Here is a 55,805-nt window from a genome sequence, read left to right on the forward strand (position 1 = left end):
GGTTCGGTCGGCCCTGGGGCGTCCTCTTCAGCGCGGCCGTCATCGCCGGCGTGGCCGTCACGCTCTACGGCGTCTTCCGGCGCAAGGGCTGGATCTGACGCGAGAGGACCGGGATGCGTGCATCCCGGCCCTCTCGTCGACGGCGTCGCCGTCGCTCGCGGTCAGTCGCGCGTCAGCTTGCGGTAGGTGACGCGGTGCGGACGGGCGGCCTCCGGACCGAGGCGCTCGACCTTGTTGGCCTCGTAGGACTCGAAGTTGCCCTCGAACCAGTACCAGCTGGCGGGGTTCTCCTCGGTGCCCTCGTAGGCGAGGATGTGCGTCGCGACGCGGTCGAGGAACCACCGGTCGTGGGTGATGACGACGGCGCAGCCGGAGAACTCGAGCAGCGCGTTCTCGAGGGAGCCGAGGGTCTCGACGTCGAGGTCGTTGGTCGGCTCGTCGAGGAGCAGCAGGTTGCCGCCCTGCTTGAGCGTGAGCGCGAGGTTGAGACGGTTGCGCTCACCACCGGAGAGGACGCCAGAGAGCTTCTGCTGGTCGGGGCCCTTGAAGCCGAACTGCGACACGTAGGCCCGTGAGGGGATCTCGACGTTGCCGACCTTCATGTGGTCGAGGCCGTCGGACACGATCTCCCAGAGGTTCTTCTTCGGGTCGAGACCCTCGCGGCCCTGGTCGACGTAGGAGATCTTGACGGTCTCGCCGATCTTGACCTCGCCACCGTCCGGCTCCTCGAAGCCGACGATCGTCTTGAAGAGGGTCGACTTGCCGACGCCGTTGGGGCCGATGACGCCGACGATGCCGTTGCGCGGGAGGGAGAAGGAGAGGTTGTCGATGAGGACGCGCTCGCCAAAGCCCTTCTTGAGGTTCTTCACCTCGATGACCGTCGAGCCCAGACGCGGGCCCGGCGGGATCTGGAGCTCCTCGAAGTCGAGCTTGCGGGTGCGCTCGGCCTCGGCCGCCATCTCCTCGTAACGGGCCAGACGTGCCTTGCTCTTGACCTGACGACCCTTGGCGTTGCTGCGGACCCACTCGAGCTCGGTCTTGAGCCGCTTGGCCAGCTTGGCGTCCTTCTTGCCCTGGATCGTCAGTCGCTCGGACTTCTTCTCGAGGTAGGTCGAGTAGTTGCCCTCGTAGGGGTAGAGGCGACCGCGGTCGACCTCGGCGATCCACTGGGCGACGTTGTCGAGGAAGTAGCGGTCGTGGGTGACCGCGATGACGGCGCCGGGGTAGCCCTCGAGGTGCTGCTCGAGCCAGAGGACCGACTCGGCGTCGAGGTGGTTGGTGGGCTCGTCGAGCAGCAGCAGGTCGGGCTTCTGCAGGAGCAGCTTGCAGAGGGCGACGCGGCGACGCTCTCCTCCGGAGAGGTTGGTGACGGGCGAGTCCGGCGGCGGGCAGCGCAGGGCGTCCATCGCCTGCTCGAGCTGGCTGTCGAGGTCCCACGCGTCGGCGTGGTCGATGTCCTCCTGCAGCTTGCCCATCTCGGTGAGCAGCGCGTCGTAGTCGGCGTCGGGGTCGGCCATCTCGGCCGAGATCTCGTTGTAGCGGTCGAGCTTCGCCTTGATCTCGCCGGCGCCCTCCTCGACGTTGCCGAGGACCGTCTTGTCCTCGTTGAGGGGCGGCTCCTGCAGGAGGATGCCGACGGTCGCCCCGGGGGCCAGACGCGCCTCGCCGTTGCTCGGCTGGTCGAGTCCGGCCATGATCTTGAGGATCGTCGACTTGCCGGCGCCGTTGGGGCCGACCATGCCGATCTTCGCGCCGGGGTAGAAGGACATCGAGACGTCATCGAGGATGACCTTCTCGTTGTGTGCCTTGCGCGCACGGGTCATGGTGTAGATGTACTCGGCCATGCGCAGAAGGCTATCTGTCTGCGAGCGCGGCACCGAATCGGTGTCCGCGCTCGCGGACCTTGTCGACGTCAGGCCGTGAGCCGCTCGACGACCTCGTAGTCGTCGGTCTCGGGATCACCGGTGGCGAGCACCCCGCCGGCGTCGTCGCGCGCACCGTCGGCCGGGTCCGCGCCGGGGTCGTAGTCGTCGTCGACGACCCCGTCCGCGTCGACGTGGGCGGGGCGCTGGTCGGCAACGGCTGGCTCGCCCTCGGCCAGGGCGCGCACGGACGCCTGGACGTCGGGGTCGGCCGTGCGGTCCTGGCCGAGCGCGGCCGCGCGGCTGACGCGCTCGAAGCTCGCGCGTCCCCACGACAGGTCGTGTCCGACGTGGTCGGCGTCGATCTCGGGCGAGGTGCGCGGCTGGCCGTCGTTGCCGACGTACTGCTTGATCGACAGGTTGCCCTCGACGATGACCGGCTGGCCCTTGCGCAGCGCCGAGGCCGCGTTGGCCGCGAGCGCGTTGAACGCGATGACGCTGTAGAAGCTCGTGTCGCCGTCGACGAAGCGACCGTCGGCAGTGCGGCGGTAGGGCGTCGTGGCGACGCGGAAGGTCGTGAAGATGCTGCCGTTGCGGCCGTGTCGCTCGACGGGCTCGGTCACGACGTTGCCGTGCACGGTGATGCGGGTCTCGTTCATCGCTGCTCCTCGGAGGGTTCCAGGGGCGGCCTCGCGCCGCCTGCACCCACCCTCGGACGCGACGGGCCCGGCCGACAGCGGGCGTCAGCCGCCTGTGGACACCAGGACACCGGGCCGAGGGGATGTGGACAGCGCCCCCTGCGCCCGGGGCGCGTCAGCCGGCTGCGGCCTCGAGGTGCTCGCGGGTCTCTCGGTGACGCAGGAGGACCTCGTCGACGGGGATGAGGATGTGCTCGTCGGCCACGGCCGCGACGGACTCGGTCAGGCGCTTGCCGACGACGGTGCGCCGGTGCCGAGCACCGACGCGCGCCCACCACCGGGACAGGATCCCGAGCCCGACACCGATCAGCACGCCGACGATGAGCATGACGAGCGGGAGCGGCAGGATGCCGACGGCGGGGGTCTCAGGGCGCGGGAGCTGCAGCAGCGCGAAGGCCCACAGCACGGCATACCAGATGAGCCCGGCCAGGGCGACGAGTCCCAGCACCCACTGGAGGATGTTGACGACGAACCACCAGACCGGGCGGCGCGCGCGCAGGGAGGTGCCGATGACGGCACGGTCGAGCGAGTCGCTCAGCGCGCCGTCGCCGCCGTCGACGGCGTCCTCGACGGCGTGGGCCCAGCGGACCGGCAGCCCCTCGGACGCGTCGCGCACGAAGCTGCGCGTGGCGAGGTCGACGGCAGAGGCGGTCGACACGGTCGGGGCCGGGATCGACGACCGGCCGAGCACGGCGCGCACGTCGGCGCCGTCGATCTCGACGGGGATCGGCGGCCGTCCGCCGGTGCGGTCGAGACGGAGACGACGGAGCGGGTCCGAGGCGAAGCCCTTCGTCCATCGGGCGAAGAGCCAGCCGGTGTGCGCGAACGCCTCGCGACGGTAGTCGCGCGCGACGGCGTCGAGCACGATGGGGACACCCGCTGCGCGAGCCAGCGAGGCGTCGAGGGCCTCGCGCGGGACACGGCCCACGTCCGCCTCGGAGTCGGCGACCCCGGGACGCAGCTTCGTCGCGGCACCGACGACATCGGCCTTGAGGCGCTGACGCGAAGCAGCATGTCCGGCAACGGCATTCGCCAGTCGCTGCTTGAGCTCGGGAATCCCCTGACCGGTCAGGGTGGAGGTCGCGAGCACCTTGGCGTCGGCGACTCCGTCGGCCAGGAGGAGCTTCGTGAGGTCCTGGGTGAGGACCGTGACACCCTCGGCGGTCAGACGGTCGGCCTGGTTGAGCACGCCGAGGGTGACGGCGTCGTGGTGCGACAGGAGGCTCACGAACTCGTCGTGCAGTCGGGCGTCGGCGTACTTCTGCGGGTCGGTCACCCAGACGAAGACGTCGACGAGCTCGAGCACGCGCTCGGCCTCACGACGGTGCTCGAGCTCGCGGGAGTCGAAGTCCGGCAGGTCGAGGAGCACGAGCCCGTCGAGGGAACCGGCGACCTGGACGGGCCCGTCCCCCGCACCGGCCGACGTGTCGACGACGTGACGGGAGGCCACCCCCAGCCACTCGAGCAGCTCGGACGCGTCGGCGTCGCCCCAGAGGCCGGCCGTCGGGCGGGAGGTCGTCGGGCGACGGGCACCGATCGTGGCGACGTCGGCGCCGACGAGGGCGTTGAAGAGCGAGGACTTGCCGCTGCCCGTCGCCCCGGCGAGCGCGACCACCGTGTGGTCACCGGCGATGCCGGAACGCTCGACGGCCCGGTCGACGACCCGTCGCGCGACCTCGACGCCCGAGGGGTCGAGCTCGTCGGCACCCGACACGAGCGCCATCGACAGCTCGGTCGTGCGCGTGCCCAGCTCAGCCGCCGAGACCGTCGCCACCCGGGCGCGGCCCATCCTGATCGGGCTCATCGCGCTGCCTTGACTGCGGCACCGGCCGCGGACAGGTGCTCGGTCTGGTCGGTGTCGACGTGCAACGTCGTGACAGCTCCTTCGTAGCGGGCGAGCTCGGCGGCATACAGCGCGTCGACGCGCGCGGTGAGCTGCTCGCGGGCCTGGCGCGCGAGCTCTCGGACAGCCTGGTCGCCGAAGACGGCCTCGAGCAGCTTCTGGCCGACGACGGCCGTGCCGCCCGCGATGCCGACCTCGGCGCCCGTGATCCCAGCCGTGCTCGCGAAGGTCACGAGCATGAGGACCACGCCGAGACCGTTGACGCCGTAGGCCATGATCCGGGCCGTCGTGCGGCGGTCGCGACCCTCGTCGCGGACCATCTGGAGGATGTCGCCCTGCCAGTCGCGGACGAGGCGCTGGATCCGCTGGTCGAGGTCGGTGCCCGAGCGCGCGAGGGTCGGGTCGGCGGTGAGCAGCTGGTCGCCGCCGGGCAGGGTGCGCCACGAACGCGAGATGGCGCCCGCCGCGAGCTCGGCGCGGTTGACCACGAGGGACTCCACACCGGACTGGAGCGCCTCGCCGAGGTGGTCGGCCCGGGCCGGCTCGCCCTTGAGGAACGACGTGAACCGGTCGCGCACCCTCGAGACGGTCGACTCGACCTGCCGGAAGAACTCTCCCGTGCCGACGAACTCCTGCCACCGGGCGAGCACCTCGCCGCGGAGCAGGGTGCCGTCGAGCATGCCCGCGTGGACCTGCGCCCTCGCCTCGTCGTAGGCCGCTGCGGCCGCGTCGACGAGCGCCCGGCCCGCCGCGGTCTGGTCCTCGGAGGCGGCCACGAGCGACTGGGTGCGGGTGTCGAGCGAGACGAGCGCCCCCTGGAGCGTCTGGCGCACGACGTCGGCGCGAGCCTGCGCATCGCCGGCGAGAGCCGCGAGCCAGCCCCGCAGCCGTTCGGTCTGGTCGGCGGGCAGCAGGCCGTCGACCAGCTCGGACTCGACGACCGTGAAGATCGGCGCCTGGTCGAGCCCCTGCTCGCGCAGCATCGACGCGAAGTGCGTGCGGATCTCGTCGACGGCGGCGGCGGGCACGCGGTCGAGGACGACGGCGACGGCGGTGCCGCGTTCGAAGGCCTCGCGCAACAGCTCCCACGGGACGGCGTCGGCGTAGCGGGCGGCCGTCGTGACGAAGACCCAGAGATCGGCGGCCGCGAGCAGCTGCGTCGCCAGGTCACGGTTGGCCTCGACGACGCTGTCGATGTCGGGCGCGTCGAGCAGGGCCAGCCCGGCGGCGACCTCGTCCGTCGAGACGAGGCGCACCGCGCCCGGGCCGTCCGACGACGAGTGGCGACCGGTGATGCGGGCCAGGGTCGGCAGGATGCGCGGACCCGAGAACCACGCGGCGTCGGAGGGGTGGTGGATGAGCACCGGCGAGCGGGTCGTCGGCCGCAGGACGCCGGGCAGGGTCACCTCGCGCCCGACGACGGAGTTGACGAGCGTCGACTTGCCGGCGCCGGTCGAGCCGCCGACGACGGCGAGGAGCGGGGCGTCGAGCGAGGTCAGGCGCGGGATGACGTAGTCGTCGAGCTGGTCGAGCAGACGGGTGCGCGCGAGGCGCGCAGCCGGGGCCGACGACAGGTCGAGGGGCAGGGAGGCGTCGGAGACGGCAGACCGAAGTGCCTGAACGCTCGCGAGGAGACGGGCATTGCCCACCCCTGAATCACCTGCCACGCCCGTATCCTTCCGTGTCGCACTGGCACAACCAAACTGAAAGGCGGCGCGCCTCTACGACATACCCCGAGTCGTGACCTGAGAGTGCCACGCGGGCACCGGATCCGCCCGGTGGACACGGGCGTCCGGCCGCTCACTCGTCCGGCCGACCGGCCCGTTCCCGGCGCTCGGCCGCCACGGCACGGGCGACGTTGCCGTGGAGGTGGTCGGCACCGAGCCGTTCCATGACGCCGTCGAGCTCGAGCGTTGACCGCACCGAAGCCTTGAGCCTGGCCAGCCGCAGGACGACCCCGGAGTCCTCGGCCAGATCGAGCACGTCGGCCAGCTTGGCCGACCCCTGGGAGTCGACGTAGTCGATGCCGCCGCAGTCCAGGACGATCCCCTTGACAGCCGGGTCCTCGTGGATGACCTCACGGACGCGGTCCTCGAGGGCGTCCGACGTGGCGAAGAACAGCCCGCCGTCCATCCGGATCACCACGATGCCGGGGACCGTCTCACCGTCGGGGTGGTCGGCGAGGTCGCGGTAGACGTCCGTGCCCGGCTCGCGTGCGAGCGTCGGGATGTGCGGTCGGGTGGAGACCTTGATGAGCCAGAAGATCGACAGCGCCACCCCGATGATGACGCCGGCCAGCACGCCGAAGACGAGAGCGCCGAGCAGCGCCGCGACGGCCACCGCGAAGTCGAAGCGCTTGACACGGAAGAGGCGTCGCATCTCCGGGAGATCCATCATCCCCATGACGACGGCCTCGATGATGATGGCGGCCAGCACCGGCTTGGGCAGGTCGGAGAAGAGCGGCGCCAGGAGCAGCAGCGTCAGAAGGACCGCGAATCCCGTGGTGAGCGAGGCCAGCCCCGACTTGGCGCCGGAGTGGTCGTTGAGCGAGCTCGCCGACAGGCTGGTCGAGACGGGCATCCCCTGCAGGACGCCCGAACCGGCGTTGGCGAACCCCTGCGCGACCGACTCCTGGTCGATGTCGATCTGGTAGCGGTGCTTGGCGGCGAAGGCGCGCGCGTCGCCAGCGGTCTGGGAGAAGCCGATCAGCACCAGGGCGAAGGCCGCCACGGCCCCGACGCCGACGTGGTCCCACATCAGCTGCATGTCGGGCAGGACGAGGGTGGGCAGACCTCTCGGCACGTCTCCGACGAGGGCGACGCCGTGGTCACCCAGACCCAGTAGCCACGAAGCGAGCAGACCGCCGACCACCAGCACGAGCGCACCCGGCACCCTCGGCGCGACGACGCGCAGACCGAAGACGACGGCCAGCGAGAGGACGCCCACCAGCACCGTCGTGCCGTGCGCGTCGCCGAGCGTCGTGAACCACGACCGCAGCTCCTGGAGCGGGTTGCTCCCCGACACCTTCGTGCCGGTGAGCTTCGGCAGCTCGCCGATGACGACGTCGATCGCGGCCCCGAAGAGGAATCCGGTGACCACGGCACGGGAGAGGAACTGGGCGATCCACCCCATCTTCAGCACCGCGACGAGCAGGTAGAGGACCCCGGACGCGAGGGTGATCCCCGCGACGAACGACGCGACGGCCTTCTCGTCGGCGATGCCGGCCGCGAGGACGGCGCTCGCCGCGACGGCCGCGAGTCCCGAGCTCGGCCCCACCGAGATCTGCCGGCTCGTGCCGAAGATCGCGTAGAGGATCGCCCCGGCGGCTGCCGCGTAGAGGCCGTTCTGCACGGGAATCCCTGCGATGCCGGCATAGCCGAGGTTCTTCGGGACGACGAGCGCGAGGACGGTGACGCCCGCGATGAGGTCTCCCCTGAGCCAGCTGCGGTCGTACGAGCGCAGCCAGCCGATGATGGGGATCCTGCTGACTCCCGAGGCTCGATCCGACATGAGCGCGCCGCCCTCCCGTCAGGCGCGCGGACGACACCGGGGCGGTGCGATCCATCACACGCCGGCTGACGCCACCAGCATCGCAGCCGATGACGGAGCGCGCCGAGTATTCCGGCAGGCCGGTGCACAGTGCCCCCGGCAGGACTCGAACCTGCGACCAAGAGATTAGAAGGCTCTTGCTCTATCCGCTGAGCTACAGGGGCGGGTCGCCCGATCCGGGCGCCGTCCAATGATAGGCACCGCTAGGCGCCGCGCCGGCTCAGGTCACGGGCGAGCCGACGAAGTCACGACGGTGCGACGTGATCGCCTCGAGCAGCACCATCTCGCGCTCCGACGCCCCGTCCTCGGCGGTGCCGTGGACGAGCCGCGAGCGCAGCAGCGCCAGGTCGCTCGCGCTGTCCTGGAAGGCGTCCATCGACCGCTTCGCAGGACGACCGCCGTTCTGCCGCGCCCAGGCCCGCGCCGCACGACGCAGCCGCAGGTGGGAGAGCATCGTGACCTCGGCGTGGGTGAGCCAGCCGGCGTCGGCGTACGGCGAGAGGTAGCGACCGATGAGCCGACCCTCCCGCCGACGCAGCCAGAGGAGGAAGCCGATGAAGGCGAGGAAGAGCGGCACCTGGTAGGAGACGTACGCCGCGAAGAAGCCGTCCATCCCGGCGAGCGCCGAGAGGTTCCAGAGGCCGTGGAGCAGCATGGCGCAGAACCACCCGGCGAGGATCGAGACGACGCGCACCACCGGACGTCGGGCGGACACGGCGATGCCGATCCCGATGCCGGTCAGCGACGTGAAGAGCGGGTGACCGAACGGACCCATGAGCCCACGGACGAGGAAGGTCGACGTCAGGCCCTCACCGCCGTACTCGTTGTAGGCCTGCCCGAGGTAGAGGATGTTCTCGCTGAAGGCGAAGCCCGCTCCGATGAGCCCGGCGTAGACGATGCCGTCGATGATCCCGTCGAACTCGCGCCGACGGAACAGGTAGATGAGCAGGATGCCCAGGCCCTTGAGCGTCTCCTCGGTGACCGGCGCGAGGTAGACGGCACCCGTCTCGAGCGGGTCGGTCCAGCGCGCCTCGACGAGCATCTTGAGGCCGAAGGTGTTGAGGAAGAAGGCACCGACGACGGCGACGAGCGCCCCCCAGAGGAAGGCGAAGACGATGTACCGCGCCGGCTCCGCCTCGTAGCGGTCGAGCCAGAGGAAGGTCGGCACGATGACGAGCACCGGGATGATCGCCATGAGCGCCGACGTGACGATCGTCTGGGTCGTGAGCCGGTCGCCGAGGATGCCGAGCAGGATGAGCAGGCAGACGAGGAAGACCGATGCCGCGACGCCGATGGTGAGCGCGGTGCGGAGCATCGGCCGTCGGGTCGGGTTGCGCGCCGGACTCCATTGCTGCGCCTGCCCGCCCGGGCTCGCGCCAGTCCCCTGTGTCGTCACGTCCCCTGAGGTCATGAGGGCAGGCTAGTGCAGCGCTGTGGCCGCCGACCGGGGCTCGTCCCCCTCAGCCTCTATGGTGGACCGGTGAGTGACACCAACCACCGAGCCATCGCCGACCGGATCATCTGGATCGACTGCGAGATGACGGGCCTGTCCCTGAAGTCCGACGCCCTCGTGGAGGTGGCCGCCCTCGTCACGGACTTCGAGCTCAACCAGCTCGGCGACGGCATCGACGTCGTCGTCAAGCCGCCGGACGAGGCCCTCGAGCAGATGGACGACTTCGTCCGCGACATGCACACCAGCTCGGGCCTCATCACCGAGCTCGACTCCGGGGTCACGCTCAAGGAGGCCGAGCACATCGTCCTCGACTACGTCCGCACCTTCGTCCCCGAGCCGCGCAAGGCCCCGCTCGGCGGCAACACCGTCGCGACCGACCGCGGCTTCCTGTCGCGCGACATGCCCGTGCTCGAGTCCTACCTCCACTACCGCATCATCGACGTCAGCTCGATCAAGGAGCTCTCGCGCCGGTGGTACCCCCGGGTCTACTTCAACGCCCCGAAGAAGTCCGGCGGGCACCGGGCGCTCGCCGACATCCGCGAGTCGATCGCCGAGCTGCGCTACTACCGCCAGGCGGTTTTCGTGCCGCAGCCCGGCCCCGACAGCGCCACCGCCAAGGCGCTCGCGTCGCCTCACGTCATCGAGCACTGAGCGCTGTGGAGCAGCCCTTCGGGCGATGGCGTATGCCGTCAGCGGTGCCGTCGACGGGGTGGTCACGAGCACCTCACGAGAGCCTGTAGCATTGTCGACGCCGTGACACGGCGCCGAGCCCTCGGGCCCGGCTCGTGTTGTGCATGGTGGGTGTAGCTCAGCTGGTAGAGCACCTGGTTGTGGTCCAGGTGGCCGCGGGTTCAAGTCCCGTCACTCACCCCAACGGTCCTGCTCGTCAGGATGAACGCATGGCCCGGCTCCCCGAGGGGAGCCGGGCCGTGCTGCATCTCGGACCGGTCCCGGGCTGAGGCAGTCCGGCGCCGATAGGCTCGTCCCAGCCGCTCACACCGGCCCGCAGCCCGCAACGCTGCTCTGCGGTCGCTTCCCCGACGACCCCGAGGTGACCCATGAACGACCCGAGCGAGCCGTCGGTGGACGCGCGGTTCTCACCGTCTGCCGGTCAGACCCTGGGCGTCGAGTGGGAGATCGGTCTGCTCGACCCGGCCACGCTCGACCTCACCTCGCGCGCCGTCGAGCTGCTCGGCCTCGCCAACGGACCCGAGGACACGGGTCACGCCCGACCGACGAAGTCGCGGTCGACCGTGACGCAGGAGCTGCTGCGCAACACCGTCGAGATCGTCACCGGCGTCTGCGCGAACGCCGAGGAGGCAGCCGCGGACCTCGCCGACGGACTGGGGCGCGTCCAGCGCGCGGCCTCCGAGCTCGACGTCCTGCTCTACGGCGGCGGGGCGCACCCGTTCGCCCGGTGGGAGGACCAGCAGGTCACCGAGGGCCAGCGCTACGCGACCCTCATCGACCGCACCCAGTGGTGGGGCCGGCAGATGGTGATCTTCGGGGTCCACGTCCACGTCGGCGTCCGATCCGCCGCGAAGGTCTGGCCCCTCGTCAACGCCCTGCTGACCTACCACCCGCACCTCACGGCCCTGTCGGCGTCCTCCCCCTACGGCTCGGGGGCCGACACCGGCTACGCGAGCAACCGCACGATGCTCTTCCAGCAGCTGCCCACGGCCGGCCTGCCCTTCCAGTTCGAGACGTGGGCGCAGTACCGCGCCTACCTCCACGACGTCTTCACGACCGGGGTCGTCACCGACGCGAGCGAGCTGCGCTGGGACGTCCGGCCGTCGCTGCGCCTCGGCACCATCGAGGTCCGGGCCTGCGACGGCTTCTCGCGCCCGCAGGACGTGGCCGCCGTCGCCGCCCTCATCCACTGTCTCGTCGCTCACCTCGAGCACCAGCTCGACGAGGGCGTCCTCGCACGCCCGCTGCCCCCGTGGCACGTGCAGGAGAACAAGTGGCGGGCGGCCCGCTACGGGCTCGACGCGATCATCATCCGCGACGCCGACAACGCCGAGGTCCACGTCGTCGACGACATCCACGACCTCCTCGAGCAGCTGCAGCCCACCGCGCGGCGCCTCGCGTGCACGCGTGAGCTGACAGGGATCGAGGACATCCTGCGCGACGGCGCCGGCTACCAGCGGATGCGCGCGGCCGTCATGGACGACGGCGCCGGCGACCTGCGGGCCGCCGTGCGCGCCATGCTCGTGTCAGACGGCCCGTGACGTCCGACGGCGGCCCGGCGGGAGACCGCCGCCGCTACTCCCCGACCGTCGCCATCGCCGTGCGTGCGGTCTCGCCGTCGGTGTCGGGCGGGAGCACCGTGAGGACGAGCCTGCCGTAGTTGCTCAGGGACAGCAGGACGTGGTCGGGGAAGCGACTGTGCTCGAACCAGCCCAGGTGCGTGATCCCGATCGGGCTGCGCACCGTGCGAGGTCCGTCCTCCCACCCGGCACGCTCGTAGCCGAACCGTGCGATCCGAGCGCGGGTGCGGTCGTGCACGGCGACGTCGAGCAGCGGCACCTCGACGCGCAGGTCGCTCGACCTCGGCCACCACACACCGTCGGAGGCACTCACCCCCAGATGGGGCGACAGGGCGAGGCGACTCGTGAGGTCGTCGGGCGGTGGCCCGGCGGCGGCCTCCGGTAGGGAGGTGTCGGTGGGCGGGGACAGGGGCATGGCGTTCACGGTGGCTCCTCCGGGAGCATGACGAGATGGGTGGCCGCGGCTCGCTCGTCACTTCCTGCCCTGGAGGACCGACGCCGCGCAAGGGTCGGGTCCTCTCCTGCCGACGGGGCACCCTGACCGGGTGACCCTGTCTCCACTTCAGCGTACGCCCGCGGCGCCGCACCGGCGCCTCCGCGGCATACCGCACAATGGGGTCATGCTCATGGGGAACAAGAAGGCCCAGCGGATCACGGTCGGTGTCATCATCGGCGTCATCGTCGTCAGCCTCGCGCTGTCACTCATCTCGACGGCGAGCGCGACCCCGTAGTCACGCGAATCCGCCCGCAGCACCGGGCCGCCCGGCCCCTGCGAGGGCCCAGGCGCGGGACTCGGGACACCTCCGGGCGACCGATTTTGTCCCGGCGCGGGACGGCTGCTAACGTTTCCCCTCGTTGCGCCGCTAGCTCAATTGGCAGAGCAAGTGACTCTTAATCACTGGGTTCGGGGTTCGAGTCCCTGGCGGCGCACTTCAAGACCCCCGTTCGGAGCGATCCGGACGGGGGTCTTCCCTTTGTCCCTCTTGATTCGCGTATCAGGCTGACAGCGCCGCGCCTCCCTTGGACGATGGAGGTTCCACCCGGGGCGCGGGTGACCGCGTCGCCGGCTCGAGGGGAGATGCGATGAGCGGCTGGGACGACGAGCTGGACCGAGGCGACCAGGGCGAGCGGGAGGTCATGCCCGACCTGCCGTGGACCGAGGAGCCCCCACCGCCGGGCGGCGGCGACCGCGGCGTCACCGTTCGCGGGCCGGGAGCGAGCGTCGGCAAGGCGCGCGCCTTCACGACGTACCTTCCGGTCGGGATGTGCTGCAACTTCGTGTGGAACTGCATCGCCGCTCCGCACACCTTCGGGCTGGCCGACGCCAACGCCGCCTGGGCACGCGCGGCGCAGCGCCGCGGTGGTACCGACGCCCCTGCGGGCGCCCCCGTCTACTGGGCGGGCGGCAAGCACGGCCACATCGCCCTGTCCGTCGGCGCAGGCCGGGTCCGTTCGACGGACTGGCCCGCCAAGGGCAAGGTCGGCGAGGTCGACATCGACGTGATCACGAAGGCCTGGGGCATCACCTACCGAGGCTGGTCGGCCGACTTCGCGGGCACCGCGATCCCCGGGCTGGGCGCGGGCCAGACCGCGCTGGCCGGTGGTGGCGGTGCCGTCGACGACGAGGCGATCCGGCCGGGCAAGCGCAACCCCTCGGTCCGGCGCTTCAACAAGGCGCTGTGGGACTCGATGCCCGCCGACTACCGCGCCTCCCACCAGAAGGTGTGGATGAGCGAGGCCTCCGACCTCTACGGACCGGTGTCGCAGCAGGTCTGCTTCGACAAGTACGTCATGCTCAACCAGAAGGACGCGAAGAAGTGGCCACTGCCGAGCAAGCCGGTGTGGCCCGGTCCGGGACTGCTGCGCAAGCTCGGGCTGCGCCCCGACTGACGCCCGACCGACGCCCGACCGACGGAGCGAGCCTCAGAGGTAGAGGCCGGTCTGGCCGTCCTCGACGCGTCGCGCCGCGACGGCGTGGATGTCGCGCTCGCGGAGCAGGACGTAGTCCCTGCCGTGCAGCTCGACCTCGCCGCGGTCCTCGGGGTCGAAGAGGACGCGGTCGCCCAGCTCGACCTGGCGCACGTTGGCGCCGGTGGCGACGACCTCGCCCCACGCGAGGCGCTTGCCCACCGACGCGGTCGCGGGGATGAGGATGCCGCCGCCGGAGCGCCGCTCGCCCTCGTTCTCGAGGGAGACGAGGACGCGGTCGTGCAGCATCCGGACGGGCAGTCGGGCCGCCGCTGCGGCAGCATCCTTCCTGGCCACGGCAGTGGGTGGGCCGGCCGGCCGGATCAGCGCCGGCGACGCAGGAAGCCGACGGCGACCACGACGACGACGGCTGCCGCCACGACGGCGCCGATGCGCTCGATACGCAGCTCGCCGTCCTCGGTGTGGGTGGCCGCGGCGAGGCGCAGCCTGAGGCCCTGCACCTGACGCTGGGCGATGACCTGCGGCTGGGCACGGTAGGCCAGCTCGTTGACGGTGCCCTCGAGGCGCGCGCGGGCGGCCTGGATGTCCTGCTCGATCCGTACGGTGTCGCTCATCTGGCTTCCTTTCGGGGGACGGTTGCGACTCTAGTCGGCGATGCCGAGGTCGCGACGGAGCTTGGCGACGTGGCCGGTCGCCTTGACGTTGTAGAACGCGTGGCTGACCTTGCCCTCCTCGTCGACGACGAACGTCGACCGGATGACGCCCTCGACGGTCTTGCCGTAGAGCTTCTTCTCACCCCAGGCGCCGTATGCCGTGTGGACCGCGAGGTCCTCGTCGCTGAGCAGCGGGATGGTGAGGTGGTCGCGCTCGCGGAACTTCGCCAGCTTGGCCGGCGTGTCCTTGGAGATGCCGACCACCTCGTAGCCGTCCTTCTTCAGCGAGTCCAGCGACTCGCTGAAGTCGCAGGCCTGCTTGGTGCAGCCCGGCGTCATGGCGGCCGGGTAGAAGTAGACGATGACCTTGCGGCCCGCGAAGTCGGCGAGGCTGACGGTCTGGCCGGTGTCGTCGGTGAGGCTGAAGGCAGGCGCCTGCTCGCCGGGCTCGAGTCGTGCGGTCACGATCTGCTCCTTCGTCGTCATGTCTGCGGGGCTCGTACCCGTTCCGGACACGAGGTCGGTCCGGCTGGTGCGGACGGCGGGACTCGAACCCGCACACCTAGGGCACAGGAACCTAAATCCTGCGTGTCTACCAGTTCCACCACGTCCGCTCGCGGGGTGCGCGGCCCCCACTGTAGTTGGCGGCGCCCGGGTATCAGGAGCCGCCGTCCGCGCTCCGTCTCCCATGACCCACGGACGAGGAGGTGCGTCATGGACAGGACGAACGCATCGGTCGGGGCCGCGCTCGACACGACGACGTGCCCGGAGTGCGGAGCCCTCGCCGAGGTGACGGAGCGCGCGGTGCTCGAGAGCACCGACGGGCCCGTCGAGCATGCACGGATCCTCTGCGTGGCCCGGCACTGGTTCCTCCTGCCGGCCGCGTCCCTGTCGAGCCCACCCGCACGCTCACCGGTCAGGACTAGCCTGCGCTCATGAGGCGCAACATCGGCACGGGCGGTCCGTGGGAGGGCGTCGTCGGCTACTCGCGGGCCGTCCGCGTCGGGGACACCGTGCACGTGGCGGGGACCACGGCGATCCGCGAGGGCCGGGTCGTCGCGCCCGGCGACGCGTACACGCAGGCGAAGGTCGCGCTCGAGATCGTCGTCGAGGCGCTCGCGGAGTGCGGGGCCTCGCCCTCGGACGTCGTGCGGACCCGGATGTTCGTCACCGACATCCGTGACTGGGAGTCGGTGGGTCGCGCGCACGGCGAGGTCTTCGCCGACGTGCGGCCGGCCTCGACGATGGTCCAGGTGACCGCCCTCATCGACCCCGACCTGCTCGTCGAGATCGAGGCCGAGGCCGTCGTCGGCTCGGGGACCCCCGACGTCACTCCACCCTGACGTTGACGACGTGGATGCCGGTGGCGCCGTCGGGTGCGGGCGGCTCCTCGAGCGGCGACTGCACCTGCCCCTTGGCGTCGTAGGCGCGCACGCGGATGTCGTGGCTGCCCGGCGTCGCGTCCCACTCGTAGACCCACTGGCGCCACGTGTCGATGCTCGCGTCGGCGGCGAGGCGAGCCTCGGTCCAGGGCTGCTGGTCGACCTGCACCTCGACCTTGGAGATGCCGGTGTGCTGCGCCCACGCGACCCCGGCGACGGCGACCGTGCCGGCCTTGACGCTCGCCCCGGCCTTGGGGACGTCGATGCGCGAGGCCGTCTTGATCGGTCCGGTCGCCGACCAGCCACGCGGCGTCCAGTAGGCCACGTCGGCGGCATACGTCGTCACCTTGAGCTCGGTGACCCACTTCGTCGCCGAGACGAAGCCGTAGAGGCCCGGCACGACGACACGCACGGGGAAGCCGTGCTCGAAGGGCAGCGGCTCGCCGTTCATCCGGATCGCGAGCAGGGCGTTGCGGTCGTCGGTGAGCGCGCCGAGCGGGGTCGAGGCGGTGAAGCCGTCGGTGCTCGTCTGGAGCACCATGTCGGCACCGGCCTTGGGGCCGGCCATCGCGAGGAGCTCGCGCACGGGCCAGCCGGTCCAGACGGCGTTGCCGATGAGGTCGCCCCCGACCTCGTTGGAGACGCACGTCAGGGTGACCAGCGCCTCCTGCATCTGCTTGCCCTGCAACGTCTTCCAGTCGATCTCGACCTCACGGTCGACCATGCCGGTGACCTTGAGCTTCCAGTCGTTGGCGTCGATGCGCGGCACGACGATCGCCGTGTCGATCCGGTAGAAGTCGGCGTTCGGGACGATGTAGGGCGTCAGACCCGGCACCTTGAGATCGGCGCCGGCGGGGATGGCGAGCTTCGTGCCCTTGAGCGGCGTGCTCTTGAGCGCGTCGCGCGAGACCGTGGCGGCCGCCGAGTCGCCCCCGAGGTAGCTGCCGGCGTATGCCGCGACGGCGCCGACCGCTCCCCCGATGACCCAGCGTCGGCCGGGACCGGCAGCGCCCGTCGAGCTGGACGAGGGGGCCGAGGCGCGGCTGAGGAACCAGATGCCGGCAGCGGTGCCGAGGATCGTGGGCAGGACGTCTGCCGGGCCGGCGCCCGGACGGGTGAGCACCGCGGCCGCGCCTACGACCCCGACGACGGCGAAGACGACGAGGCCGGCGACGAGGTGGCGGCTCGCGAGCACGCCGACCGCGGCGCACGCCAGGGCGAGCACGACGACGGTGCCGACGAGCAGGGCCCGCTTGTCGTTGGTGCCGAAGGTCGCGATGGCGAAGTCCTTGAGCCACGGCGGCGTCCGGTCGATGAAGGCCCCGCTGACCGCCGCGATGGGGGCCGGCTGGCCCGAGGACTGGCCGACGGCCGTCAGCAGCGCTGCGGCGAGCGTCGCGAGCCCGACCGTGAGCAGCCCGGCCACCAGCCCGTCGACGGCGCCCCACCAGAGCGGACGGGCCGGCTGCTGTGGGGCGGTCTCGGGACGGGTTGCCGGGCTGGTGGTGGTCATGGCCTCAGGTGCTCCTTCAGGTGTGGCACGAGTGCACGGAAGGCGAGCGCCCGGTGCGAGACGTGGTTCTTCTCGTCGGCGTCGTACTCCGCCAGTGTGCGTTCGTTGCCGTCCGGCTGGTCGGATGGCAGGAAGATCGGGTCGTAGCCGAAGCCGTTGGTGCCCCGCGGCTCGCGGCCCACGGTGCCGGGGAAGCGCCCGAGCTCCGCGGCCGAGCGTCCGTCCGGCAGCACGATGGCAGCGGCACAGACGAAGGCGGCGGCGCGGTGCTCGTCCCGGACGTCGCCGAGCTGTGCGAGGAGCAGCTCGAGGTTGGCGCGGTCCCCGCCCCCACCCGACCAGCGGGCGCTGAAGATGCCGGGCGAGCCGCCGAGCACGTCGACGGCCAGGCCGGAGTCGTCGGCGAGGGCGGGCAGGCCCGTCACATGGGCCGCGGACGCGGCCTTGAGGATGGCGTTCTGCTCGAACGTGACGCCGTCCTCGACGACGTCCGGCGCGTCGGGGAAGCCGTCGAGACCGACGATCTCGAGCCCGAGGTCGGCGCTCACGTCGGCGAGGATCTCGCGCAGCTCCTCGACCTTGCGGGCGTTGCGCGTGGCGAGGACGACCTGCGTCACGGGGCAACCTCCCCGGCCAGGGCGGCGTGCTGCCGCTCGGTGAGGTCGGCGCAGCCCTTCGTGGCGAGGTCGAGCAGCTGGCCGAGCAGGTCGCGGTCGAAGGGCGCACCCTCGGCAGTGCCCTGGACCTCGATGAAGCGGCCGTCGCCGGTCATGACGACGTTCATGTCGGTCTCGGCGGTCGAGTCCTCGGGGTAGTCGAGGTCGAGGACGGCACGGCCCTCGACGATGCCGACGGAGACGGCTGCGACCGAGCCGGTCAGCGGCTGGGCCTTCTTGCCGACGAGGCCCTGGGAGCGGGCGTGCTCGACGGCGTCGGCCAGGGCCACGTACGCGCCGGTGATGGCGGCGGTGCGGGTGCCGCCGTCGGCCTGCAGCACGTCGCAGTCGAGGACGATGGTGTTCTCGCCCAGGGCCTTCGTGTCGATGACAGCGCGCAGGCTGCGCCCGATGAGGCGGCTGATCTCGTGGGTGCGGCCGCCGATGCGGCCCTTGACGCTCTCGCGGTCGGAACGGGTGTTGGTGGCGCGGGGCAGCATGGCGTACTCGGCGGTGACCCATCCGGTGCCCTTGCCCTTGAGCCAGCGCGGGACGCCCTCCGTGAAGGACGCCGCGCACAGCACGCGCGTGCGCCCGAACTCGACGAGGACGCTGCCCTCCGCGTGGTCGAGCCAGTTGCGGGTGATCCGCACCTCTCGGGTCTGGTCGGGGGCACGGCTGTCATGTCGGTCAGTCATGCCCACGAGGCTAGCCATGACTCCACGCTAGGCCTCAATCGCGGGTGCGGGGACGGGCCCGGACGGCTCGTTCGTGAACCGTAAGGACCCGTCCCCGCGGCGCGATGACGGGCTGATCAGTCGAGCGTCTCGGCCGAGAGTCGCTCGACCTCGTCGGCCGACAGCTCGAGGTCGACGGCCTGCACCGAGTCCTGGATGCTCTCCGGACGGGAGGCGCCCGGGATGGGCACGACGGTCGGCGCGAGCGCCAGCTCCCATGCGAGGGCCACCCGCTGCGGGCTCACGTCGTGGGCCTTCGCCACCTCCGCGAACGCGTCGTGCCGGCTACCGAGGTCACCAGCCCTGCTGATGCCGCCCAGCGGGCTCCACGGCAGGAAGGCGATGCCGAGCTCGGCGCACAGGTCGAGCTCCGCGCGGCTGCTGCGGAAGGCCGGCGAGAACTGGTTCTGCACCGACACGAGGCGGCCGCCGAGCACGTCCTGCGCCTCGCGGATCTGGGCCGGGTCGGCGTTGGAGATGCCGGCCATCTCGATGACGCCCTCATCGAGCAGGTCCACGAGCGCACCGACGGACTCGGCATACGGCACGTCGGGGTCGGGCCGGTGGAACTGGTAGAGCCCGATGGCGTCGCCGCCGAGCCGCTGGAGCGAGGCCTTGGCGGCCTCCTTGAGGTGGTCGGGGCGCCCGTTCTGGGTCCAGGACCCGTCCCCCGGGCGCAGGTGGCCGCCCTTCGTGGCAACGAGGACGTCAGCCGCACTGCCGGACCACGACGAGAGCGCCTTGGCGATGAGGGACTCGTTGTGGCCCACCTCGCCGGCGTCACGGTGGTAGGCGTCGGCCGTGTCGATGAGGGTCACGCCGGCGTCGAGCGCGGCGTGGATGGTCCGGATCGAGCGGTCCTCGTCGGGCCGCCCCTCGATGGACATCGGCATGCCGCCGAGACCGATCGCGCTGACCTTCCTCGATCCGATGGTTCGCTGCTGCAACGGTGCCTCCTTGGTTCGGTCGTTCCGGTCGTCGGCGGACGTCCGGCGACTGCCGGGCGCGCGACGCACCGTCACGGTCCATACCCGGCTTCGGGGGCCGTCACCCGCAACCGGAACGGTCAGAGGCGGTAGGTGGCGTCCGGCTCGGCGAGCTCGACGCAGCCCGGCCACACCGCGGCAGCCTCCGCCCGACACACCTCGGCGTCGTTCCAGGCCGGGATGTGGGTCAGCATGAGGCGACGCACTCCCCCGGCCCGGACGGCCGCCTCGGCGGCGCGCCGACCCGAGAGGTGGATGTCGGGCACCGTGTCGCGGCCCTCGACGAAGGCCGAGTCGGCGAGCACGAGGTCGGCACCCGTCATGAGCTCGTCGAGCTGGTCGCACGTGTCGGTGTCGCCGGTGTAGGCGAGCACACGACCGTCGGCCTCGACCCGGAAGCCATAGGCCTCGACCGGGTGGTTGACGTGCACCGGCGTGATCGTGAACGGCCCGACCGTCACCGGCTCGCGGTGGCGCAGGTCGTGGAAGTCGAAGACGGACAGGACGCCCTCGGCCTCGCCACCGCCGTAGGCGCGGGCGAGGTGCACTCCGGTGCCCGCGGGGCCCCAGACCGGCATCGTCGCGCGCCCGGGTCCGCCGGGGAGGTAGCGCATCATGACGTAGAGCCCGCACATGTCGATGCAGTGGTCGACGTGCAGGTGGCTGAGCAGCACCGCGTCGACCGCATACGGCTCGATGTGGCGCTGCAGGGCGCCGAGGGCGCCGTTGCCGAGGTCGAGCACGATGCTCCACGTGCGACCCTCGTGCTCGGTGCGGACGAGGTAGGACGAGGCGGGCGAGCGTGGACCCGCGAAGGATCCCGAGCACCCGACGATCGTGACGTCCACGTGACGAGCCTAGGTGCCGGCACCGACTCCGGCCCGGCGACATGGCGTCGCGTGCGTCACACCGTGCCGTCCGGGCGCCGGCCTTCGTCGTCGTCGACGTCCTCCTCGAGGTCGTCCTCGACGTCGTCGTCGTATGCCGCCACGACGTCACGCAGGTCGGTTCCCATGAGCGCGTGGGTAAGGGTCTCCTGCAGCCAGGTGAGGAAGTCGTACCACGCCATGGCGTAGCCGAGCGGGTCGTCGTCGTCGATGTCGTCCATCGCGGCGTGCAGCGCCTCGGCGTCCTCCTCGGTGCGCATGCCCATGCGTTCCCCGAGCAGCAGGCGCACGTCGGTGAGCGCCATGAGGAAGGCCGGCGCCTGCGACTCGTCGAGCACGACCCGGTTGCCGACGGCCCCGTCGACGCACGCGAGCGCGACGTCGAGGTTGCCGCTTTTGCGCTGGCGCAGGCCCTCCTCGGTGAGGCGACGGAACTCGGCCGCGATCTCGTCGTCGCCGCGATGGGCCGTCGGCAGGAGCCGGTCGAGAGCCGGGTCTCGGTCGTCGAGCGACGCCGAGTCGGTCTGCTGGTCGGCTGCGCTCAGCGACAGGCCCATGGACGCCACGAGGTCGTCGAACGCGTCACCGGTCGGCTCGATCTCGGGCGAGAGCAGCAGGCGCGTCTGCTGCATGAGGCCGAGGAGCACCGTGCGCTCGGCGGACTCGAGGAGCGCGACGTAGTGGTCCTTCTCGCGCAAGAAGGCGCGGGCCATCAGCTGTCCTTCTCGAACGTGGCCCAGAGGCCGTAGCCCTGCAGCGCCTCCGCGTCGCGCTCCATCGACTCGCGGGGGCCGTTGGAGACGACGGCGCGGCCCTTGACGTGCACGTCCATCATCAGCTTCTCCGCCTTCGGACGGGCGTAGCCGAAGTAGGTCTCGAAGACCCACGTCACGTACGTCATGAGGTTGACGGGGTCGTTCCAGACGATCGTCACCCACGGCACGTCGGGTGCGACGACCTCGTCCGTGGAGGTCACCTCCTGCTCGACGGGAGCGAGGGAGAGGGTGGCTGCGGTCACAGGGCCACCCTAGGTCCACCGAGGGCGCGGGGCAGACGGTCCGCGAGGGTCGCGACACCTAGGGTGGGCACGTGAGCCCGACGAGCCCTCGCGCCTCGAGCACGGCGCTGCTGACCGACCACTACGAGCTGACGATGCTCCAGGCCGCCCTCGCCTCGGGCGAGGCGCACCGGCGCTGCGTCTTCGAGGCGTTCGCCCGCCGGCTGCCCGACGGACGCCGCTACGGGGTCATCGCGGGAACGGGCCGGGTGCTCGAGGCGCTCGAGCAGTTCCGCTGCGGCGACGACGAGCTGCGCTTCCTCTCCGACCGCAAGGTCGTCGACCGGGCCACCGTCGACTGGCTCGCCGACTACCGCTTCTCCGGGGACGTCAGCGGCTACGCGGAGGGCGAGTGCTACTTCCCGCAGTCACCGGTGCTCGTCGTCGAGTCCACCTTCGCCGAGGGCGTCATCCTCGAGACTCTCGTGCTCTCGATCCTCAACCACGACACGGCGATCGCTTCCGCTGCCTCGCGCATGACGACCGCCGCGATGGGCAGGCCCTGCATCGAGATGGGCTCACGACGCACCCACGAGGAGTCGGCCGTCGCTGCCGCTCGCGCGGCCTACGTCGCCGGGTTCGACGCGACGAGCAACCTCGAGGCCGGGCGTCGCTACGGCGTGCCCACGACGGGCACGGCCGCGCACGCCTTCACCCTCCTCTACGACTCGGAGAAGGAGGCCTTCACCGCGCAGGTCGAGTCGCTCGGCAAGGGCACGACCCTCCTCGTCGACACCTACGACGTCCGGACGGCCGTCGCCCTCGCCATGGAGATCGCCGGGCCCGAGCTGGGGGCAGTCCGGCTCGACTCGGGCGACCTGCTCATCCTGGCCACCGAGGTGCGCGCCCAGCTCGACGCGGCGGGCAACACCGACACCCGGATCATCGTCACCTCCGACCTGGACGAGTACGCCATCGCGGGCCTGGCTGCCGGACCCGTCAGCGGCTACGGCGTCGGCACGGCCCTCGTGACCGGCTCCGGGGCCCCCACGGCATCCATGGTCTACAAGCTCGTCCAGCGCGAGGACGCGTCCGGGCAGATGCAGGGCGTCGAGAAGAAGAGCAAGGACAAGACGTCGGTCGGGGGCCGCAAGTGGGCCATGCGGCGCCTTCGCGACGACGGGATCGCGCAGGCCGAGGTCATCGGCATCGGTGAGCAGCCGCGCGACGACGGCAACGACCGCCGGCTCATGATCGACCTCGTCCGCGCCGGCGAGGTCGTCGACCACCAGGACATCCACGAGGCCCGCGCCCGCCACGAGGCCTCGCGCGCGGAGCTGCCCCGAGCGGCGGCCCAGCTGTCGCGAGGCGAGCCCGTGATCCCCACCGTCTACGAGAAGGACTGAGCCATGGCCGGACCCACGCACACCGACGGCGCACGGGCGCTGATCATCGTCGACGTCCAGAACGACTTCTGCGAGGGCGGGTCCCTCGCCGTCACCGGCGGCGCCGACGTCGCCCGCGAGGTGAGCGAGCACGTGGGCCGGCACGCCGCGGACTACGACCACGTCGTCGTGACGGCCGACTGGCACGTCGACCCCGGTCCGCACTTCTCGTCGACCCCCGACTTCGTCGACTCGTGGCCGGTGCACTGCGTCGCGGGCAGCGAGGGTGCCGAGTTCCACCCGAGGCTCGCCGGCGCCCTGGGTCACGTCGAGGCGGTCTTCCGCAAGGGCGAGCATGCCGCTGCCTACAGTGGATTCGAGGGACGGTCGGTCGACGACCAGCACAGCACCCTTGCCGCATGGCTCACCGAGCGCGGCGTCTCCCGCGTCGACGTCGTCGGCATCGCCACCGACCACTGCGTGCGGGCCACCGCGGCCGACGCGCAGCGTGAGGGCTTCGAGACCACGGTGCTGCTCGACCTCACCGCGGGCGTGTCCCGGCCCACGACCGACGCGGCGCTCGCAGAGCTGCGCGAGGAGGGCATCCGGCTGCTCGGCTCACCACGAGTCGGCGGCTGACTGCGCCCGCCCCGCTCGAGCGAGTGCATCGTCCCATCTACGTTGGGTTGCAAGGGAATCCGCGCTCATTCGACCCGGTTGGGCACTCACTCTTCGGGAGGAGCGCGAGGGGTCAGCGAAGGACGGCTCGGAGGGCGCGGGCGGCGTGCTCGAGCCGCGGACCCACGGTGCGCACGTCGAGCGGCTCGAGCGAGACGACACCGACCGAGGCCTCGACGCCACCCGGGGCCGGGTCGGTGCGGGTCGACAGCGACACCGCGAGCCCGTGCGCCCCCGCCTGCAGCTCCCCGTCGGTGCCGACGACACCTCGCTCCCCCGTCCGACCCGCGAGGATCGCCCGTCCCGCAGCGCCCTGGTCGAGCCGGTGCCGGGCGCCCGAGCGGTAGGCGACGTGGACGTCGGTCCACGACGGCTCGACGACGACGAGAGCCAGGGCCTCGTCCCCTTCGGCGATCGTCAGGTGTGCCGTCGCCCCCACGGCGTCGGCGAGCTCGCGCAGCACGGGCCGGGCCTCGCTGCGCACGACGGGAGTCACGGCCGAGGCGAGTCGACTGATCCCCAGGGCGAGACGCACCCGCCCGTCGGATGCCCGGGAGACGAGGTGGTGGTCCTCGAGCGTCGTCACGAGGCGGTAGACGACCGGCCGTCCGACGCCGAGGCCTGCCGCGAGCTCGGTGATCGTCAGACCGGCCGACCCCTCGGTGCCCGCCAGCGTCTCGAGGACGCGGATGCCGCGGTCGAGGGTCTGGGAGGACTCACCTCGAGGGACGGCCGGACCGGGCACGCGGTCAGCCCTCGGAATGGGCGCCGCCGGGCGTCCTCGCGCGGCCCGCCCCCTTGGACCACGACATCGCGTAGAGGCCGTCGTCGACGGCCACACCGCCCTCGCCGAGCTCGAGCGGACGGAACGTGTCGACCATGACGGCGAGCTCGTCGAAGCTCTCGACGCCGATCGAGCCCTCGGTCGCACCGGGCTGCGGGCCGTGCGGGTGGCCGCCCGGGTGCACCGAGACCGACCCCTTGCCGATGCCCGATCCCTTGCGGGCCTCGTAGTCGCCGTCGACGTAGAACATGATCTCGTCGCTGTCGACGTTCGAGTGGTAGTAGGGAACGGGGATCGCGAGCGGGTGGTAGTCGACCTTGCGGGGCACGAAGTTGCAGATGACGAAGTTCCAGCCCTCGAAGACCTGGTGCACGGGCGGCGGCTGGTGGATGCGGCCGGTGATCGGCTCGAAGTCGCGCACGTTGAAGACGTAGGGGTAGAGGCAGCCGTCCCAGCCGACGACGTCGAGCGGGTGGAAGGGCAGCGTGTGGATCGTGCCGACGACGCCACCCGGGCCGTTGCCGCGGTGCTTGATGTAGACGTCGGTCTCCTCGTCGGGGCTCGCGCCGACGTCCTCGGCGAGGAGCGGACCCTCGGGCTGGCGCAGGTCGCGCTCGCAGTAGGGGGCGTGCTCGAGGAGCTGGCCGTACTTGCTGAGGTAGCGCTTGGGCGGCGCGATGTGGCTGTTCGCCTCGATGCAGTACGCCCGCAGCGGCTCGTCGCCGGAGACCTCGGGGAGCCATCGGTGCGTCGTCGCCCTGGGGATGATGACGTAGTCGCCCTCGGCGACGTCGAAGGCGCCGAAGACCGTCTCGACGCGAGCCCGGCCGCGCTCGACGTAGACGCACTCGTCGCCGATCCCGTTGCGGTACCACGGGCTCGGCGCGCCGGCGACGGCATACGAGATGCGCACGTCGCCGTTGCCGAGGACGAGGCGGCGACCCGTGACGACGTCGGTGCCCTCGACGGACGCGGCGTCGAAGAGGTCATGGAGCTTGAGGTGCCGAGGTGTCAGCGGGTGGTTCGGCGTCGTCGACTGGTCAGGCACCTCCCAGACGGCGGAGCCGACCGTCGTCGACGGGATGTTGCGGTGGTAGAGCAGCGAGCTGTCGGAGCTGAAGCCCTCTTCGCCCATCAGCTCCTCATAGTAGAGCTCGCCCGGGGCGCTCCCCGTGCCGGGCCGGCGGTGCTGGGTGTGCCGCTTGGGCGGGATGCTGCCGACCGACTGGTAGTGCGCCATGGGCGAGGGCCTCTCCGTCGAGCGCGTCCGATGAGCGGACGCTTGTGTATCGCTATTCCAACAGTGGAGTACGCTCCCGGTCATGTCAAGGACGCCGTTCGCGCCCCTCTTCGACCGCCTCGTCGACGACGCCGCGGTCTTCCCGCCAGGGCTGGCCCCGCTCGACGTGGCCGTGCGCGAGCACCTCGACCGACGCACGGGTCCGTATGCCGTCCACATCGGGCCGCTGCTCGTCCCCGCCGCGTCGGCGGGCGAGCTCGCAGCCTTTGCCGCCACGGACCCGCGCACCGCCCAGGCACCGCTCGAGGTCAGCCTCGTCGTGCGCCCCGGCAGCCCGGCGCGGCCCCTCGTCGACGCCCTCACCTCGCTGCGCGACGACGAGCGGGTGCTCGTCACGGCGGCTGAGCTCGGCTGGTCACCCGAGTGGCGGCAGGTCCTCGACGCCGGGATCCCTGTCGTCGTCGAGGTGGGCCTCGGGGACGACCAGGCTCGCGGCCTCGACGACATCGCTGCCGCCGTCGACGAGCAGCACGACGTGACGGCCAAGTTCCGCACCGGGTCGACCCCGACGTGGCCGTGGCCCGACGAGGCGACGCTCGGCGGCTTCCTCGATGCCGTCGTGCTGCACGGCCTCCCGTTCAAGCTGACCGGAGGCCTGCACCACTCGGTCCGGGGCAGCCACGGCGGCGAGCCCATGCACGGGCTGCTCAACGTCCTGCTCGCGACGCACGAGGCGCTGGGCGGTGCCGAGGCGCACGACCTGGCCGGCATCCTCGCTCGTCACCACGCCGAGGTGCTCGTCACCGCTGTCTCGAGCCTGTCCACGGGGGACGCTGAGCAGGTCCGCGAGAGCTTCACCGCCTACGGCTGCTGCGGCGTGCTCGACCCCCTGACCGAGCTCGAGGCACTCGGGCTGATCACCACCGAGGAGTCCCACGCATGACGCCGTCCACCCGGCCGAGCACCTGGCTCGACGTCCCCGCCGACCACCCGTTCGGCATCGACACCCTCCCCTACGGCGTCTTCAGCACGGCCGGCGACCCGGACCGGCGCGTCGGGGTGCGCATCGGTGACCTCGTGCTCGATGCCGGAGCCGTGGCGGCGATCGGCCGCGATGCCGGGCTCGTGGGTGACGGACCCGATCTCGCGACGGCCTGGCAGACGCCGAGCCTCAACGCCTTCCTCGCCCTCGGCCGCCCGGCGTGGACCGTCGCCCGGGAGTGGCTGACCGATGTGCTCCGCGACGAGGTGCACCGCGACGGCGTCTCGCCGCACCTGCACCCCGTGGAGGAGGTCACGCTCCACCTGCCCGTCGAGGTCGCCGACTACGTCGACTTCTATGCGAGCGAGGACCACGCGAGCAACGTCGGCCAGATCTTCCGCCCGGACAACGCCGCGCTCCCACCCAACTGGAAGCACCTGCCCATCGGCTACCACGGCCGCGCCGGCACCGTCGTCGTGTCGGGCACCGACGTCGTCCGCCCGACGGGCCAACGCAAGGGCCCGAACGACCCCGCGCCCGTCTTCGGCCCGAGCATCCGCCTCGACATCGAGGCGGAGCTCGGCTACGTCGTCGGCGGCGCGACCACTCTCGGGTCACGGGTCTCGGTCGACGACGCGCCCGACCACCTCTTCGGCGTGGTCGTCCTCAACGACTGGAGCGCTCGCGACATCCAGGCCTGGGAGTACGTCCCGCTGGGCCCGTTCCTCGGCAAGTCCTTCGCCACGTCGGTCTCGGCGTGGGTCACCCCGATCGAGGCGTTGACCGCGGCCCGCGTTCCTCTTCCGGGACAGTCGGATCCGGAGGTGCTGCCGTATCTGCGCGGTGACGCCTTCGGTCTCGACGTGCACGTCGAGGTCAGCCTCAACGGCACGCTCGTCTCGCGCCCCGAGCACGCCGGGATGTACTGGTCGCCGGCACAGATGCTCGCGCACCTCACCGTCAACGGCGCCTCCCTGCGTGACGGCGACCTCTTCGGCTCGGGCACGATCAGCGGCCCGTCGCGCGACACCCGGGGCAGCCTGCTCGAGCTGACGTGGAACGGCACGGAGCCGCTGATGCTCGCCGACGGCACGACCCGCGGCTTCCTCGAGGACGGCGACACGGTCACCATGACGGCCTGGGCGCCGGGACCGGACGGCTCGCGCATCGGCCTCGGCGAGGTCACCGGCACCATACGACCCGCCCGCTGAGGGCTCTGGGGGCCGGCCTCAGTGGATGACGACCGGCGCCGCCTCGGCCTGGTCGTCGAGGAAGTGCGACTCCTCGTGCTTGCGGGGCAGGAACGACGCCGGGATCAGCGTCAGCGCCACGAGGATCGCAGCGACGAGGAAGGTGGCGCCGAACGCGTCGGCGGCCTCGGCCAGGCCCTGTTGCACCGCGGCCGGCCCGCCGACGTCGTCGACGAGGGTCGGGTCGTGCAGCGCCGCGATGGCCGGGCCGGCCAGCGCCGAGGCACTGAGGTAGTTCGTGAAGACCACGGAGATGACGGCGACACCGACCGAGCTCGCGATCTGCTGGGTGATGTTGAGCAGCGTCGAGCCGCGAGCGACCTGGTGGCTCTGCAGGGTCTTGAGCGCCGAGGTCATGAGCGGCATCATCGTGCCGCCCATGCCGAGACCCATGACGAAGAGCACCGGGACCATGAAGCCCCAGTACGGGGTGTCGACACCCACCTGTGTCAGCGCGAACATCCCGCCCGTGATGGCCAGCAGCCCGAAGGGCACGATGCGGCCCACCGGGATGCGGTCCGAGAGGGCGCCGGCGATCGGCATCGTCACCATCGCGCCGAGGCCCTGGGGCACCATGAGGAACGCCGCGTGGAGCGTGTCGAGTCCCCGCACCTGCTGGAGGTAGGTCGGCACGAGCAGCAGGCCACCGAAGAAGGCCGCGGCGAAGAGGAACATCGTGATCGTCGCGACGCTGAGGCGGCGGTTGCGGAAGAGCCGCAGGTCGAGCAGCGGGTGCTCGGGCCGGAAGCTGTAGAAGACGAAGGTGACGAGCATGACGAGCCCGATGCAGAGCGGGACGAGCACCTTCGTGGAGATGATCGTGCCCTCGCCGGGGATCGAGCTGATGCCGTAGAGGAAGAGCGCCAGGCCGGGCGACATGAGCAGCATGCCGACGACGTCGAAGGACTCGGACGGCTCAGGCGCGTCGGAGGGGAGGGCCCACAGGGCGTAGAGCACGGCGACGATGCCGATCGGCACGTTGATGAGGAAGATCCAGTGCCAGCTCGCGACCTCGATGAGCCAGCCTCCGAGAATGGGTCCGAAGATCGGGCCGAGCAGCATCGGGACACCGAGGATCGCCATCAGCCGGCCCATCCGGGCCGGACCGGCGGCGCGCGTCATGATCGTCATGCCGAGTGGCATGAGCATGCCCCCGCCGAGTCCCTGCAGCACGCGGAAGCCGATGAGGAACTCGATCGACCCGGCGGTGGCACACAGGGCCGAGCCGGAGGTGAAGAGCGCGACGGCGAGGACGTAGAGCCGCTTCGTGCCGAACCGGTCGGCGGCCCAGCCCGTGAGCGGGATGACCGTCGCGAGTGCGAGGGTGTAGGCCGTCACCGTCCACGCGACGGTGGAGTAGGGCAACGGCTGCTCGGGGCTCTCGGCGAAGACCGTCTGGAAGGTCGGCAGGGCGATGTTGACGACGGTGATGTCGAGGATCGACATGATCGCCCCGAGCACGACGACGCCGGCGATCTTGAGGACCGGCCCATCGATCTTGTCGGGGTAGCTGGGCTGGCTGGTGGCGCTGGGAGCAGACACGATGACTCCGGGGGACGAGGGGTGCGCGACGGCATCGGCGCCGTGGGCGCGGGACTACCCGCGCAGTTTCCATTGTCGCGCCGACCACCGACGACGGCGCAAGGGAGTTACGCCGCCGGCCGAGCCGTCAGGGCGTCAGCCCTGCTTGCGCGGCTGCTTCCCCTCGACGACCTGGGTGCTCGCGACCTTGTCGTGCAGTGCCTGGCGCTTGTCGTCCCACAGCGGCCAGAGGCCGTCGAGCAGGGACAGGAACGGGACGAACTGACCGGCCAGCGGGACGAGCCGACGCATGACGGCGGTACCGAGGGGCAGCGGGCCGGGCTCGGCGGCACGGCGGACGCTGATGCCGAGCGCCATCTTGCCCGGCGTCTGCGCGATCGTCGTCCAGAACACGAGGCAATAGGCCGTCGCCACGAGCCACAGGAAGAGCGAGAACTGCACTGCGGGTCCGGTGAGCTCGTTCTGGATCTCGACGAGGCGCGCCTGGTCGCCGGCCTGGGCGGCCGTCACCATCTGGGAGAAGAGCTCGGACAGTCGAGGCGTCGCGAACCACGAGATGATCCCGCCGACGACGGCGAGGATGAGCCCGTCGACGACCCACGCCGCAAAACGCTTGCCCCACGGGGCGAGGGGCACCCCGTCGGCGGTCGTCTTGATGTTGTGCATCCACTGCGTGTTGGCGGGGGCCTGCTGGTAGTAGCTCTGCTGCGCCGGTGACTGGGTCTGCCAGCCGCTGCCCTGCGGCATCGGTGTCGTCGGCGTCGGGACGCCGGTGCGGTCCGGCGGGACCTGTCCCTGCGGGCTCTGCGGGCTCTGGTGCGGCAGGCCGATGGTGCTCTGCGCGATGGTCGGCGACTTCTTCGGGGCGGTGTGGTTGGTCCACGACACGCCGTCCCAGTAACGGAGCATGTCGGTGTTGCTGGGGTCGTCGTACCACCCGGAGGGCTGCTGGCTCATGCCCCAACTGTGCCACGGCATCGGCGTTCCCAGACCAGCGGCGCCCCGACTGGTGGCGGGTGCGCCTCGGCCCCGGCCCGTTCCCGCCCGAAGGCAGGGACCGGACCGGGGCCGAGGGTCACGTCGGTGCGACTCAGAGGTTGCCGCGCTTGTCCTGCTCGCGCTCGATGGCCTCGAAGAGCGCCTTGAAGTTGCCCTTGCCGAACCCGAGCGAACCGTGCCGCTCGATGAGCTCGAAGAAGACCGTCGGGCGGTCGCCGAGCGGCTTGGTGAAGATCTGCAGGAGGTAGCCGTCCTCGTCGCGGTCGACGAGGATCTTGCGCTTCTGCAGCTCCTCGATCGGCACCCGGACGTTGCCGATGCGCTCGCGCAGCTCGGCGTCCTCGTAGTACGAGTCAGGGGTGTCGAGGAACTCGACACCGTTGGCGCGCAGGGCATCCACCGAGGCGAGGATGTCGTTCGTAGCGACGGCGAGGTGCTGCGCGCCGGCGCCGCGGTAGAACTCGAGGTACTCGTCGATCTGGCTCTTCTTCTTCGCGATGGCCGGCTCGTTGAGCGGGAACTTGACGCGGTGGTTGCCGTTGGCGACGACCTTGCTCATGAGCGCGGAGTAGTCGGTGGCGATGTCGTCACCGATGAACTCGGCCATGTTCACGAAGCCCATGACGCGGTTGTAGAAGGAGACCCATTCGTCCATGTGGCCGAGCTCGACATTGCCGACGATGTGGTCGAGGGCCTGGAAGAGACGCTTGGGCTGGCCCTCGCGGCGGACGATCGACGACGCGGTCGGGACGTAGCCGGGAAGGTACGGGCCGGCATACCTCTGCCCGTTCACGGCGCGCTGGACGAGGGTGTGGCGGGTCTCGCCGTAGGTCGCGATGGCGGCGGTGCGCACCGTGCCGTGCTCGTCGGTGTGGTCGGTGGGCTCCTCGAGGACCGTCGCACCGGCCTTGACGGCCTGGGCGACGCACTTGTCGACGTCGGGCACCTCGAGAGCGATGTCGACGACGCCGTCGCCGTGGCGGCGGTGGTGGTCGGCGAGGGGGCTGTCAGGGTCGACGGCGCCCTTGATGACGAAGCGGATCGAGCCGCTCTTGAGGACGAACGCCTTGTGGTCGCGGTTGCCGTTCTCGGGCCCCGAGTAGGCGACGAGCTCCATGCCCCAGGCGCTCTGGTAGTAGTGCGCGCTCTGCGTGGCGTTGCCGGCGACGAAGACGATCGCGTCCCATCCGGTGACGGGGAAGACATCGGTGTTCTCGTCGTACTCGACGAGACCGACGAGCTGCTTGAGCTGGTCGAGGTCGAGGTCGGCCTCGCGCTCCTGGTCGGTGAGGTCGGCGGCCGGAGACGGCATCGTGTCGGTCATGGAGCGAGAGTGACCGAGAGCATCGAGGTGTGCAACAGCAGCCTTCGCCGCTGAGCACAGTGCACAAAGTGTTGCCCGTATGCCGTGTGGTGATGGACACTCTGTCCATGACCTCAGCAGCCGGACCGTCGGCGCGCGCACCGGTCGACGCGCTCGACTGCCGCATCCTGCTCCTGCTGCTCACCGAGCCGGGCATCGGCGTGCTCGGCGCCTCTCGCCGGCTGGGCGTGGCCCGCGGCACCGTACAGGCCCGGCTGGACCGGCTGCAGCGCACCGGCGTGCTCCGCTCGATGGCACCGGACGTCGACCCGGCCGCCATCGGCTACCCGGTGACGGCGTTCTGCACCCTCGAGATCCGGCAGGGTCGCGGTGGGCACTCCCCCGTCGTCGACCACCTCGCCGCCATCCCAGAGGTTCTCGAGGCGCACACGATCACCGGCTCCGGTGACGTGCTCATCCGCATCGTCGGTCGCGACAACGCCGACCTCCAACGGGTCATCGACCGCGTCGTCGACGACGCGCACGTGACGCGGGCCTCGACCGTCATCTCGCTCGCCACGCGCCTCGACCACCGCACGATCCCGCTCGTCGAGCACCTCCTCGACACGTCGTCCTGACGTGCGACGCTCGCACCGCCTGCAGCACCGGAACGCCCCACCGCACCACTCATCCCACCGAGCCGGACCAGGAGCCACCCGTGACCGCCAACCCCTACGCACCGCGGCCCGACGTCGAGCTGACCCACCCGGAGTGGAGCCGCAGCGCGACGATCTACCAGATCAACCAGCGCCACCTCACGCCCGAGGGCACGTTCCGGGCCGCCGAGGCGCACCTGCCCCGCATCCGCGACCTCGGCATCGACATCGTGTGGCTCATGCCGGTGCACCCGATCGGGGAGCTGAACCGCAAGGGCGTGCTCGGCAGCCCGTACGCCGTCCAGGACTACCTCGGCGTCAACCCGGAGTTCGGCACGCTGGAGGACCTGCGTCACTTCGTCGACACGGCCCACGGTCTCGGTCTGCGCGTCATCCTCGACTGGGTCGCCAACCACACCGCGTGGGACAACCCGCTCGTCGAGGAGCACCCCGACTGGTACGCCCGTGACTGGAAGGGCGATCTGCGCCCCACGCCCTGGTGGGACTGGGACGACATCATCGACCTCGACTACGACAACCCCGACCTGCGTCGCTACATGACCGAGGCGATGAAGTTCTGGGTCCGAGATGTCGATGTCGACGGGTTCCGTTGCGACGTGGCCGGATTCGTGCCCGTCGACTTCTGGGACAACGTCCGCCGCGAGCTCGACGAGATCAAGCCGGTCTTCATGCTCGCCGAGTGGGAGTCGCGCGACCTGCACGTTCGCGCCTTCGACATGACGTACGGCTGGAGCTGGAACGAGACGCTCCACAAGATCGCCCACGGCAAGGCCGACGTCGAGGCCCTCAAGGTCTACTACGCGTGGAACGACCGCTTCTACCAGCGCGACGCCTACCGGATGCTCTTCGTCAGCAACCACGACAAGAACGCGTGGGAAGGCACCGAGTACGAGCAGTTCGGCGACGCCCTCCTTCCGGCGATCGTCCTGTCCGTCGTCAGCGAGGGCATGCCGCTCGTCTACAACGGGCAGGAGGCGGGCAGCGACAAGCGGCTCATCTTCTTCGACAAGGACGAGATCGAGTGGCGCGAGGACGCGCAGGGCGAGCTCTACCGGCAGCTCTTCGCCCTCAAGAAGGCGCACCCCGCGCTGTGGAACGGCGCCGCGGGCGGGCGCATGGTGCGCGTCCCCAACTCGGCCGAGGCGGCAGTGCTGAGCTTCGTGCGAGCCGTCGGCGACGACCGGGTCTTCGGGGCGTTCAACTTCAGCGACGAGGACCGGACCGTGACGCTCGGCGACGGCCCGCAGGCGGGCTCGTGGCGCGACGCCTTCAGCGGCGAGACCCTCGAGCTGGCGCAGGGCCAGCAGTACACCCTGCCGGCCTGGGGCTACCAGGTCCTCGTCGGCGCCTGACGCGACGGAGCAGGGCCTCGGGCGCTCCTCCACGGGCGGCCCGAGGCCCCGGACGGCACAGGGGTCGTGTCCCGTCGACTGGTAGACGATCGAGCGCCCAGATCATGACGTGATCCCGTCGAAACCGTGCACGCGGCGACCCTCGATCCGCGAGAATGGAGATGCGTACCCGTCGGTGCTCCCCTGTCCCGGCGGGTACGCCTCTGCCGTGCCGACGTCCCACCAACCGGTCGGCCGGGACGGGGCGTCCCGCTGAACTCCCAGGCGGCGGGACGCCCCCCGAGCGGCCGCCGGAGCAGCCGCCGGCACGGGTCAGCGGCGGCGCGCCTCGACGAGGTGTCGCGTCGAGTGGGCGAAGAGCCACACGACGGCACCCACGTCGTACAGCTCCATCCGGCACCGCGCGGTCTGCAGGTCGACGACGTCGAGGCCCGCCGCGCGGGCCTCCCGGGCCTCGGCCTCCGGGTCGCGACCCAGCCGCTCCCGCGGGAGCGGGCCGAGGAACTGCTCGATGAGCTCGAACGCCGAGGCCGGGCCGACGTGCTGGGCGAGGTAGGTGCCGCCGTCGACGAGCACCCGCGCGATCTCGTCCCAGGTCCGCCGCAGCCGAACCCCCAGCCGGTCACGTCGGCGTCGACCGCCTCGTCCACGAGCTCCTCGAACGCACGCAGCCGCTCATCCAACCGGCCCATCGGTCCGGCCTCCACCGGATGACCGCCGACGGCACCGGCCCGGCCGGGACATCCCGGCCGGGCCCGCGACGTCAGGGCGTGACGGTGATCGGGCTCCCGTTGGTGACGAGCTTCCAGTCGATGCTCGAGAAGGCCGCCGGGTCGATGACCTTGTTGGCGGTCGCCCAGTCGATGAGCAGCTGGCGGATCTCGATCTGACGGTTGTAGACGACCGGGGCGGCCACGACGCCCGGGAAGTTGCCGCCTCCCGACTGGCGGTAGTTGTTGATCGCGACGACGAAGCGCGCGTCCGGCGCCACCGGGCTGCCGGCATACGCGAGGTTCACGATCCGCGAGCCGACCGCCTTGGCGAGGTCGATGTCGTAGGTGAGGTCGGCGTCGAGCCCACCCATGACGTCGTAGTTGTAGTCGGGGGTCGCGTTGGCGTTGGTGATCGTGTCGGCGGCGACCGGGCCCGTCGTCGTGCAGGGCTTGAAGTACTCCGCGCTCTTCTCGAGGTACGCCTTGACCTGGGCTCCGGTGAGGACGATGCCGAGGAGGGTGTTGTCGTAGATGTAGAGGCCTGCCACGTCGCGGATCGTCACGTCGCCGGCCGGGATCGCGGCGAGCTTGTTGAACGGCGCGGCGATCGACAGCACCGGCAGGGACGCCTCGGGCGTGCCCGCGAGCGCCTTCTTGACCGCGTCGGCCTGGACGTAGTTGATGAAGTCGATCGCGGCGGTGTCCTCGTAGCGCGACGTCGACGCCGACATGGCCTGCGTGCACGTGCCGATGACGCCGTTGACGTAGGTCAGCACCTTCTGGTGGGCGGCTGCGACGGCGCCGGTCACGGCGGGGTCCTCGGGCGCGACGTTGGAGTTGTAGAGCGTCGCCTCGGAGTGGACGACCTGCCACTGGCCGCGCACCTTCTGGACGTCGATCGACATCCGCGTCACGCGCATGCCCCAGTAGTAGGGCTCGGAGAGGAGGACCTTCTTGCCGGTCTGCGCGTTCGTGACGTAGCGCTGCGGGATCTCGAGGTGGGCGTGGCCGACGAGGACGGCGTCGATGCCGGGGACCTGCTCGGCGAGCAGCGCGCTCGCGTTCTCGACGTAGGGCAGCGCGTCGCCCCACGACGACTTGCCGCTGTCGCCGGAGTGGCACGCGACGATGACGACGTCGGCCCCGGCGGCCTTGAGGCGGGGCACCATGACCTTCGCCTGCTCGATGATGCCGGGGAACTTCACCTTGCCCTCGACGTTGGCCTTGTCCCAGATCGCGACGCCGGGCGTCACGAGGCCGAGGATGCCGACCTTGATCGCCTTGGTGTCGGGCAGCTTGACCGTCTTGATGACCCACGGCTTGAAGACCGGGGCACCGGTGTTCCAGTCGACGGAGTTGGCCGACAGGAGCGGGAAGTTCAGCTGCTTCTCGAAGGCGCGCAACGTGTCGAGTCCGTAGTTGTACTCGTGGTTGCCGAGCGCGGCGGCGGCGTAGCCGACCTGGTTCATCGCCGCGGCCATGGGGTGCGTCGAACCGCCGGTGATGGGGTCGATCTTGGCGTAGTAGTACGCGAGCGGCGTGCCCTGGATCGTGTCGCCGGCGTCGATCGTCAGGGTGCGCTCTGCGCCGACCTCGGCCCGGATCGCCTTGATGATCGAGGAGGCCTTGGCCACGCCGATGTCGTTGGCCTTGGCGTCGGTGTACTCGGCGTTCTTGAAGTAGTCCCAGTTGTAGACGTTGCCGTGCAGGTCGGTCGTGCCGAGCACGGTCAGCCGGACGACCTCGCCGTTGGTGCCCGCGCCGGGCGCGGCAGCGGCCTCGGCGGGCGCGGCCGAACGCACGGCCGCGAGGCCCGCGCCGCCGACGGCAGCGAGGGCCAGCAGCTGGCGACGGGTGGTGGAGGATCCGAGGAGGTCAGGGGTGGGGTCGGTGCTCATGTCGTCCTTCGCTGTCAGGTGCTCGATCGGAGCAGTCCCGGTACACGGTGCGCGGCTCGCCCCCGAGGCGCAGTGCACGACCATAGCCGGACACTTCCGCCCATAGGCCGACAGCACCGGTCGGTTTCGTGAACCCTCAGCGTCGGCCGACGAGCCAGAGCCGGATCTTGTCGATGCGCTCGGTGACCTGCTCGGTCGAGGCGGCCGCGAGGTCGGGTCCGCCACAGACACGCCGGAGGTCCATGTGGACGTTGGCGTGCGGCAGCCCCTTCTGACGGGCGTACGTCGAGACGAGCGTGTTGAGCTCCTTGCGCTGTGCAGCGAGGGCCCGGTGGGCGGCGACGGGCATGGGGGCGGTGGCGCCCTGGGGGGCCTTCTTGACCTGACGGCTCTGCCGCTCGCGGAGCAGCGCCGACACCTGGTCGGGCTCGAGCAGGCCCGGCAGGCCGAGGTACTCCTCCTCGTCCTCCGACCCGATCTGGGCGTGCATGCCCCACTGCTGCTTGTCGAAGAGCACGTGGTCGAAGTGGGCGTCGGACTCGAGCGCCTCGAAGGCGCCCTCGTCGAGGGCCCCGCTCGCCCTGTCGGCGCGGTTGGCCTCGTCGAGCAGGCTCTGCTCCTCGGCCCACATCTGGCCGATGTCGTCGGGGTTGGGCTTGCGGTCGAGGGCGTGGTCGCGCTGCTCCTCGAGCCGCGCGGCGTGGTCGAGGACCACGGGCACCGAGGGCAGGAAGACCGACGCGGTCTCACCCCGCCGGCGGGCGCGGACGAATCGTCCGACGGCCTGGGCGAAGAAGAGCGGCGTCGAGGTGGACGTCGCGTAGACCCCGACCGCGAGGCGCGGCACGTCGACGCCCTCGGACACCATGCGGACGGCCACCATCCAGCGTTCGTCGCTCGCGCCGAAGTCCTCGATGCGCTTGCTCGCGCCGAGGTCGTCGGAGAGGACGACCGTCGGGGCCTCGCCGGTCAGCGAGCGGAGGATGGCGGCATACGCCCTCGCCTGGGTCTGGTTGGACGCGATGACGAGGCCACCGGCGTCCTCGACGTGACGGCGCACCTCGGTGAGGCGGCGGTCGGCAGCGGCGAGGACGGCGGGGATCCACTCGCCCTTGGGGTCGAGCGCCGTGCGCCACGCGTGGGCGACGAAGTCCTTCGTCATCGGCTCGCCGAGGCGCGCCTCGAGCTCGTCGCCCGCCTTGGTGCGCCAGCGCATGCTGCCGCCGTAGGCCATGAAGAGGACGGGTCGCACGACGCCGTCGCGCAGTGCCTCGGCGTAGCCGTAGGTGTAGTCGCTCGAGCTGACGAGGGTGCCCTCGGCGTCGAGCTCGTACGTGACGAACGGGATCGGCGAGGTGTCGGAGCGGAAGGGCGTGCCGGTCAGCGAGAGCCGACGGGTCGCGGGCTCGAAGGCCTCGCGGATGCCGTCGCCCCAGCTCTTCGCGTCACCGCCGTGGTGCACCTCGTCGAGGATGACGAGGGTCGAGCGTGACGTCGTCAGCTCGCGGTGCAGCGACGGGCGCGAGGCGACCTGCGCGTAGGTCACGGCTACACCGTGGTAGTCGTCGCTGTGCCGGCCGATGCTGTTGCTGAACTTCGGGTCGAGACTGATGCCGACGCGTGCGGCGGCGTCGGCCCACTGGGTCTTGAGGTGCTCGGTGGGGGCCACGACGGTGACGCGCGAGACGATGCCAGCGCTCAGCAGCTCGGTGGCCACGCGCAGGGCGTACGTCGTCTTGCCGGCGCCCGGTGTGGCGACCGCGAGGAAGTCACGCGGCGCCTTGCCGAGATAGAGGTCGAGGGCCTCCTGCTGCCACGCTCGCAGCTTGCTGGCGGTACCCCACGCAGCCCGCTCTGGGAAGGCGGGTGGGAGGTGGAAGGCGGCCCCTGAACTCATAGAGAGGCCACCGTAACGAATCCCCGAGGACGACATGCCGAGGCCCCGCCTTGCGGGCGGGGCCTCGGCCTGGATGGTATGCCGCTCAGTCGGTTTCGCGACGTCGAGCAGCAGGCGCGCTGGTGGTCACCGACCGGCGCGGTACGCCGTCCACTGGGCCTGCATGCGCGAGACCTGGCCCGCCGTGAAGGTGTTCATGCAGGAGTCGTACGTGTAGTCCATGAAGTTCTTGATCGGGTCGAGGCCGGGGCTCGTGCACGTGTCGCGGCCGGTCGGGCACTCGTAGGCGGCGCTGGCCTCGGCGGGTGTGTCGCCGACGTAGTCGCCGTTGCCGTTACAGCCGCCCTGGAAGGTGTGGTAGAGCCCGACCCAGTGGCCGACCTCGTGGGTGGCCGTGTCGCCCTGGTTGTAGTTCGTCGCGCTGCCGCCGGGCAGGGAGGCCGTGAGGATGACGACGCCGTCCATGGCGTCGTACGTGCTCTTCGGGAAGGTCGCCCAGCCGAGCAGCCCCTGGCCGATGTTGGCCGAGTAGAGGTTGAGGTCGGCCATCGTGCCCTTGCGGAGCGTCGTCTTCATGCTCTTCTCGGCCGCTGAGCCGGGCGTCACGGTGTACCAGGACGAGTTGCTCGTCGAGTCGGAGCCGGCGAGGCTGAAGCTGAGTCCGGTCCCCGAGTAGGCGTTGTTGAGGACGCTGATCTGGCTGCTGATCGCGCTGCCGCTGACGGCGCCCTGGGTGCCGTTGGTGATGGTGTGCCAGTAGACCTTGACCGTCGTGGGGGCGAAGGTGCTGCCCGTGCCCGGCTTGCCCTTCTGGCCCTCCCTGACGACCTTGCCCGACGAGTCCCGGGTCAGGCCCTTGGCCTCGAGCGCCTTCGTCAGGGCGGCCTCGTTGGCGCGCACCTGTGCGTCGGTCAGCTCGTGCGGGTCCTTGGCGGTGCCATGGGTGCCACGGGCTCCGACCGCGCCCACGGCCGCCGGGTCGAGACACGCGGCGCTGCCGTGCCCCTCCATCACGGGTGCGGCCTGCGCCGGCGCGCCTAGGGACGCTGCGGCGAGTGCGAGCGGTGCCGCGAGCATCAGGGAGCGAAGCTTCATGGGGTGACCTTTCTCGTCCGACACGACACCCGATCGGGCGACGATCCCAGCGACTGTAGGTACGCGACAGTCAGTGGCGGAGCCGGGGCGAGTAAAGAACCCTTAAGGAAAGCCCCTCGGTCGGGCGGTGTGGTCAGGCACCCGCGGACGCGTCGCTCAGGACTGTCCGCCGCCGCCCTGGTCGCCGTCGCCGCCGTCCTGGGGGTCGCGAAGACCTTCGTAGATCTCCTTGCAGACCGGGCAGACCGGGAACTTCTGGGGGTCGCGGCCCGGGACCCAGATCTTGCCGCAGAGGGCCACGACGGGCTCACCCGACAGCGCGCTCTCGAGGATCTTCTCCTTGCGCACGTAGTGCGAGAAGCGCTCGTGGTCACCGGGCTCCTGGAGCTCCTCGCGGACCTCCTCACGCTCGATCGTGGCCGTGCTCGTGCGCCGCAGCGGCTCGGGCTCGGGCTCGAACGGGTCGGGAGGCATCGTGCTCATGACGAGAGTGTATGCCGCCCTGCCGCCCCCCGGAGGAGCCGCTCCCCCGCGGGATAAGCCCCCCACGACGCCGGGAGCGCACCGGGTCGGCCGCTCAGCAGCACCGCCTCGACGCCGGCCTCCGGGGCGTCCGGCGCCGGCTCGAGGCCGAGGCGCCGCAGGGTCTGGCGGGCCACCGCGACGGGAGAGTCGTGGATCGTCACGCCGTCCCCGAGGGCCGCGACGATCCGGTCGACGACGAGCCCGTAGTGGGTGCACCCGAGGACGAGCGAACGCACGCCCGCGGGGGTCTGCGACGCGGCATACGCGATGCAGGCGTCGACCGCGTCGGGGTCACCGGACTCGATGGCCTCGGCGAGTCCCAGGGCTGCGACGGCATACGTCTCGACGTCGGCGGCGAAGGCGTCGACGAGGCCCCTGAGGTAGTCGCTCGACGTCGTGGCAGCCGTGGCCCACACGGCGACCGGCCCTCCCCCGGCGGCCGCCGGGCGGATGGCCGGCACCGTGCCGATGACGGGGACGGCCGGCTCGAGCTCGGCGCGGAGGGCGCCGAGCCCGTGCACCGAGGCGGTGTTGCACGCGACGACGATCGCGGCCGGCTCGTGGGGAAGGGTGGCGCGCGCCGAGGCGAGGATCAGTCGCTGGACCTCGGCGGGCGTGCGCGGGCCGTAGGGCATGTTGTCCGGGTCGAGCGACAGCACGAGCCCGAGGTCGGGCCGCAGCGCGTGGAGGGCGTCGGCGTACCCGAGGAGCCCGAGACCGCTGTCGACGAAGGCAACTCGCCTGGTCGACCTCGGCATCCCGGGATGCTCCTCGGTGTCGGGCCGCACGGGCCCCGTGGCGGCCACGTCAGTTCATCGACGGGTCGTCGGGGAAGTTCGCGACGTACGCAAGGCTGTCGCGCTGGCGTCGGAGCACCTCACGCCACAGCCCCTCCGGCCGCGGCGTGAAGGCGTCGCGCACCTCCGCGTCGACGACGTACCAGTCGCCGCGCACCACCTCGTTCTCGAGCTGGCCGGACTCCCACCCGGAGTAGCCGGCGAAGATCCGCAGCCCCGCCAGCTCGGCCGCGACGACAGGGGTCGGCACGTCGAGGTCGACGAGGCCGATCGAGCCGAAGAGGCGCTTGACCCCGAGCGGCTCCGGCTCGTCGCCCGGCACCGTGACGAGCCCCAGCGCCGACGACGTCGACACCGGCCCGCCCTGGAAGAGGACGTGCGGGGCGGTCACGACACGCTGCCAGCCCGGCAGCACCGAGTCCACCTCGGCCGACAGGGGCTTGTTGAGCACGACGCCCTGGGCGCCGCCGTCGTCGTGGTGGAGCATGAGGATGACGGACCGATGGAACACGTCACCCCCGACGGACGGCGTCGCCACGAGGAGGCGGCCGGTGTGGAACGTCGAGCTCACGGGCCCAGCCTTCCACACCGGCGACTGCTCAGAAGCGCGCGCCCCGCTGACCACGGCGGTCGTCGTCGCCCCAGCGGGACACGAGACCGTCACCGCGGTCGGTGCGACGGCCTCGACGGTCCTCGGAACGACCGCCACCGTGCTGCGGACGCGAGCCGCTGCGCTGGACCTGGCGCGGACCGCGCGGCCCGGCCGGCCCACGACGGTGCGCCTTGGGACCGGCGATGAGGCGCTGGAACTCGTCCTCGGCGATCGCGACACCGCTCGGGGTCGTCGCACCGGTCGCCGCGATGATCGCGTCGCCGGGCGTGGCCCGCACGGGCGAGATCTCGAGACCGGCGTCCTTGAGCTGACGCTCCATCGTCCGACGCTGGTGCGGCAGGGCGAGGGTCACGACGGTGCCCTTGTCGCCGGCGCGAGCCGTACGACCGGAGCGGTGGAGGTAGTCCTTGTGGTCGGCCGGCGGGTCGACCTGCAGGACGACCGAGACGTCGTCGACGTGGATGCCGCGGGCCGCGACGTCGGTCGCGACGAGCACCGGGAGGGTGCCGTCACGGAACGCGCCGAGCACGCGGTTGCGCTGGCCCTGGTTGAGGCCACCGTGGAGCGCGGCCGCCATGACACCCTGCTCGCGCAGCTGGAGCGCGATGCGGTCGGCGCCGAGCTTGGTGCGACAGAACACGACGGTGCGGCCCTCGCGGTTGGCGACCTCGGCCGTGATGACCTTCTTGTGCTGCGGGTCGATGAGCAGGACGTGGTGGTCCATGCCCTCGACCGACGCGGTGGCGTCGTTCGTCGAGTGCGTCACCGGGTCGGTGAGGTACTTCTCGACGAGCGCGTCGATGCCGCGGTCGAGCGTCGCCGAGAAGAGGAGGCGCTGGCCGTCGGACGGGATCTTGTCGAGGCTCGTCGTGATCTCGGCCATGAAGCCCATCTCGGCCATGTGGTCGGCCTCGTCGAGCACGGTGATCGCGATGTCGTCCATCTCGACGGCGCCACGCTCGAGCAGGTCGTTGAGACGGCCCGGCGTCGCGATGAGGATGTCGACGCCCTTGTTGAGCGCGTTGATCTGCGTCGTGTAGCTGAGGCCACCGGCGACGAGCTTGTGGCGCAGGCCGGCGACGTGCACGAGCGGCTCGAGCGCGTCGGAGATCTGCATCGCGAGCTCGCGCGTCGGCGTCAGGATGAGGGCGTGCGGCTTGCGCGGGCGACGCTTGAGGTCGGCCTCGAGCAGCCGGGCGATGAGCGGCAGGCCGAAGGCAAGGGTCTTGCCCGAGCCGGTCTGGCCGCGGCCGAGGACGTCCTTGCCGGCCAGCGCGTCGGGGATCGTCGCGGTCTGGATCGGGAACGGCGAGGTGATGCCCTCCCGGGCGAGGCGCTCGACGAGCCGCTCGGGCAGGCCGAGAGCGGCGAAGCCGTTGTCGGCGGCGACGTCGACGGGTCCGTCGGACACGTCCGCGCGGGTCGACTTGGTCCAGGTGTCGGCGTCCATGCGCTCGGCCTCGGCGTCGTCGAAGCTCACGGGAGCCCGGTCGGCGGAACGGTCGGCGAAGCGGTCGGCGCCACGGTCGTCGCGGCGCTCGAAGCGCGGGCGGTCCTCGCGGCGCTGGAAGCCACCACGGTCGCCACCACGGTCATCGCGGCGCTCGAACGACGGGCGGTCCTCACGGCGCTGGTAACCGCCACGGTCGTCGCGGTCGCCACGGGGCCGGTCGAACGACGGGCGGTCCTCGCGACGCTGGAAGCCGCGGTCACCGCGGTCGTCACGACGCTGGTAACCGCCACGGTCGTCGCGGTCGCCACGGGGACGGTCGAACGACGGACGGTCCTCGCGACGCTGGAAACCACGGTCGTCACGACGCTGGTAACCGCCACGGTCGTCGCGGTCGCCACGGGGACGGTCGAACGACGGACGGTCCTCGCGACGCTGGAAACCGCGGTCACCACGGTCGTCACGACGCTGGTAACCGCCACGGTCGTCGCGACGCTCGAAGCTCGGGCGGTCGTCACGACGCTGGTATCCGCCACGCTCGTCGCGACGCTCGAAGCTCGGGCGGTCGTCACGACGCTGGTATCCGCCACGCTCGTCGCGACGCTCGAAGCTCGGGCGGTCCTCGCGACGCTGGAAACCACGGTCGTCGCGGCGCTGGTAGCCACCACGGTAATCGCGGCGGTCATCGCGGCGGTCATCGCGGCGGTCGTCGCGGCGGTCCGAGGAACGGTGCTCGTCACGCGGGGCTCGCCACTCGCGGCCACCGACGTGCGAGGAGCCCGACGATGCCGGGCGGGAGGTCCTGGGCCCGGAGAAGGAACCGGAGGACTTCTGTCCACCCTGTCCGCGGTGCGGCTTCTTGGTCGCGGCGGCCTTCTTCTCGGTGGACCAGCGGGCCTTCTTGGGCGCGCCGGAGGAGGTGTGCTTGGGCATTGCGTATTCAACTCTCTTGACTCGATGCAGACTTCGCCTCGAGCCGTGAGTCACACCACGACCATGCAGACGAGCCTCAGGCGCAGGAATCTCTGCGCCCCATGTGTACCGGTCCCCGGCATCTGTGCCGTCCGGTGTTCGGATCCGCTCCGCGTCGGTGCCGGGCCGCGCCGTCTGCGCTGTCTTCCGGTAGGGGTGTCACCTCGTCGGACGAGCCTGCCCGCCGGGCATCCCCGGCGCCATCTCTTCCGTCGTGATCCGAGGAGACCTCGGAGTCGGATGCCGCCAAGTCTACCAGCGACGCAGCCGGGCCCCGACCACGAGCACGGCCGCCCCGAGCGCCACGCCGACGAGGTCGACCACCGCGTCCCACACGTCGCCGGAGCGCCCGGGGAGCAGGAAGTGCTGCACCAGCTCGCTCACCGGCGCATGGATCGCGAAGATGACGACCGCGGTGCGCACGGAACGCAGGGCCCGCCCCACGGCATACGTCGGCACGGCGAAGACGAGAAGGTGCACGACCTTGTCGGTCCAGCTCACCGGGCCCTCGACGGTGACGACGGGCCAGTAGAGGACGAGCAGCTGCGTCACGACGGCCGCGACCGCCAGGCCGACGACGCGGCGCGAGGTGGGGGCGGACCGTCGCGGGAGGCTCGTCATGGCACCGCAGTCTAGGTAGGTTGCGACGAGGGCCCCGACCCGCTCCGCGAGGGCCGCGACGAGAGGAACCCCATGGGCAAGCGCACGGTCACCGTCAACGGCGCCGGGAGGGCCGCCGTCTCCCCCGACGTCGTGCGCCTCGACCTGCGGGTCGGGCACGACGCCGACGACGTCGCGGCGGCCCTCGCCGGGGCGGCCGAGGGCATCACGAAGGTCGGGGCGGTCGTGCGCGACCACGACGTGGCCGACGCCGACATCCGCACCCTCGACGCGGGCGTCAACCAGCGTTGGGACAACACCGGTGTCCCGGTCGGCTTCACGGCCCAGCAGCGGCTCGCCGTCACCGTGCGCCGGCTCGAGTCGGTCGGCGAGATCCTCGAGGCCGCCGCGTCAGCCGTGGGCAACGCCCTGCTCGTCGACCAGGTGCGACTCGACGTGTCCGACCGCAGCGAGGGACTGCGGCGCGCCCGGGAGGCAGCCTTCGCCGACGCCCACGACAAGGCGCAGCAGTATGCCGCCCTCTCCGGCGCCGAGCTCGGCGCAGTCCTCGGGGTGGCCGAGGCGGGCGCCATCCCGGTCCAGCGCCGCGAGATGAATCTCATGGCGGCCTCGATGGACGCCGGCGGCATGCCCGTCGAGGGCGGTGACCTCGACCTCGGGGCCTCCGTCACCGTCACGTGGGAACTGCGCTGAGGGCGGAATACCCGTCACACACCGATCGTTGGGAGAGACATGGCTACCACTGACCTGACCGCGCAGTCCTTCGAGAAGACCGTTCTCGACAACGACATCGTCCTGGTCGACTTCTGGGCGTCCTGGTGCGGCCCGTGTCGACAGTTCGCCCCGGTCTACGACGCCGCCTCGCAGAGCGGTGACAACGAGGGCATCGTGTTCGGCAAGGTCGACACCGAGGCCGAGCAGTCCCTTGCGTCGGCGGCGAACATCACCTCGATCCCCACCCTGATGGCCTTCAAGGAGGGCGTGCTCGTCTTCGCCCAGCCCGGTGCGCTGCCGCAGTCCGCGCTCCAGGACGTCATCGAGCAGGTCAAGAACCTCGACATGGCCCCGATCAAGGAGCAGATGGCGGCCGAGGCGGCCGGCGCCCCCAGCACCGACCCGGCCTGACGCAACGCCTCGCCGGCGACATGCTCCCCAGGCGAAATGGTCGACTGACACGTCGGCCGTTTCGCTTCGTCCGCGGCGCCCGATGCCGATACTGATCGGAGAGGGCATCGCCGGTGAGGCGGAGCCAAAGAGGCGGAGGTGCGCATGCGCATGCGAACCGTTGTCTACGCTCGCCGTGGCGTGGTGGCAGGTCTGGCGGTGATGGCTCTGGGGGGCTGCACCCAGGGCATCCCGGCGGCGCCACCGACCGTCACGCAGACGGTGACGCCACCACCGTCGATCATCGAGTTCAACCCGGCCACGAGTGGCAAGATGTTGGCGGCCCGCATCGCTGCCACCGCGAAGGCCAGGCGCCCTGCCGACAAGATCGGGGCCATCAGCTGTGCGAACTTCCCCGACCTCAAGGTCGGAACGCACACGGACTGCCACCTGACGATCAACGGCGTGAGGGTGGGCGTGCGCGCGACGTTCACCCAGCGCGACGGACACTACGTGCTCGCGCGCATCAAGTCCTAGACGGGACACCACACTCGCAGCGACCCGCCGCTCGTACCGAGCCCGGTACACGGACGGCATACACGAAGAGGGCGTCCCGCGACGGGACGCCCTCCTCGTGCTTGTCAGCGACAACGTGACGTGGCCACCACGTGAGTGGTGGAGGTGGCGGGAATTGAACCCGCGTCCGATGACGAGAAACCAGGGCTTCTCCGGGTGCAGTGCGCTATGGCTTTTCTCGGCCCCAGGGCTCGCACGCACGCGTCCCCTGACAGGCCCAGTTGAGTAAGAGTCCCGTGCAGCCCCCCAACATGACTGCACAGCAAGTTTCCTAGCTGATGCCAGACACTGAGTCGGAAACTAGCTCAGGCTGACAGACTTCGAGGCTCGCTCAGGCGGCGAGGGCGAAGTCGGTGCGCTTGGAATTGGCACCTATGGTTTTGCAAGGAGCGTTTACGAGATAACCCTGCATCCTCGACCCGCTTCCCCTGACATGTCGACCACCGTCGAAACCGATCACCCCCATGAGGGGTGTCCACGTCACGCTGTTCACTTGTCAAGCTGCTCTGCGCTCCACCGGGGTGGAGTCCACAGTATGCAGGAGGAACGCTCGGGCGGTCCAAGCCATTCCCGTCTCGGATGGGAACACCCCTCTCGGGAGCGACACGCCCGCCACTAGGCTGCCGACCGTGGTCGACGCGGACCACACCCGTCGCCCCCGGCACCCTGGAGGTCCGATGTTCCGCAAGGTTCTCGTCGCCAACCGAGGCGAGATCGCCGTCCGAGCCTTCCGGGCCGCCACCGAGCTCGGCGCCCGCACGGTCGCCGTCTTCCCCTACGAGGACCGCAAGAGCGAGCACCGGCTCAAGGCCGACGAGGCCTACCAGATCGGCGACGAGGGCCACCCGGTCCGCGCCTACCTCGACCACGAGGCCATCGTCGCCCAGGCCGTCGAGGCCGGGGCCGACGCGATCTACCCCGGCTACGGCTTCCTGTCGGAGAACCCCCTTCTCGCCGAGGCGTGCGACGCCGCCGGCATCACGTTCATCGGTCCCCCGGCCTCGGTGCTGCACCTCACGGGCAACAAGGCCCGCGCCATCGCCGCCGCGCGTGACGCCGGCCTGCCGACGCTGCGCGGCTCCGAGCCCGGCACCGACCTCGACACTCTCGAGGCCGCGGCCGAGGACATCGGCTTTCCCGTCTTCGTCAAGGCGGTCAGCGGTGGCGGCGGTCGGGGCATGCGGCGCGTCGAGGGCCGAGAGGGCCTGCGCGACGCGCTCGAGGCCGCCCAGCGCGAGGCCGAGTCGGCGTTCGGTGACCCGACGCTCTACCTCGAGGAGGCCGTGGTCAACCCGCGCCACATCGAGGTCCAGGTGCTCGCCGACAGCACGGGCGAGGTCGTCCACCTCTACGAGCGCGACTGTTCGCTCCAGCGCCGCCACCAGAAGGTCGTCGAGATCGCGCCGGCGCCCAACCTCGACGCGGCGACGCGCGAGAGCATGTGCGCCGACGCCGTCGAGTTCGCGCGCTCGATCGGCTACGTCAACGCCGGGACGGTCGAGTTCCTCCTCGGCGAGGACGGGCGCTACGTCTTCATCGAGATGAACCCGCGCATCCAGGTCGAGCACACGGTGACCGAGGAGGTCACCGACATCGACCTCGTCGTCATGCAGATGCAGATCGCGTCGGGCGACACCTTCGCGTCGATGGGCCTGCGCCAGGACGACATCCGCACCAAGGGCTTCGCGATGCAGTGCCGGATCACGACGGAGGACCCGGCCAACGGCTTCCGCCCCGACGCAGGCACCATCACCGTCTACCGCTCGGCCGGCGGCAGCGGCGTGCGCCTCGACGGCGGGACCGTCTTCGTCGGTGCCGAGATCAGCGCCCACTTCGACTCGATGCTCGTCAAGCTCACCTGCCGTGGGATGACCTTCCCGATCGCCGTGCGCCGGGCCCAGCGCGCCCTGGCGGAGTTCCGCATCCGCGGGGTCTCGACCAACATCCCCTTCCTCGAGGCGGTCCTCAGCGACCCGGTCTTCCAGAAGGGCCTGGCCACGACCTCGTTCATCGACCAGCGTCCCGAGCTGCTCTCCGCGCGGATCAGCGCCGACCGCGCGACGAAGCTGCTCAGCTACCTCGCCGACGTCACCGTCAACCAGCCCAACGGCCCGGTCACGACGCGGATCCGCCCCCGCACCAAGCTTCCCCAGCTCCCCGACGCGCCCCTGCCGCCCGGTGCCCGCGACCGTCTCGTCGCCGCCGGCCCGGCGGCCTTCGCGCGAGCGCTGCGCGAGGCGAACGACGTCGCCGTCACCGACACGACGTTCCGCGACGCACACCAGTCGCTCCTCGCGACCCGCATGCGCACCCGCGACCTGCTTCACGTCGCCAAGCACGTCTCGCACCTGACGCCGCAGCTGCTCTCGATGGAGGCGTGGGGCGGCGCGACCTACGACGTCGCGCTGCGCTTCCTCGCCGAGGACCCGTGGGAGCGGCTCGCCGCGCTGCGTGAGGCCATGCCCAACATCCCGCTGCAGATGCTGCTGCGCGGGCGCAACACGGTCGGCTACACCCCCTACCCGACGGCCGTGACCGACGCCTTCGTGCGCGAGGCCGCGTCGACGGGCGTCGACATCTTCCGCATCTTCGACTCGCTCAACGACGTGTCGCAGATGCGCCCGGCCGTCGAAGCGGTGCTCGAGACGAACACCGCGGTCGCCGAGGTGGCGCTCTGCTACACGGGCAACCTGATGAGCCCCGGCGAGAAGCTCTACACGCTCGACTACTACCTCCACCTCGCCGAGCAGATCGTCGACACCGGCGCCCACGTGCTCGCCATCAAGGACATGGCCGGGCTGCTCCGCGCGCCGGCCGCGGCGCGGCTGGTCCGCGCGCTGCGCGAACGCTTCGACCTGCCGGTGCACCTGCACACGCACGACACCGCGGGCGGCCAGATCGGCACGCTCCTCGCCGCCATCGACGCCGGGGTCGACGCCGTCGACGCCGCCACGGCGACGATGGCCGGCACGACGAGCCAGCCATCGCTCTCGGCCCTCGTCGCGGCAACCGACGACACCGACCGCCCGACGGGGCTCGACATCGAGAACGTCTTCGCGCTCGAGCCCTACTGGGAGGCCGTCCGTCACCTCTACCGGCCCTTCGAGTCGGGACTCGACTCCCCTACCGGCCGGGTCTACTTCCACGAGATCCCCGGCGGCCAGCTGAGCAACCTCCGGCAGCAGGCGATCGCCCTCGGTCTCGGCGACCGCTTCGAGGCGATCGAGGACATGTATGCCGCGGCGAACCGGATCCTCGGCAACGTCGTCAAGGTGACGCCGAGCTCCAAGGTCGTCGGCGACCTCGCGCTCGCGCTCGTCGGCGCCGGCGCCGACCCGCAGGACTTCGAGGACGACCCCCAGCGCTTCGACATCCCGGACTCGGTCATCGGCTTCCTCAACGGCGAGCTCGGCGACCCTCCCGGTGGGTGGCCAGAGCCCTTCCGCACCAAGGCGCTGGCCGGCCGCCAGTCCAAGCCGCGCCTCACCGAGCTGACGCCGGAGCAGGAGCAGGCTCTCGTCGAGGCCCCGCGACGCACCCTCAACGAGCTGCTCTTCCCCGGACCGACGAAAGAGTTCGAGAGCTCGCGCGAGTCCTACGGCGACCTGTCGGTGCTCGGCACCGTCGAGTTCCTGCACGGCCTCGAGGCAGGCGAGGAGTACGAGGTCGAGATCGAGCCGGGCAAGCGGCTCATCCTCGGGGTCCAGTCGATCGGCGAGGCCGACTCCAAGGGGATGCGCACCGTCATGTGCACCCTCAACGGGCAGTTCCGACCCATCACCGTCCGCGACCGCTCGGTCGAGGCAGACGTCAAATCCGCCGAGAAGGCCGACGCGGGGGTCACGGGCCAGGTCGCCGCGCCCTTCGCCGGTGTCGTCACCCTCGCAGTGTCCGAGGGTGACACCGTCGAGGCCGGCGGCGTCGTCGCGACGATCGAGGCCATGAAGATGGAGGCCAACATCACGAGCCCCACCGGAGGCACCGTCTCGCGGGTCGCCATCGGCGCGCACCAGCAGGTCGAGGGTGGCGACCTGCTCGTCGTCATCGGCTGACATCAGCCGCGTCAGCCGCGTCAGCCGCGTCCGAGTCCACGCACGAGGCCCAGCGCCTCCTCGACCGACCCCGTGACGTCGGGGATCGGGAAGAGGGTGGCGCGCACGACACGGTCCCGGTCGACGACGAGTGTCTGGCGCTTGAGCCGGGTCGTGCCGCCCGCACGGAAGGTCGGCAGGCGCAGCGCGGTCGTCAGCTCGAGGTCGGCGTCCGAGAGCAGGGGGAAGCGGATGCCGTTCGCCGCAGCGAACGCGGCCTGCTCTCCCGGTCGCTGGGTCGAGACCCCGACAACCGAGGCCCCGAGGTCGGTGAACTCGCCGAGCCGGTCGCGGTACGTGCACGACTCGAGCGTGCAGCCGATGCCACCAGGGATCTCGTCGGCCCCGGGGAACGCGTTGCCGGGGTAGCAGTAGACCACCGTGAACGGCACATCGGTGACGGGGTCCAGGGCGTGCAGGCGCGGGATCGCCTGTCCGACGAGGCTGCTCACCCGCTTGACCTCGTTGGAGTCGGCGGCGGCACCGGCATCGGGGCTGCCGTCGCCGAGCAGCCACGTGTCCCCGAACTCCTGCAGGGCAGCGAGGACCGGGAGCGCCCCGCGGCCGAGGGCGGTGAGGACGTACTCGTGCCGCGGCGGACGGTCGGAGTAGCCGCGGCGCTCGAGGACGCCGTCTGAGACGAGGGCGTCGAGACGCTGCGCGAGGACCTTGCGCGAGATCCCCGTCTCGGTGACGAGCTGGTCGAAACGGGTGCATCCGCCGGCGACGTCGCGCAGGACGAGCAGGCTCCACGGGTCACCGAGGACGCCCACGGCGTGGGCGATGCCGCACGGGTCGGCGGCGCTCGCGTGTCGCCTGGTCATGGCCTCATCCTAACTGAGTTCCTAAAAGAGACTCACTATGGTCTGATGTTCGGGTGCGCGACCTCCGTGACCTCCCGAGCGTCGTCTGGGTGCTGGCCGCCGGGCGCTTCGTCAGCTCGGCCAGCGCCTTCCTCATGCTCTTCCTCGTGCTCTACCTCACCGGACCGCGGGGGCTGGGCGTCGTGCCGGCGGGCATCATCGCCGGCTCGAACGGTGTCGGCGCGCTCCTCGGGAACGTCACGGGTGGCCGGTTCGGCGACCGCTACGGCCACCGTCGGGTCCTGCTCCTCACGGCCAGCGTGGTCGGCGTCCTCACCGCCCTCATCCCGTGGCAGCCGGTGTGGCTGCTCGCCGTGACGATGCCGGTGACGGGCTACCTGGGCGCCGTCGCGTCCCTCGGGCAGGGTGCGCTCGCGGCACTCGCCGTGCCGGCCGGGTCACGCCGGTCGTCGGTCGCCGTGAGCCGCGCAGCCTCCAACGCGGGCTTCGTCATCGGCCCTCCCGTCGGCGCCCTGCTCGCCACGCACGGCTACGACACGCTCTTCGTGCTCGACGGCGTCCTCACCCTCGTGCTGCGCCACGTCACGTCGCGCTTCCTGCCCGACGAGGCGCCGGTGGCCGCGGAGCCCGACGCCCCGGCCGGCTTCTGGCGGACGGTCCGGGCCGACCGGTCGCTCCTGCTGCTCCTCCCGGGCGTCGTGCTCGTCGACCTCGTCTACCGCCAGCTCTACTCGACCCTCCCCCTGCACCTGCGCGACCACGGGCAGCCGCTCGCGCTCTACACGCTCCTCGTCGCGATCGGGTCGGGGCTCATCCTCGCGCTCGAGATCCCCGTGGCCCTGTGGCTCCGAGACCGACCGGCGATTCCCATCATCGCGACCGGATACGCCCTCGTGGCAGTCGGTTTCGTCATCTTCGGGCTCACGTGGATGGGCGTCACGGCCGCAGCCGTCGTCGCCATGGTGGTGCTCACCGCCGGCGAGATCCTCTACAAGACGACGGCCACCGCGCACGTCCTCGACGCGGCGCCCGCCCATCTCGTCGGCCAGTACCAGGGCCTCTACACCGGCGCCGCCACGAGCGGGACGATGCTCTCCGCCCCGCTGGGCGGGATGGTGTATGCCGTCGCGCCCGGTCTGCTGTGGCCGCTCTGTGGCGTCGTGGCCGGCGTGGGAGCCCTGCTCGCCCTCGCGTCGCGACGACCGTCCCGAGACGCTGAGCCGGCGTCGTCGTAGCGACGGCGTGTGTCACCGGGACCTTCCCCCGCACCGAAGGTCACATCGGTCGTGCGGGCTACCAGGAGCCGGAGGACGACCCGCCGCCACCGCCGCCGGAGAAGCCACCGCCGCCGGAGAAGCCGGACGATCCCGACGAGCCCGGCGTCGAGGTGAAGGTGCCCGTCGATGTCGTCGAGAAGGAGTCGACACCGTCGGCGATGCTCGTGAAGTCGGGGAAGGCGTTGCCGCTCCAGACGTACCACGTCGGCATCACGAGAGGCTGGTTGGCGGCCTCGGCCGCCTTCGCGACGTCGGCGAACGTGCTGGCCCACCGGTCCGCGACACCGAAGACGACGGCATACGGCAGGTAGCGGCTGAAGATGTTGGACGCCTCCTCGAACTCGATCTGCCCGGCCTCGGCGGTCGTGAGGTACTCCTTGAAGCCGAGGGACTGGGCGAGCACGGCCGAGCCCTCGGCGGTCTTGGCGGCCATCCGCCCGCCGAGGAACCAGACGATGAGGCCGGCGACGACGAGACCGATGCCGAGGGCGACCCCGCCACCGAAGCTGCCGCCGAGGATCGCGCTGATCGCGGGTCGGCCGTAGAAGAGCATGAGTCCGCCGAGCACGGCGATGACGAGACCGAGGCCCTGCCACGCGCCGCGCTGGGTCTGGGGCGAGGAGCGGAACCATCCCCGTGTCACGACCTCCTCGTACATCCCGGACTGGATGCGCTTGAGGGTGCTCGCGAAGGTGTTCTTCAGCTCCGAGAGACGCACGACGTCGCCCCGGCTGGAGAAGATGCCGTCGAGCAGCTGGCGCTCGTAGGGCAGCAGTCGCTCGTCGGCTGGGGGCGCGAGCCGGCTCAGCGTCCAATCGGTGCGGCTGAAGGCTCCCCCGCCGTCGCTCTCCTCGATCCGGATGAAGCCGCGCACCGCGAGGTCGATGACCGTGGCCGAGACGTCGATCGGGTTGGCGGTCTCGTCGATGATCGTGCCGACCATGCCCGGCTGCACGCCCTTCGGCGGCTGGAACTGGACGGCGACGGGGGACGACCCGCCGCGCACCGTGGCGGCACTCGGGGTCCCGTCGCCCGCCGCGCCGGTGCCGTACGCCGGCGAGAGGCCCGGCGTGAGGTCGGCGTAGCGCTCGTCCCGACCGCGGCTCCAGACGAGGGCACCCATCACGGCCAGTGCCAGCACCGGAGCGCCGATCGCGCCGGCCCAGGCGGCGGCGTTGGCAGCCGGGGCCGCGTCGGAACCGATCGAGGACGCCGAGTCACCCTGTCGGACGTCGGGGCGCACGTCGCCGAAGGCCGAGGCCGGGTAGGAGGCGAGCACCGACATGGCATCGCCCGCGGTCAGCCCGGTCGCCGAGAACCGGGCCGGATCGCCCTTCGTCGCCTCGCAGGGGGTGTCCGACCGGTTGACGCCCTGGTAGCAGGCCACCTCGGTCGGCGTCGCGGGCGCCTTGACGGTGATCGACACGCGGTCACGCACGGTGGTCTCGTTGGTCCCGAAGACGTTGTAGTAGAGCTCGACGGTGTCGGCCGTGCTCGAGTCGGCGGCTGGCTTGCCGTCGGCGGTGATCGGGTTGAGCACGTCGTGCAGCGTGTAGCTGATGGTGTAGACCTGCGTGCCGCTGGTGTACTCATCGGCGGAGCCGATCCGGATCTCCTTGGCCGCACCGTTGTCGGTGACGCGAAAGGCGTCGGGCGCGCCGCTCGGGCTCGACACCGCGACGTCCGTCAGGTCGTAGTAGCGGTAGCGGTTCTCCTCGCCGTTCCAGCCCATCCGCACCACGACGTCGCGGAAGATGCCGTGCTTCTGCTCGCCGCTCGGGAAGCGCCACGTGATGGTCTCGGTGACCTTCATGCTGCCGTCGGGCTGCACGTCGTAGACCGCGGCGAAGGAGTCCATGCCCTCGTCGCCGGCGGCCTGCGCGGCGGCCGGTACGAGCAGGAACAGCGCGGCTGCCAGGAGCAGACCCAGCACGCCGAGTCGGCGGCCGCGCGTCACGCTCGATCGGGTCGGTCCGGTCGGTCCAGCCATCGGAGTGCCTCCACGTCGTTGGTCCCTTGCATCCTGACACCGGACGCTGCGCCGGGTCGCGCGGTTCCGGCGGAAGGGTCAGCGGCGGCGGTTGGCCGCGCTCATCGCCCGGTCGGCCTCGCGGTTGTCCTGGCGCTCGCGCAGCGCGTGGCGCTTGTCGTACTCCTTCTTGCCGGTCGCGATGGCGATCTCGACCTTGGCGCGGCCGTCCTTGAAGTAGAGGGCCAGGGGCACGATGGTGCGCCCGCTCTCACGGGTCTTGTGCGCGATCTTCGTCAGCTCGGCGCGGTGCAGGAGCAGCTTGCGCTTGCGACGCGGGGCGTGGTTGTTCCACGTGCCGTTGAGGTACTCGGGGATGTGGACGTTCTCGAGGTAGAGCTCGTCACCGGTGAACATGGCGAAGCCGTCGACGAGGGACGCGCGCCCCATCCGCAGCGCCTTGACCTCGGTGCCGGAGAGGACGATGCCCGCCTCGAAGGTGTCGTCGATGAGGTAGTCGTGTCGGGCCTTGCGGTTGCTCGCGATGAGCGACCGCCCCTTCTCCTTCGGCACCGGACCGTCCTTCCGCCGTTGAGGGTGTGTGGTCAGCGCACCAACGCTACCCCGAAGGGGCCCTCGGCTCAGAGTCGGTTTTGTCCGGGAGGGCGGGTCAGAGCCACTTGCGGGGGTTGACCGGCGTGCCGTCCTCGTAGGTGCCGAAGTGCAGGTGACAGCCCGTCGAGTAGCCCGTAGTGCCGGAGTAGCCGATGAGCTGGCCGCGGTTCACGCTGCCGCCGAACTTCACGATGCTCGACAGGTGGTTGTAGCTCGTGACGAGGTCGACGCCGCGGTGGATCCCGTGGTCGATGAGGATCTGGTTGCCCCACCCGCTCGCCCGCCAACCCGCGCGGATGATGTCGCCCGGCGCCGCGGCATACACCGGGGTGCCGCACGCGATGCCCCAGTCGAGACCGTCGTGCAGCATCCACTTCTGGAGCACGGGGTGCCACCGCATGCCGAAGCCGGAGGTCGTCGGGCCGATGGCGGGGTAGCTGAGGTAGTTCGACGGAGTCGGGTCGCTCTGCACCGGCGGCGGCGTCTTGGGGATGTAGACCTGTCCGCGCTTCTTGGCGGCGGCGGCCTTGGCCCGCTCGGCGCGGATCTTCGCGGCGCGCTCGGCGCGCAGCCTGGCCTGGCGCTTCTGCTCGGCGATCCGGGCCTGGCGGGCCCGCTCGACGAGGACGGCCTGCAGGCGGGCCGACTCGGCGCGGGCCGAGGCGAGGTCTGCGGCCTCGCCCTGCTTCTGCACCGCGAGGTCGGCGGTGTAGGCCGACTGCTTGGACTTCAGCTGGTCGAGCTGCGTCTTGGCCGCGGCGGCGTTCTGCGCGGCGGTGACGGCGTTGTTCTTGGCGATGATCGCCTGGTTCTTGGCCTGCGTGGCGGCCGCGGCGGCCGCCTCGGCCCCGCGCAGGGCGGCCTCGGCCTGTCGCTTGAGCTCGGCGATCTCGCCGCGCACGGACGTGAGGTACGAGCGGGTCGAGGTGTTGTCGGCCGTCATCGCGGCGAGCTTGTCGATGGTGTCGCTGGCGACCGCACTCGCGGTGTCGGCCATGACGAGCCGGTTGGCGAAGTCCTCCGGTGAGGTGGATCCGAAGACCATCCCGAGCTGGGACTCCTGGCCGGACCCCTGGAAGACCTCGGCGGCGTACGAGTCGAGGGCGTCCTGGCTGCTGACGAGGTCGGCGCCGCTCTTGGCGAGCTGCTCCTTGGCGCGCT

General features: G+C 71.1%; 52 protein-coding genes, 4 tRNA genes and 1 other RNA gene (2 of these 57 running past the window's edge). 19 read left to right on the plus strand and 38 right to left on the minus strand.

What is annotated here, in order from left to right:
• On the plus strand, positions 1 to 98 hold the final stretch of the coding sequence (locus tag AB4Z14_RS13330; protein ID WP_442275600.1) for a magnesium transporter CorA family protein. The gene continues 943 nt to the left of window position 1, outside the view; the window shows 98 of its 1,041 coding nt (coding positions 944–1,041); its start codon lies off the left edge, out of view; its stop codon occupies positions 96 to 98.
• A gap of 63 nt (positions 99 to 161) precedes the next feature.
• Here the strand turns inward: AB4Z14_RS13330 and ettA are convergent, their stop codons facing one another.
• The 7 genes from ettA to AB4Z14_RS13365 all read right to left on the minus strand — a co-directional run bounded on the left by ettA (position 162) and on the right by AB4Z14_RS13365 (position 9,363).
• A complete protein-coding gene (gene ettA, locus AB4Z14_RS13335) occupies positions 162 to 1,844 on the minus strand; it encodes an energy-dependent translational throttle protein EttA (RefSeq protein WP_020144471.1) in 1,683 nt (560 codons plus the stop codon).
• A 68-nt stretch (positions 1,845 to 1,912) separates the two neighbouring features.
• Positions 1,913 to 2,521, minus strand: coding sequence for a single-stranded DNA-binding protein (locus AB4Z14_RS13340; RefSeq protein ID WP_442275601.1), 609 nt, complete (start codon positions 2,519 to 2,521; stop codon positions 1,913 to 1,915).
• Positions 2,522 to 2,675: 154 nt separating this feature from the next.
• Positions 2,676 to 4,364, minus strand: coding sequence for a GTPase (locus tag AB4Z14_RS13345; RefSeq protein WP_442275602.1), 1,689 nt, complete (start codon positions 4,362 to 4,364; stop codon positions 2,676 to 2,678).
• The gene (locus AB4Z14_RS13350; RefSeq protein ID WP_442275603.1) at positions 4,361 to 6,070 is read right to left on the minus strand and encodes a dynamin family protein; all 1,710 of its coding nucleotides are present in this window, start codon (positions 6,068 to 6,070) and stop codon (positions 4,361 to 4,363) included. The genes AB4Z14_RS13345 and AB4Z14_RS13350 overlap by 4 nt, the downstream gene beginning before the upstream one ends.
• 133 nt (positions 6,071 to 6,203) lie before the next feature.
• A complete protein-coding gene (locus AB4Z14_RS13355) occupies positions 6,204 to 7,913 on the minus strand; it encodes a SulP family inorganic anion transporter (RefSeq protein WP_442275604.1) in 1,710 nt (569 codons plus the stop codon).
• 130 nt (positions 7,914 to 8,043) lie between these two features.
• A tRNA-Arg gene (locus AB4Z14_RS13360) sits at positions 8,044 to 8,116 on the minus strand.
• A gap of 56 nt (positions 8,117 to 8,172) precedes the next feature.
• Positions 8,173 to 9,363, minus strand: a complete 1,191-nt coding sequence (locus AB4Z14_RS13365) for a PrsW family intramembrane metalloprotease (protein WP_442275605.1) — start codon at positions 9,361 to 9,363, stop codon at positions 8,173 to 8,175.
• Positions 9,364 to 9,432: 69 nt separating this feature from the next.
• On the opposite strand from AB4Z14_RS13365, the gene orn reads away from it, so the two are divergent.
• The 3 genes from orn (at position 9,433) to AB4Z14_RS13380 (ending at position 11,636) form a co-directional block, all read left to right on the plus strand.
• Complete coding sequence (gene orn, locus AB4Z14_RS13370) at positions 9,433 to 10,056, plus strand: oligoribonuclease (protein ID WP_200959189.1); 624 nt, start codon at positions 9,433 to 9,435, stop codon at positions 10,054 to 10,056.
• 146 nt (positions 10,057 to 10,202) lie between these two features.
• Positions 10,203 to 10,278, plus strand: a tRNA-His gene (locus tag AB4Z14_RS13375).
• A 185-nt stretch (positions 10,279 to 10,463) separates the two neighbouring features.
• Complete coding sequence (locus tag AB4Z14_RS13380) at positions 10,464 to 11,636, plus strand: glutamate--cysteine ligase (RefSeq protein WP_442275606.1); 1,173 nt, start codon at positions 10,464 to 10,466, stop codon at positions 11,634 to 11,636.
• A 34-nt stretch (positions 11,637 to 11,670) separates the two neighbouring features.
• Here AB4Z14_RS13380 and AB4Z14_RS13385 read toward each other — a convergent pair whose 3' ends face one another.
• A complete protein-coding gene (locus tag AB4Z14_RS13385) occupies positions 11,671 to 12,090 on the minus strand; it encodes a DUF5994 family protein (RefSeq protein WP_442275689.1) in 420 nt (139 codons plus the stop codon).
• Between the two features lie 442 nt (positions 12,091 to 12,532).
• Between AB4Z14_RS13385 and AB4Z14_RS13390 the strand changes: the two genes are divergently transcribed.
• Together AB4Z14_RS13390 and AB4Z14_RS13395 are read left to right on the plus strand one after the other, a co-directional pair.
• Positions 12,533 to 12,605: transfer RNA gene (locus AB4Z14_RS13390), tRNA-Lys, on the plus strand.
• A 153-nt stretch (positions 12,606 to 12,758) separates the two neighbouring features.
• Positions 12,759 to 13,565, plus strand: a complete 807-nt coding sequence (locus AB4Z14_RS13395; protein WP_442275607.1) for a hypothetical protein — start codon at positions 12,759 to 12,761, stop codon at positions 13,563 to 13,565.
• A gap of 33 nt (positions 13,566 to 13,598) precedes the next feature.
• On the opposite strand, the gene AB4Z14_RS13400 is transcribed toward AB4Z14_RS13395, so the two are convergent.
• The 4 genes from AB4Z14_RS13400 to AB4Z14_RS13415 all read right to left on the minus strand — a co-directional run bounded on the left by AB4Z14_RS13400 (position 13,599) and on the right by AB4Z14_RS13415 (position 14,871).
• Positions 13,599 to 13,892 carry a GroES family chaperonin gene (locus tag AB4Z14_RS13400; protein ID WP_056827140.1) on the minus strand — a complete coding sequence of 98 codons (294 nt, stop codon included), beginning with the start codon at positions 13,890 to 13,892 and terminating at the stop codon, positions 13,599 to 13,601.
• 74 nt (positions 13,893 to 13,966) lie between these two features.
• Entirely contained in the window at positions 13,967 to 14,218 is a 252-nt protein-coding gene (locus tag AB4Z14_RS13405) for a DUF3618 domain-containing protein (protein ID WP_442275608.1), read from the minus strand.
• 30 nt (positions 14,219 to 14,248) lie between these two features.
• Entirely contained in the window at positions 14,249 to 14,722 is a 474-nt protein-coding gene (gene bcp / locus AB4Z14_RS13410) for a thioredoxin-dependent thiol peroxidase (protein WP_442275609.1), read from the minus strand.
• A gap of 65 nt (positions 14,723 to 14,787) precedes the next feature.
• A tRNA-Leu gene (locus AB4Z14_RS13415) sits at positions 14,788 to 14,871 on the minus strand.
• A 100-nt stretch (positions 14,872 to 14,971) separates the two neighbouring features.
• On the opposite strand from AB4Z14_RS13415, the gene AB4Z14_RS13420 reads away from it, so the two are divergent.
• A complete protein-coding gene (locus AB4Z14_RS13420; RefSeq protein WP_442275610.1) occupies positions 14,972 to 15,196 on the plus strand; it encodes a hypothetical protein in 225 nt (74 codons plus the stop codon).
• Positions 15,193 to 15,600 carry a RidA family protein gene (locus AB4Z14_RS13425; RefSeq protein WP_442275611.1) on the plus strand — a complete coding sequence of 136 codons (408 nt, stop codon included), beginning with the start codon at positions 15,193 to 15,195 and terminating at the stop codon, positions 15,598 to 15,600. Before AB4Z14_RS13420 ends, AB4Z14_RS13425 begins: the two co-directional genes overlap by 4 nt.
• Here the strand turns inward: AB4Z14_RS13425 and AB4Z14_RS13430 are convergent.
• From AB4Z14_RS13430 to clpS, 7 genes are all read right to left on the minus strand, one after another.
• Positions 15,587 to 17,152, minus strand: a complete 1,566-nt coding sequence (locus AB4Z14_RS13430) for a molybdopterin-dependent oxidoreductase (RefSeq protein ID WP_442275612.1) — start codon at positions 17,150 to 17,152, stop codon at positions 15,587 to 15,589. The genes AB4Z14_RS13425 and AB4Z14_RS13430 overlap by 14 nt on opposite strands.
• Positions 17,149 to 17,769, minus strand: coding sequence for an RdgB/HAM1 family non-canonical purine NTP pyrophosphatase (gene rdgB / locus AB4Z14_RS13435; RefSeq protein WP_442275613.1), 621 nt, complete (start codon positions 17,767 to 17,769; stop codon positions 17,149 to 17,151). Before rdgB ends, AB4Z14_RS13430 begins: the two co-directional genes overlap by 4 nt.
• Entirely contained in the window at positions 17,766 to 18,506 is a 741-nt protein-coding gene (rph, locus tag AB4Z14_RS13440; RefSeq protein WP_442275614.1) for a ribonuclease PH, read from the minus strand. Before rph ends, rdgB begins: the two co-directional genes overlap by 4 nt.
• Before the next feature lie 116 nt (positions 18,507 to 18,622).
• Positions 18,623 to 19,492, minus strand: coding sequence for an aldo/keto reductase (locus AB4Z14_RS13445; RefSeq protein ID WP_442275615.1), 870 nt, complete (start codon positions 19,490 to 19,492; stop codon positions 18,623 to 18,625).
• A 119-nt stretch (positions 19,493 to 19,611) separates the two neighbouring features.
• On the minus strand, positions 19,612 to 20,379 hold the full coding sequence (locus AB4Z14_RS13450; protein WP_056775830.1) for an MBL fold metallo-hydrolase: 768 nt from the start codon (positions 20,377 to 20,379) through the stop codon (positions 19,612 to 19,614).
• Between the two features lie 56 nt (positions 20,380 to 20,435).
• The gene (locus AB4Z14_RS13455) at positions 20,436 to 21,131 is read right to left on the minus strand and encodes a DUF2017 domain-containing protein (RefSeq protein ID WP_442275616.1); all 696 of its coding nucleotides are present in this window, start codon (positions 21,129 to 21,131) and stop codon (positions 20,436 to 20,438) included.
• Positions 21,131 to 21,436 (minus strand): ATP-dependent Clp protease adapter ClpS, encoded by a 306-nt coding sequence (gene clpS / locus AB4Z14_RS13460; protein ID WP_056759470.1) that lies wholly within the window; start codon positions 21,434 to 21,436, stop codon positions 21,131 to 21,133. The genes AB4Z14_RS13455 and clpS overlap by 1 nt, the downstream gene beginning before the upstream one ends.
• 71 nt (positions 21,437 to 21,507) lie before the next feature.
• On the opposite strand from clpS, the gene AB4Z14_RS13465 reads away from it, so the two are divergent.
• Both AB4Z14_RS13465 and AB4Z14_RS13470 read left to right on the plus strand, forming a co-directional pair.
• Entirely contained in the window at positions 21,508 to 22,821 is a 1,314-nt protein-coding gene (locus AB4Z14_RS13465; RefSeq protein WP_442275617.1) for a nicotinate phosphoribosyltransferase, read from the plus strand.
• Between the two features lie 3 nt (positions 22,822 to 22,824).
• Positions 22,825 to 23,439, plus strand: coding sequence for an isochorismatase family protein (locus tag AB4Z14_RS13470; RefSeq protein ID WP_442275618.1), 615 nt, complete (start codon positions 22,825 to 22,827; stop codon positions 23,437 to 23,439).
• A 112-nt stretch (positions 23,440 to 23,551) separates the two neighbouring features.
• Here the strand turns inward: AB4Z14_RS13470 and AB4Z14_RS13475 are convergent, their stop codons facing one another.
• Both AB4Z14_RS13475 and AB4Z14_RS13480 read right to left on the minus strand, forming a co-directional pair.
• Positions 23,552 to 24,223, minus strand: coding sequence for an IclR family transcriptional regulator (locus AB4Z14_RS13475; protein WP_442275619.1), 672 nt, complete (start codon positions 24,221 to 24,223; stop codon positions 23,552 to 23,554).
• Between the two features lie 4 nt (positions 24,224 to 24,227).
• Positions 24,228 to 25,502, minus strand: a complete 1,275-nt coding sequence (locus tag AB4Z14_RS13480) for a homogentisate 1,2-dioxygenase (RefSeq protein WP_442275620.1) — start codon at positions 25,500 to 25,502, stop codon at positions 24,228 to 24,230.
• 82 nt (positions 25,503 to 25,584) lie between these two features.
• Between AB4Z14_RS13480 and AB4Z14_RS13485 the strand changes: the two genes are divergently transcribed.
• Positions 25,585 to 26,445 carry a hypothetical protein gene (locus tag AB4Z14_RS13485; RefSeq protein ID WP_442275621.1) on the plus strand — a complete coding sequence of 287 codons (861 nt, stop codon included), beginning with the start codon at positions 25,585 to 25,587 and terminating at the stop codon, positions 26,443 to 26,445.
• Complete coding sequence (gene fahA / locus AB4Z14_RS13490; RefSeq protein ID WP_442275622.1) at positions 26,442 to 27,695, plus strand: fumarylacetoacetase; 1,254 nt, start codon at positions 26,442 to 26,444, stop codon at positions 27,693 to 27,695. Before AB4Z14_RS13485 ends, fahA begins: the two co-directional genes overlap by 4 nt.
• Before the next feature lie 18 nt (positions 27,696 to 27,713).
• Here fahA and AB4Z14_RS13495 read toward each other — a convergent pair whose 3' ends face one another.
• From AB4Z14_RS13495 to hppD, 3 genes are all read right to left on the minus strand, one after another.
• The gene (locus AB4Z14_RS13495) at positions 27,714 to 29,276 is read right to left on the minus strand and encodes a DHA2 family efflux MFS transporter permease subunit (RefSeq protein WP_442275623.1); all 1,563 of its coding nucleotides are present in this window, start codon (positions 29,274 to 29,276) and stop codon (positions 27,714 to 27,716) included.
• A 135-nt stretch (positions 29,277 to 29,411) separates the two neighbouring features.
• On the minus strand, positions 29,412 to 30,233 hold the full coding sequence (locus tag AB4Z14_RS13500; RefSeq protein WP_056827129.1) for an RDD family protein: 822 nt from the start codon (positions 30,231 to 30,233) through the stop codon (positions 29,412 to 29,414).
• Positions 30,234 to 30,366: 133 nt separating this feature from the next.
• Positions 30,367 to 31,599, minus strand: a complete 1,233-nt coding sequence (hppD, locus tag AB4Z14_RS13505; protein WP_056827128.1) for a 4-hydroxyphenylpyruvate dioxygenase — start codon at positions 31,597 to 31,599, stop codon at positions 30,367 to 30,369.
• A 107-nt stretch (positions 31,600 to 31,706) separates the two neighbouring features.
• On the opposite strand from hppD, the gene AB4Z14_RS13510 reads away from it, so the two are divergent.
• Positions 31,707 to 32,216 (plus strand): Lrp/AsnC family transcriptional regulator, encoded by a 510-nt coding sequence (locus AB4Z14_RS13510; RefSeq protein ID WP_442275624.1) that lies wholly within the window; start codon positions 31,707 to 31,709, stop codon positions 32,214 to 32,216.
• Positions 32,217 to 32,296: 80 nt separating this feature from the next.
• The gene (locus AB4Z14_RS13515; protein ID WP_442275625.1) at positions 32,297 to 33,607 is read left to right on the plus strand and encodes an alpha-amylase family glycosyl hydrolase; all 1,311 of its coding nucleotides are present in this window, start codon (positions 32,297 to 32,299) and stop codon (positions 33,605 to 33,607) included.
• Positions 33,608 to 33,919: 312 nt separating this feature from the next.
• On the opposite strand, the gene AB4Z14_RS13520 is transcribed toward AB4Z14_RS13515, so the two are convergent.
• From AB4Z14_RS13520 to AB4Z14_RS13560, 9 genes are all read right to left on the minus strand, one after another.
• The gene (locus tag AB4Z14_RS13520; RefSeq protein ID WP_442275626.1) at positions 33,920 to 34,183 is read right to left on the minus strand and encodes a hypothetical protein; all 264 of its coding nucleotides are present in this window, start codon (positions 34,181 to 34,183) and stop codon (positions 33,920 to 33,922) included.
• A gap of 187 nt (positions 34,184 to 34,370) precedes the next feature.
• A complete protein-coding gene (locus AB4Z14_RS13525; RefSeq protein ID WP_442275627.1) occupies positions 34,371 to 36,218 on the minus strand; it encodes a bifunctional metallophosphatase/5'-nucleotidase in 1,848 nt (615 codons plus the stop codon).
• A 136-nt stretch (positions 36,219 to 36,354) separates the two neighbouring features.
• Positions 36,355 to 38,115, minus strand: a complete 1,761-nt coding sequence (locus AB4Z14_RS13530; RefSeq protein WP_442275628.1) for a DEAD/DEAH box helicase — start codon at positions 38,113 to 38,115, stop codon at positions 36,355 to 36,357.
• A gap of 126 nt (positions 38,116 to 38,241) precedes the next feature.
• Positions 38,242 to 39,210, minus strand: a complete 969-nt coding sequence (locus AB4Z14_RS13535) for a zinc metalloprotease (RefSeq protein ID WP_442275629.1) — start codon at positions 39,208 to 39,210, stop codon at positions 38,242 to 38,244.
• Between the two features lie 156 nt (positions 39,211 to 39,366).
• A complete protein-coding gene (locus AB4Z14_RS13540) occupies positions 39,367 to 39,693 on the minus strand; it encodes a DUF3039 domain-containing protein (protein ID WP_056775799.1) in 327 nt (108 codons plus the stop codon).
• A complete protein-coding gene (locus tag AB4Z14_RS13545; protein ID WP_442275630.1) occupies positions 39,690 to 40,493 on the minus strand; it encodes a glutamate racemase in 804 nt (267 codons plus the stop codon). The genes AB4Z14_RS13540 and AB4Z14_RS13545 overlap by 4 nt, the downstream gene beginning before the upstream one ends.
• Positions 40,494 to 40,542: 49 nt before the next feature.
• Positions 40,543 to 41,103, minus strand: a complete 561-nt coding sequence (locus AB4Z14_RS13550) for a YqgE/AlgH family protein (RefSeq protein WP_442275631.1) — start codon at positions 41,101 to 41,103, stop codon at positions 40,543 to 40,545.
• Between the two features lie 28 nt (positions 41,104 to 41,131).
• Positions 41,132 to 43,528, minus strand: coding sequence for a DEAD/DEAH box helicase (locus tag AB4Z14_RS13555; protein ID WP_442275632.1), 2,397 nt, complete (start codon positions 43,526 to 43,528; stop codon positions 41,132 to 41,134).
• Positions 43,529 to 43,819: 291 nt separating this feature from the next.
• Positions 43,820 to 44,188, minus strand: coding sequence for a VanZ family protein (locus AB4Z14_RS13560; protein ID WP_442275633.1), 369 nt, complete (start codon positions 44,186 to 44,188; stop codon positions 43,820 to 43,822).
• Positions 44,189 to 44,260: 72 nt separating this feature from the next.
• Between AB4Z14_RS13560 and AB4Z14_RS13565 the strand changes: the two genes are divergently transcribed.
• The 3 genes from AB4Z14_RS13565 (at position 44,261) to AB4Z14_RS13575 (ending at position 45,829) form a co-directional block, all read left to right on the plus strand.
• Complete coding sequence (locus tag AB4Z14_RS13565) at positions 44,261 to 44,881, plus strand: SIMPL domain-containing protein (RefSeq protein WP_442275634.1); 621 nt, start codon at positions 44,261 to 44,263, stop codon at positions 44,879 to 44,881.
• Positions 44,882 to 44,920: 39 nt separating this feature from the next.
• The gene (trxA, locus tag AB4Z14_RS13570) at positions 44,921 to 45,313 is read left to right on the plus strand and encodes a thioredoxin (protein WP_442275635.1); all 393 of its coding nucleotides are present in this window, start codon (positions 44,921 to 44,923) and stop codon (positions 45,311 to 45,313) included.
• Between the two features lie 180 nt (positions 45,314 to 45,493).
• Entirely contained in the window at positions 45,494 to 45,829 is a 336-nt protein-coding gene (locus tag AB4Z14_RS13575) for a DUF4333 domain-containing protein (protein ID WP_442275636.1), read from the plus strand.
• A gap of 136 nt (positions 45,830 to 45,965) precedes the next feature.
• On the opposite strand, the gene ssrA is transcribed toward AB4Z14_RS13575, so the two are convergent.
• Positions 45,966 to 46,332, minus strand: a transfer-messenger RNA (tmRNA) gene (gene ssrA, locus AB4Z14_RS13580).
• A gap of 213 nt (positions 46,333 to 46,545) precedes the next feature.
• Here ssrA and AB4Z14_RS13585 point away from each other — a divergent pair.
• A complete protein-coding gene (locus AB4Z14_RS13585) occupies positions 46,546 to 49,920 on the plus strand; it encodes a pyruvate carboxylase (RefSeq protein ID WP_442275637.1) in 3,375 nt (1,124 codons plus the stop codon).
• Between the two features lie 20 nt (positions 49,921 to 49,940).
• Here AB4Z14_RS13585 and AB4Z14_RS13590 read toward each other — a convergent pair whose 3' ends face one another.
• The gene (locus tag AB4Z14_RS13590; RefSeq protein WP_442275638.1) at positions 49,941 to 50,783 is read right to left on the minus strand and encodes a winged helix-turn-helix transcriptional regulator; all 843 of its coding nucleotides are present in this window, start codon (positions 50,781 to 50,783) and stop codon (positions 49,941 to 49,943) included.
• Positions 50,784 to 50,836: 53 nt separating this feature from the next.
• Between AB4Z14_RS13590 and AB4Z14_RS13595 the strand changes: the two genes are divergently transcribed.
• Positions 50,837 to 52,018: an MFS transporter gene (locus AB4Z14_RS13595; RefSeq protein ID WP_442275639.1), complete on the plus strand. Its 1,182-nt coding sequence runs from the start codon at positions 50,837 to 50,839 to the stop codon at positions 52,016 to 52,018.
• 58 nt (positions 52,019 to 52,076) lie between these two features.
• Here the strand turns inward: AB4Z14_RS13595 and AB4Z14_RS13600 are convergent, their stop codons facing one another.
• The 3 genes from AB4Z14_RS13600 to AB4Z14_RS13610 form a co-directional block, all read right to left on the minus strand.
• The gene (locus AB4Z14_RS13600; protein WP_442275640.1) at positions 52,077 to 54,050 is read right to left on the minus strand and encodes a DUF2207 domain-containing protein; all 1,974 of its coding nucleotides are present in this window, start codon (positions 54,048 to 54,050) and stop codon (positions 52,077 to 52,079) included.
• Between the two features lie 78 nt (positions 54,051 to 54,128).
• The gene (gene smpB / locus AB4Z14_RS13605; protein WP_056775785.1) at positions 54,129 to 54,602 is read right to left on the minus strand and encodes an SsrA-binding protein SmpB; all 474 of its coding nucleotides are present in this window, start codon (positions 54,600 to 54,602) and stop codon (positions 54,129 to 54,131) included.
• A 97-nt stretch (positions 54,603 to 54,699) separates the two neighbouring features.
• Positions 54,700 to 55,805, minus strand: the 3' portion of a protein-coding gene (locus tag AB4Z14_RS13610) for a M23 family metallopeptidase (protein ID WP_442275641.1). Its footprint extends 397 nt past the window's final position; only the last 1,106 of its 1,503 coding nucleotides appear in the window; its start codon lies beyond the right edge, outside the window; its stop codon occupies positions 54,700 to 54,702.

It is taken from the genome of Terrabacter sp. 2TAF16 (assembly GCF_052115065.1).
In the GTDB taxonomy this organism is placed as follows: Bacteria; Actinomycetota; Actinomycetes; order Actinomycetales; family Dermatophilaceae; genus Terrabacter.

Excerpts from the sequence above, each read along its gene's own strand:
- AB4Z14_RS13365 (WP_442275605.1), bottom strand. The coding sequence starts at position 9,363 with ATGACCTCAGGGGACGTGACGACACAGGGGACTGGCGCGAGCCCGGGC.
- AB4Z14_RS13400 (WP_056827140.1), bottom strand. The coding sequence starts at position 13,892 with ATGCTGCACGACCGCGTCCTCGTCTCCCTCGAGAACGAGGGCGAGCGG.
- AB4Z14_RS13340 (WP_442275601.1), bottom strand. The coding sequence starts at position 2,521 with ATGAACGAGACCCGCATCACCGTGCACGGCAACGTCGTGACCGAGCCC.
- AB4Z14_RS13355 (WP_442275604.1), bottom strand. The coding sequence starts at position 7,913 with ATGTCGGATCGAGCCTCGGGAGTCAGCAGGATCCCCATCATCGGCTGG.
- AB4Z14_RS13480 (WP_442275620.1), bottom strand. The coding sequence starts at position 25,502 with ATGGCGCACTACCAGTCGGTCGGCAGCATCCCGCCCAAGCGGCACACC.
- AB4Z14_RS13395 (WP_442275607.1), top strand. The coding sequence starts at position 12,759 with ATGAGCGGCTGGGACGACGAGCTGGACCGAGGCGACCAGGGCGAGCGG.
- AB4Z14_RS13585 (WP_442275637.1), top strand. The coding sequence starts at position 46,546 with ATGTTCCGCAAGGTTCTCGTCGCCAACCGAGGCGAGATCGCCGTCCGA.
- hppD (WP_056827128.1), bottom strand. The coding sequence starts at position 31,599 with ATGACCGACACGATGCCGTCTCCGGCCGCCGACCTCACCGACCAGGAG.
- AB4Z14_RS13525 (WP_442275627.1), bottom strand. The coding sequence starts at position 36,218 with ATGAGCACCGACCCCACCCCTGACCTCCTCGGATCCTCCACCACCCGT.
- AB4Z14_RS13470 (WP_442275618.1), top strand. The coding sequence starts at position 22,825 with ATGGCCGGACCCACGCACACCGACGGCGCACGGGCGCTGATCATCGTC.
- AB4Z14_RS13420 (WP_442275610.1), top strand. The coding sequence starts at position 14,972 with ATGGACAGGACGAACGCATCGGTCGGGGCCGCGCTCGACACGACGACG.
- AB4Z14_RS13385 (WP_442275689.1), bottom strand. The coding sequence starts at position 12,090 with ATGCCCCTGTCCCCGCCCACCGACACCTCCCTACCGGAGGCCGCCGCC.
- AB4Z14_RS13590 (WP_442275638.1), bottom strand. The coding sequence starts at position 50,783 with ATGACCAGGCGACACGCGAGCGCCGCCGACCCGTGCGGCATCGCCCAC.
- AB4Z14_RS13600 (WP_442275640.1), bottom strand. The coding sequence starts at position 54,050 with ATGGCTGGACCGACCGGACCGACCCGATCGAGCGTGACGCGCGGCCGC.
- AB4Z14_RS13565 (WP_442275634.1), top strand. The coding sequence starts at position 44,261 with ATGGGCAAGCGCACGGTCACCGTCAACGGCGCCGGGAGGGCCGCCGTC.
- rph (WP_442275614.1), bottom strand. The coding sequence starts at position 18,506 with ATGACTGACCGACATGACAGCCGTGCCCCCGACCAGACCCGAGAGGTG.
- AB4Z14_RS13560 (WP_442275633.1), bottom strand. The coding sequence starts at position 44,188 with ATGACGAGCCTCCCGCGACGGTCCGCCCCCACCTCGCGCCGCGTCGTC.
- trxA (WP_442275635.1), top strand. The coding sequence starts at position 44,921 with ATGGCTACCACTGACCTGACCGCGCAGTCCTTCGAGAAGACCGTTCTC.
- AB4Z14_RS13500 (WP_056827129.1), bottom strand. The coding sequence starts at position 30,233 with ATGAGCCAGCAGCCCTCCGGGTGGTACGACGACCCCAGCAACACCGAC.
- AB4Z14_RS13485 (WP_442275621.1), top strand. The coding sequence starts at position 25,585 with ATGTCAAGGACGCCGTTCGCGCCCCTCTTCGACCGCCTCGTCGACGAC.
- AB4Z14_RS13530 (WP_442275628.1), bottom strand. The coding sequence starts at position 38,115 with ATGAGTTCAGGGGCCGCCTTCCACCTCCCACCCGCCTTCCCAGAGCGG.
- AB4Z14_RS13345 (WP_442275602.1), bottom strand. The coding sequence starts at position 4,364 with ATGAGCCCGATCAGGATGGGCCGCGCCCGGGTGGCGACGGTCTCGGCG.
- AB4Z14_RS13510 (WP_442275624.1), top strand. The coding sequence starts at position 31,707 with ATGACCTCAGCAGCCGGACCGTCGGCGCGCGCACCGGTCGACGCGCTC.
- AB4Z14_RS13405 (WP_442275608.1), bottom strand. The coding sequence starts at position 14,218 with ATGAGCGACACCGTACGGATCGAGCAGGACATCCAGGCCGCCCGCGCG.
- ettA (WP_020144471.1), bottom strand. The coding sequence starts at position 1,844 with ATGGCCGAGTACATCTACACCATGACCCGTGCGCGCAAGGCACACAAC.
- AB4Z14_RS13555 (WP_442275632.1), bottom strand. The coding sequence starts at position 43,528 with ATGCCCAAGCACACCTCCTCCGGCGCGCCCAAGAAGGCCCGCTGGTCC.
- AB4Z14_RS13535 (WP_442275629.1), bottom strand. The coding sequence starts at position 39,210 with ATGAAGCTTCGCTCCCTGATGCTCGCGGCACCGCTCGCACTCGCCGCA.
- AB4Z14_RS13380 (WP_442275606.1), top strand. The coding sequence starts at position 10,464 with ATGAACGACCCGAGCGAGCCGTCGGTGGACGCGCGGTTCTCACCGTCT.
- fahA (WP_442275622.1), top strand. The coding sequence starts at position 26,442 with ATGACGCCGTCCACCCGGCCGAGCACCTGGCTCGACGTCCCCGCCGAC.
- AB4Z14_RS13430 (WP_442275612.1), bottom strand. The coding sequence starts at position 17,152 with ATGACCACCACCAGCCCGGCAACCCGTCCCGAGACCGCCCCACAGCAG.
- AB4Z14_RS13425 (WP_442275611.1), top strand. The coding sequence starts at position 15,193 with ATGAGGCGCAACATCGGCACGGGCGGTCCGTGGGAGGGCGTCGTCGGC.
- AB4Z14_RS13455 (WP_442275616.1), bottom strand. The coding sequence starts at position 21,131 with ATGGCCCGCGCCTTCTTGCGCGAGAAGGACCACTACGTCGCGCTCCTC.
- AB4Z14_RS13540 (WP_056775799.1), bottom strand. The coding sequence starts at position 39,693 with ATGAGCACGATGCCTCCCGACCCGTTCGAGCCCGAGCCCGAGCCGCTG.
- AB4Z14_RS13545 (WP_442275630.1), bottom strand. The coding sequence starts at position 40,493 with ATGCCGAGGTCGACCAGGCGAGTTGCCTTCGTCGACAGCGGTCTCGGG.